Genomic DNA, 57671 nt, shown 5'->3' on the forward strand with positions numbered 1-57671 from the left:
CTTACCGGATGACATTTTTTCAGACATTATACTTTACAAAGATTCATCGTTCTTTTTTTGCTAAACCTATAGCAAAGCGTTCTTTCGCCAAGGATTATTGCCCGTGAAGTTTATGTTTAATGCAACAGGATTGCCCCTACAAGATTTAATGATCGGTGCATCTGTCTACTTCCCCCCTATTTTCAAGGCGTTTGCAGCGGGATTTATCCTTTGGCTGGTCATTCATCGTCTGCTACGCGACAGGATCTACTCCGGTGAATTCTGGCATCCCCTGTTACTGGATCTGTCTCTCTTCGCGCTTTGCGTCTGTCTGGGCTTTGTTCTGCTGATTGCGTGGTGATTATGTCGCTTAAAACTGTTAAATATTTCTCCACAATTATCGTCGCTGTCATTGCCGTTCTCGCCGGATGGTGGATGTGGAATTACTACATGCAATCCCCCTGGACGCGCGACGGAAAAATCCGTGCTGAACAAGTCAGTATCACACCGCAAGTGTCCGGCAGCATTACTGCGCTCAACGTTAAAGATAATCAGTTCGTGAACGAAGGCGACGTGCTGTTTGTTATCGACAAGACACCGTTTCACATTGCCGAACTGAATGCACAGGCCCAGTTGGCAAAAGCCCGCTCTGATCTGGCAAAAGCCAATAATGAAGCCAATCGCCGCCGCCATCTGTCGCAGAATTACATTTCCGCCGAAGATCTGGATACCGCAAACCTCAATGTGAAAGCCATGCAGGCAAGCGTCGAAGCAGCCGAAGCCACGTTGCGCCAGGCACAGTGGCAACTGACGCAGACCGAAATTAAAGCTCCGGTTGCAGGCTGGGTCACGAACCTTTCGACGCGAACCGGGGATTACGCCACCACGGGAAAACCCCTGTTTGCCCTTGTCGACAGCCACTCTTTTTATGTGATGGGTTATTTTGAAGAAACCAAACTCCGTCACATTCGTGAAGGGGCACCGGCGCTCATTACCTTATACAGCGGCAATATAAAGTTACAGGGTCACGTAGCCGGGATCGGGCGTGCCATTTATGATCAAAGCGTTGAAAGCGATTCTGGCCTCATTCCTGACATTAAACCAAACGTGCCATGGGTTCGTCTGGCGCAACGGGTTCCTGTTCGTATCGAATTTGACGCCTTGCCGCGCGATGTCACACTGGTATCGGGAACTACCTGCAGCGTGTCTGTCGGTCAACCAAAATGAAAGGGCTACCGTTGACGCCAGCCAGTTTGCCCTGGTTTAAAGCCACATCAGGACAGTGGCGCTACGCGCTGCGTAACACCATTGCGATGTGCCTGGCGTTGACGTTCGCTTACTATCTGAATCTGGATGAGCCTTACTGGGCAATGACCTCTGCTGCCGTGGTCAGTTTCCCAACCGTTGGCGGCGTGATCAGCAAAAGCCTCGGGCGCGTGGCGGGCAGTCTACTGGGCGCCACGGCCGCATTAATCATTGCCGGTCATACCCTTAACGAACCCTGGATGTTTTTGCTCAGCATGTCAGCCTGGATTGGCTTGTGCACCTGGGCCTGCGCGCACTTCACCAATAACGTCGCCTACGCCTTTCAACTGGCAGGCTATACGGCGGCGATCATTGCTTTTCCGATGGTGAATACCATCGAGATTACCCAGCTTTGGGATATCGCCCAGGCCCGCGTGTGTGAGGTTCTTGTCGGGATTCTGTGCGGCGGTGTCATGATGATGATTCTGCCAAGCACCTCCGATGGCACCGCGCTGCTGACCGCGCTGAAAAATATGCATGCGCGCTTACTGGAACATGCCAGTTTACTCTGGCAACCCGAAACCACCGATGCTATCCGTTCCGCGCACGAAGGGGTTATCGGTCAAATTTTGACCATGAATTTACTGCGTATCCAGGCGTTCTGGAGCCACTATCGCTTTCGCCGTCAAAATGCCCTCCTCAATTCCCTGCTCCATCAACAGTTGCGTCTGACCAGCGTGATCTCGAGTCTGCGCAGAATGCTGCTGAACTGGCCACATCCTCCCGCCAACACCCGGGAGGTCATCGAGCAGCTATTAAGCGCACTGGTAAAATCCAATGCCGACAGTTACACGGTGGCACGGATTATCGCTCCCCTTCGCCCCGTGGATAAGAGCGACTATCGACACGTAGCTTTCTGGCACCGACTGCGTTATTTCTGTCGTGTCTATCTGCAAAACAGTCACTATCTGCACCTGCTGGAAAAAGGTATCACTGCCGAGCGTATCACCGTGAAACGTACGCCAGGACTTGCCCGTCATACCGATAACGCAGAGGCCTTATGGAGCGGATTACGTACCTTCAGTACGCTGATGGTGATCGGAGCCTGGAGCATAGGGGCGCAATGGGAATCCGGTGCCGGGGCGTTAACGCTCGCCGCCATCAGTTGCGTGTTGTATTCCGCCGTTGCCACGCCGTTCAAATCACTCTCTTTGCTGATGCGCACGCTGGTCCTGCTGTCGTTGTTCAGCTTTGCGGTCAAATTCGGCCTGATGGTACAAATCACCGATCTCTGGCAGTTCATCCTCTTTCTCTTCCCGCTGCTCGCCACCATGCAACTGCTGAAGTTACAAATGCCGGCGCTGGCGGGACTTTGGGGACAGTTGATCGTGTTTATGGGATCGTTCATCGCGGTGACCAATCCTCCCATTTATGATTTCGCTGATTTCTTGAATGACAATATGGCGAAGATTACCGGCGTAGCGATTTCCTGGCTGGCCTTCGCGATCCTGCGACCCGGTTCTGATGCGCGGAAAAGCCGCCGTCATATTCGCGCGCTGCGTCGGGATTTTGTTGACCAGCTCAGCCGGCACCCGTCACTGAGCGAAAATGAATTTGAGTCATTGACCTATCATCATGTGAGCCAACTGAGTAACAGCCAGGATGCGCTGGCCCGACGCTGGTTGTTACGCTGGGGCGTCGTGTTGCTGAATTGCTCGCATGTGGTCTGGCAACTGCGCGCCTGGGAAACGCGGTCTGATCCACTTGCGCGCGTCCGGGACGTCTGCATTTCACTGCTGCACGATGTGATGAGCGTGCGTGGCGTACAGCAACGACCGCTTAATGCCACGCTCAACGAACTCCTGCGCATATGCGATACGTTGGCTCGCCATCATCAACCCGCCGCACAAGAACTGGCGGCGCTGATTTGGCGACTGCACTGCTCACTGTCTCAACTTGAACAGGCACCGCCGCCGGGTACGTTGAGTCCTTAATTATTTGATCACACCACAGGCGAAACGCGCCCCGCCACCGCCAAGCGGTTTAGGCTGATCGGACATATTATCGCCGCCCACATGGATCATCAGCGCCTTACCTTTAACATCCTCCAGCGATGTTAACCGTGGGGCGATTACGGAGGTTGTCGCATTCCCGTCATTGTTCACCACTAATAGCGGCAAATCGCCCATGTGTCCGGCCCCTTCGGGTCCTTCATGTTTACCGGTTTTATGTGGATCATAATGTCCCCCCGCCGATTCCGCAGCAGAGGCTTTACCTTCTTTTATGGCAGGCTGACAGCTGCCATTGGCGTGAACATGAAAACCATGCTCGCCCGGCGGCAGGGCTTTTAAATTGGGCGTAAACTCCAACCCTTTGGCGGTTTCAGAAATGGTCACCGAGCCAATCGCCTGGCCGACGCCTTGCGACGTCACCAGGTTTATCTCAACGTTTTCACTGGCAGCCTGCGCACCCGCACAGGCCAGTAGAGTGATTATGGCCAAACTTAAACGCTTCATACGACCTCCGTCAAATAGCTCTCTGATTGATAAGTGTAAACCAGTGACGCAAATTTGAACGGCGAACCGTAGAAAACGACATTAAGGCACGTCGTAACCCAGCGCGGCTTTACGGATACGGAACCATTGTTGACGCGACATCGTCAGCGATTCGGCTTCAATCGCGGCCCGCACGCGCTCAATTTTACCCGAGCCAATGATAGGCAGCGGTTGTGATGGCAGACGTAAAATCCACGCATACACCACCTGCTCAATAGACTGGGCATTCAGCTCTTCAGCTACCACGGCAAGCTCATTGCGCAACGGCTGAAAAGCATCATCATTGAACAGGCGACCACCGCCCAGACAGGACCAGGCCATCGGTCGGATACGTAGTTGCTGCAGTTGATCTAACGTACCATCCAGCAGAAGTGGCTGATGTACCGGAGAAATTTCGACCTGGTTGGTCGCAAGCGTAAACGGCAGGCGTGATTGCAGCAGTGAAAACTGCGCTGGCGTAAAGTTGGACACCCCAAAGTGGCGCACCTTGCCGCTATGGTGCAGCTTTTTAAACGCCTCTGCCACCTCGTCCGCATCCATTAGCGGGTCGGGACGGTGGATCAGCAACAGATCCAGATGGTCAGTTGCCAGTAGCTTCAGTGATTGCTCGGCACTGGAAATAATGTGGGCGCTGTCAGTGATGTAATGACCAAGTTTGTTTTCCGCTCGCGCCGTCGTGGCAATGCCGCATTTGGTCACGATCTGCATTTTTTCACGCAGATGTGGCGCCAGTTTCAGCGCCTCGCCGAATGCCGCTTCGCACTGGTATCCGCCATAAATATCCGCATGATCGACGGTGGTGATCCCCAGATCCAGATGTTCCTCAATGAAGCTGACTAACTGACGGGCGGACATATTCCAGTCCATCAACCGCCAGTACCCCATGACAAAGCGAGAAAATTCCGGGCCCTGCGGCGCAATAGTAATACGCTGAACCATAGCAGCTTCCTTTTAAGTGAATGTGCATCGAGTATACGCAATTGCGATTTTAAAAGAGTGAAGGTTGTTGCGGTTCTTCTGGCGGGTTGGGTTTGTTTGCGCGTAATTTACGCATAAGACGCTGACGACAAAGCCGCAGCACCTCCTGTTTTTCGGCGTCGCTCATTTTTTGCCAGTTAAAACGCTCATCCCGGCTGCGAAAACATCCACGACAAAAACCGCGATCGTCAGACTGACAGATCCCGCGGCATGGACTCTGGACGGGGAAAAACTCCAGCTGTTCGGCCACACCCCCTCCTTAAATCAGTTTGATACCTTTATTGAAGACGTTAACTGAATTTCTGGCAAGCGCTATTGCATTAGACCGACTGGTCTATTACACTCCTTCCCATGAACAAAGTCACTGAACACGATACACGTGAACATCTTCTGGCGACCGGCGAGTTGCTGTGCATGCAGCGCGGCTTTACCGGGATGGGCTTAAGCGAACTGCTAAAAACCGCAGAGGTTCCTAAAGGTTCGTTTTATCACTATTTTCGCTCAAAAGAAGCGTTCGGTGTTGCGATGCTGGAACGCCATTATGCCGCCTATCACCAACGACTGGCTGCGCATTTTGATGCGGGCGCAGGAAACTATCGCGACAGAGTGCTGGCTTATTATCAGGAAACCCTGAACCAGTTTCGTCAGCATGGCATTATTAGCGGATGTTTAACCGTCAAACTGTCTGCCGAAGTGTGCGATCTCTCAGAAGATATGCGTACGGCGATGGACAAAGGCGCACGACACATTATTACGCTATTAGCGCAAGCGCTGGAAAACGGGCGAAACTGCCACTGTTTGTCATTCATGGGCGAACCGTTGCAACAGGCACAGGTGCTGTATGCCTTGTGGTTGGGGGCGAACCTGCAGGCCAAGATTTCTCGTAGTGCCACACCGCTGGAAAATGCGCTGGCGCACGTTAAAAACATCATTACTACGCCTGGCGTTTAACAGGCGTTTTTATTTCCTTTATCACTAGACGACCGGTCTATTCAGGAGTACCACATGTCATCTGAAAAACTGTTTACCCCGCTTAAAGTGGGTGCGATCACGGCAGCAAACCGCGTATTTATGGCGCCGCTGACGCGTCTGCGTAGCATTGAACCTGGCGACATCCCCACTCCGCTGATGGCCGAGTATTATCGTCAACGCGCAAGCGCAGGCCTTATCATCAGTGAAGCCACGCAGATTTCCGCACAGGCGAAAGGGTATGCCGGGGCACCTGGTTTACACAGCGACGCGCAAATTGCAGCATGGAAAAAAATCACCGCTGCCGTACACGCTGAGCAAGGTCACATCGCCGTACAACTGTGGCATACCGGTCGAATTTCTCACGCCAGCCTGCAACCAAACGGACAAGCTCCGGTTGCGCCTTCTGCCATCAGCGCAGGAACTCGCACCTCACTGCGTGATGAAAACGGTCTGGCAACGCGTGTCGATACCTCAATGCCGCGCGCGCTGGAAACCGAAGAAATTCCGGGGATCGTGAATGATTTCCGTCAGGCAATTGCCAATGCGCGTGAAGCAGGCTTTGACATGGTGGAACTGCACTCTGCCCACGGTTATTTACTGCACCAATTCTTGTCCCCTGCTTCTAACCACCGCACCGATCAGTACGGCGGCAGTGTCGAAAACCGTGCACGTCTGGTGCTCGAAGTCGTTGATGCCGGCATCAAAGAATGGGGTGCCGATCGCATTGGTATTCGTGTTTCTCCAATCGGTTCTTTCCAGAACGTCGATAACGGCCCGAACGAAGAAGCCGATGCGCTATACCTGATCGAACAACTCGGTAAACGCGGTATCGCTTACCTGCATATGTCCGAGCCTGACTGGGCCGGTGGTCAGCCATACAGCGACGCGTTCCGCGAAAAAGTTCGCGCACGTTTCCATGGCCCTATTATCGGCGCAGGCGCCTATACGCCAGAAAAAGCCGAGGCGCTGATTGAGAAAGGTCTGATCGATGCCGTTGCCTTTGGTCGCGCCTATATCGCTAACCCGGATCTGGTCGCCCGACTGCAACGCAAAGCCGAGCTGAATCCGCAGCGCGCTGAAAGTTTCTATGGCGGCGGCGCGGAAGGTTATACCGATTACCCTACCCTGTAACGGCACAAGCACTACGCTAGATTGAGATGCAAGGATGCATGCCACAAAAATGCAGTCTGCCAGACACTGTTCTTAATCCTGCATTGATAGCGGCGTAACAACGCCGCTATACTAAAACAACATTTTGAATGTATTAGCCATTTTAAAGGGGATACAGATGCGTTTACTTCATACCATGCTGCGCGTGGGTGACCTGCAGCGTTCCATCGATTTTTATACCAACGTCCTGGGCATGAAACTGCTGCGTACCAGCGAAAACCCTGAATACAAATACTCTCTGGCCTTTGTCGGTTACGGTCCTGAAACCAGTGAGGCTGTTATCGAGCTGACTTATAACTGGGGTGTCGATAGCTACGAGCTGGGAACCGCTTATGGTCATATCGCCCTGAGCGTGGACAACGCGGCTGAAGCCTGCGAGCGTATTCGTCAGAACGGCGGTAACGTCACCCGTGAAGCCGGTCCGGTAAAAGGCGGCACGACAGTTATCGCCTTTGTGGAAGATCCAGACGGCTACAAAATTGAATTAATTGAAGAGAAAGACGCAGGCCGCGGCCTGGGTGACTGATCTCCAACCGGGCGCAGTTCATCTGTGCCCGTGGTTTTATCCTCATCATTTTGCCATAATACGCGCTGCAATTTTCCCGTATTAAGAGACCCAGATGTCCGATAACGCTCAACTTTCCGGTCTGTGTGACCGTTTTCGTGGTTTTTATCCTGTCGTCATCGACGTAGAAACAGCAGGATTTAACGCCAAAACCGATGCGCTGCTCGAAATAGCCGCCATCACACTGAAAATGGATGAACAAGGCTGGCTGATGCCGGACATGACGTTGCATTTCCACGTCGAGCCGTTTGAGGGAGCGAATCTGCAACCTGAAGCGCTTGCGTTTAACGGTATCGACCCGAGCAATCCGCTGCGTGGTGCGGTCAGTGAATACGACGCGTTGCATGCCATTTTCAAAATGGTGCGCAAAGGCATCAAAGACAGCGGTTGCAATCGGGCGATCATGGTGGCGCATAATGCCACCTTCGATCACAGCTTCATGATGGCAGCAGCTGAACGCGCATCTCTGAAACGTAACCCGTTTCACCCGTTCGTCACCTTTGATACCGCGGCACTCAGTGGGTTATCACTGGGTCAGACGGTTCTGTCGAAAGCGTGTCTGGCCGCGGGCATGGAATTTGATGGCACTCAGGCGCACTCAGCCCTGTATGACACAGAACGCACGGCGGTTCTGTTTTGCGAAATTGTTAACCGCTGGAAGCGACTTGGTGGTTGGCCGCTCCCTGTGCCTGAAGAGGCATAACGCGCCAATAATCAGGCATAAAAAAAGCGACCACTCTCAGGTCGCTTTTTTTTACTTCTGCTGATTATTCAGCATCTGGCTCTTCGGTTTTGTACTTCGCCGCAGTTTCTTTAATCAGCTGTTGCAGCTCACCGCGCTGGTACATTTCAATTAAAATGTCGCAACCGCCTACCAGCTCACCATCAACCCACAGCTGTGGGAAGGTTGGCCAGTTTGCATATTTCGGCAGCTCGGCGCGAATATCCGGGTTTTGCAGAATATCAACATAAGCAAAGCGTTCACCACAGGCGGACAGCGCCTGCACAGCCTGAGCGGAGAAACCGCAGCTTGGCAGTTTAGGAGAACCTTTCATGTACAGGAGAATCGGGTTTTCAGCGATCTGGCGCTGGATTTTTTCGATAGTGGTGCTCATTATCTTGCTTCCTTAAACTTCTTTTACGGCAGTAGTCTGACATTGTAACGGGTCAGGCAGGCAACGGAAAATAACATTTTCATTACGCCTTATTATTTTATCGCCTGTCGTTAAAAGTTGCATTCATAATCTCACTTACCCCCTTAAAGCGTGTGGATTTGCTTATCTGTTCATCAGTTCGGTCTTTTTTTGCTGTTTTTTTTTGCGGTCGGTAACGAAACACAGTTGTAAACGAAAAAAGCTATTAAGTTTCCCGTTTCTATAGATTAGAATCATCAAGTTTTGTAAATCACACGCAGGCACGATAGACCTGCCTTACCAGAGGACTGCTCAGTGGCGCGGATAAACCGAATCTCGATCACGCTCTGTGCTTTACTTTTTACGACACTGCCTTTTACGCCAATGGCTCATGCTTCCAAGCAAGCCCGGGCGACAACTACTGTTTCTCATTCCCTCAAAACGGTAGATAAAAAGAAAAGCTCAACAGCCAGTCAAAAAACAACAAAAACCAATCCAAAAACGGCAAAAAAAACCACCAGCAAAACCAGCAGTAAAATCGCTTCCTCATCCAAAAAACGCACCGCTACTCCGGCAAAGTCTACCAAAACCGCAAATCGACGTGGCAAAGTGGCGACAACGCAAACGGCAGCCGTTACCTGGACAGAGAAATGCACCCCGCGTAAAGGCCATAAACCGCGTTGTGTAAAAGTGAAAACGACAGCGCCGACGGCGCTTGCTGATGTGCATAAAGTGAAAGTTCAAAAAGCGACCAAGACCGCCATGTCTACCCTGATGAACCAGATCGGTAAGCCTTACCGCTGGGGGGGAACGTCGCCAAGAACCGGCTTTGATTGCAGTGGTCTGGTGTACTACGCGTACAAAGATCTGGTGAAATTTCGCATTCCACGTACCGCCAATGAAATGTACCACCTGCGTGACGCTGCGCCTATTGAACGCGGTGAGCTGAAAAACGGCGACCTGGTCTTCTTCCGTACACAGGGACGTGGCACCGCCGATCACGTTGGCGTCTATGTCGGCAATGGTAAATTTATCCAGTCACCGCGCAGTGGTCAGGAAATTCAAATCACCTCGCTGAGCGAAGATTACTGGCAGCGCCATTATGTTGGTGCTCGCCGCGTGATGACACCTAAAACAATTCGCTAAAAACTTACCCTACAGGAGATGCTGTAGGGTAAGTTCTTCTTTTGCATAACCTTTCAATTTGCTACCCTATCCTTACTCACAATGAGGCTATTGTGTGTACTCATATAAATAATAAGGAGAGAAGCAATGTCGTTCGAATTACCTGCATTACCGTATGCCAAAGATGCTCTGGTGCCGCACATTTCTGCTGAAACGCTGGAATACCACTATGGCAAACACCATCAAACCTACGTGACCAATCTGAACAATCTGATTAAAGGCACGGCGTTTGAAGGCAAATCACTGGAAGAGATCGTACGTAGCTCTGAAGGTGGTGTCTTTAATAACGCAGCTCAGGTATGGAACCACACGTTCTACTGGAACTGCCTGGCGCCAAACGCTGGCGGCGAACCGACCGGTAAACTGGCCGAAGCCATTGCAGCATCGTTTGGTAGCTTCGCGGATTTTAAAGCGCAATTCACCGATGCCGCTATCAAGAACTTCGGCTCTGGCTGGACCTGGCTGGTAAAAGGGGCTGATGGCAAACTGGCTATCGTTTCCACCTCTAACGCGGGTACGCCACTGACAACTGATGCGACGCCGCTGATGACCGTTGACGTATGGGAACACGCCTACTACATCGACTATCGCAATGCCCGTCCTGGCTACCTGGAACATTTCTGGGCGCTGGTTAACTGGGAATTTGTTGCGAAGAACTTCGCTGCGTAAATATGACAACGCAGAAGGGACTCCCTTCTGCGTTTTAGCGTGATTAGCTTGCGGCAGTACAGACTTCTTCGGGTTGTCTTCTCGCCGAAATAAAGACCAGCAATAAAGCCAGCCCTGCCACAATCGCCCCCATCACCGGAACAAAACTGTAGCCTAAGCCGCCAGAAATCACCGCACCGCCCGCGGCCGCACCCAGCGCATTCCCCAGATTAAATGCGCCAATATTGACTGATGAAGAGAGCCCTGGCGCTTCACTGGCAACGCGCATTACGCGCATCTGCAACGGCGGAACGACGGCAAACGTGGCCGCGCCCCACACCACCATACTGATGGCAGCGCCCAACTCGTTACGCGCCAGAAACGGAATCGCCAGCATAATAACCATCAGCAACAGCAAAAATCCTTTCAGCGTGCCATTCACCGAACGGTCCGCCAGTCGCCCACCCAGATAGTTACCGATGGAAAACCCGACGCCTATCAGCACCAGCATGCCGGTCACAAAGGCGGGGGTTGCATGGGTGATACTGTGCAACACCGGCGAAATGTAGGTATAGAGGGTGAACATCGCGCCGGCCCCCAGTACGGTGGTGAGAAGCGCGGATAACACTTGCGGGCGCAGTAATACGGCAAGTTCTTTGCGCACATCGGGCCGCTCTCCCGCCCCGCCTTTGGGGAGTGAGAAGAACAGACTGACCATCGCGATAACACCCAGACCGGCTGTCGCCATAAACGACATACGCCAGCCGATAGTTTCACCGAGCCAGGTCGCGGCAGGAACGCCGCCAATATTGGCAATGGTTAATCCCATAAACATGGTCGCGACTGCGCTGGCCTGCTTGTGCTTTGGCACAACACTTGCCGCCACAACGGAACCGAGCCCAAAAAACGCCCCATGGTTAAGACTGGTCAAGATACGCGACAACATAAGCGTGGTGTAGTCCGGCGATATTGCCGAAAGCACATTGCCCAGCGTAAAAATCGCCATCAGAAAAATGAGCGCATTGCGACGCGCACGATGCGAAAGCAGTAATGTCATCAGCGGCGCGCCAATCATCACCCCCACCGCGTAGGCGCTAATTAGCATCCCCGCCGCAGGAATGGAGACATCCACGCCCCTGGCGATGACGGGCAATAATCCCATAGGGGAAAATTCAGTCGTGCCAATACCAAACGCACCAATTGCCAGCGCCAATAAGGGATAATTTATTTTCATACATCGACTCCATAACGTCGAGCCGTGGCACGACACCCGATAAGAGTGCAAAAGCATGACATTGATCGCAAAAATAATAAAGTTAACAAAACTGCAAAAGACTTTTGCTTATTCGCAAACAATAGGAGGGAAAGACAAACAGGTGGGATGAGGGAGAGCGTTCTCCCTCGGGATAAATCAATGCAGTGCCGCGGTCAAACCACCCGCTACAATCAGACCCAGAACAATAATGGTGGTGACTAACGAAAATTTCAGATCGGTGCTCATCAAGTTTTCTCCTTTTTATTCCCACACAAAAAGTGATATTGCGCATTTTTGCACACTTGAACGCAAAAATCTCTCACGATTTATATTGATAACTGCTTTTAACTCTTCCCCTTTTCGTTAAGATCAGACAAAATTCGACGCTTACTTGATTAGCGTACCGGCCATTGACCCCTTTCTGACGTTCCGTGTCGTTTTCCCGGCGTGCCGCAACCCTGACGTTGTGGTCAGGGTGTTTAAAGGCAAACGTTTACCTGGAGTATTCTCAGGAGCTTAGGATATGGTCTGGAGTGAGATGTAATGGCAACAATTAAAGATGTAGCGAAGCGAGCAAACGTTTCCACTACAACCGTATCACACGTAATTAACAAGACGCGTTTTGTCGCGGAAGAAACCCGTAATGCTGTCTGGGCGGCGATTAAAGAGCTGCACTACTCCCCCAGCGCAGTAGCGCGCAGCCTGAAGGTGAATCACACCAAATCGATCGGCTTGCTGGCGACCAGTAGTGAAGCGGCCTACTTCGCTGAAATTATCGAAGCCGTCGAAAAAAATTGCTTCCAGAAAGGCTATACGCTGATTCTGGGCAACGCATGGAATAGCCTCGAAAAACAGCAGGCATATCTCTCCATGATGGCGCAAAAGCGCGTGGATGGCCTGCTGGTCATGTGCTCTGAGTACCCGGAGTCCCTGCTTTCCATGCTCGAAGAGTATCGCCATATTCCTATGGTCGTTATGGACTGGGGCGAGGCCAAAGCCGATTTTACCGATACCGTCATTGATAACGCCTTCGAAGGTGGTTATATGGCAGGTCGGTACCTGATTGAGCGCGGCCACCGTGAGATTGGCGTGATCCCTGGCCCGATGGAGCGCAACACCGGCGCGGGTCGTCTGGCTGGCTTTATGAAAGCCATGGAAGAAGCGCTGATTAAAGTGCCGGAAAACTGGATTGTCCAGGGCGATTTCGAGCCTGAATCAGGTTACCGCGCGATGCAGCAAATCCTCTCTCAGTCCCACCGTCCGACAGCGGTCTTTTGTGGCGGGGATATTATGGCCATGGGCGCGCTTTGCGCCGCTGACGAGATGGGTTTACGCGTTCCGCAGGATGTGTCGTTGATCGGTTACGATAACGTGCGCAACGCGCGCTTCTTCACGCCAGCATTGACCACCATTCATCAGCCAAAAGATTCACTCGGCGAAACGGCCTTTAACATGCTGTTAGACCGTATCGTGAATAAGCGCGAAGAGTCGCAGTCCATCGAGGTGCACCCGCGCCTGGTTGAACGTCGCTCCGTTGCTGACGGTCCGTTCCGCGATTATCGTCGTTAAGCGTACTATGCGGGAGTCTCTTCAGGCTCCCGCAACCACTCTTTATTCAGCGTTTCGCTATCCCCCAGATAATCCAACAGCCAGCTTAATGCCGGTGACATATCGTTTTGTTGCCAGGTCAGGCAACAGGCGGCATCAGGGAAGGGATTTTCAAGCTGTAACGCAACCCACTTGCCGCTATCGATCCACGGTTTCGCAAAATGCGTCGGCACCATACCCACACACAGCCCCGCCGATAAACAGGTCGCCGAAGATTCCCAGTCAGGCACCACAACGCGCTTTTGGTTATCAAGCAGCCAGGTGATTCGCTTCGGTAATGTGCGGGAGGTGTCTTCGCGCACCAACGACGGCCAGTTGCGCAACGTATCGTCACTGAGCGGTCCGGGAAGCGAGGCCAACGGATGATGACTTGCCACCACACAACTCCAGCTCAGCATTCCCATATCGCGAAACGTGTAACGTTCCCCCACCGGGATCGCCTGCGTGGCGCCGATAGCCAGTTCAACGCGACCATCAGAGAGTGCATCCCAGACGCCGTTAAACACCTCCTGGAACACCAGCAGTTCCACATCATCAAAGTGACGATAAAAATCCACAATCATTTGTCGGGTTCGTTCTGGCCGAACAATATTGTCTACCGCAATCGCCAACTGCCCTCGCCAGCCATTGGCGATTTGTTGACATTGCTGACGTGTGATCTGCATTTTTTTGATAACAGACCGACCCTCTTTTAAAAACCATACACCCGCAGGCGTTAATTCCACATCCCGATGACGTCGTTCGAAAAGCGGCACAGCAAGCCACTCTTCCAGTTGGCGCACGGTATAACTCACCGCGGAGGGTACACGGTGCAACTCCTGCGCAGCCGAACTAAAGCTTCCGTTACGCGCCACAGCATCAACCACTTCAAGTGAATATTCTGACCACATACTCTGCCTACAAAAAATTTGAAACCAGTAAACAAATATTAGCGTTTCACAGCGAGAATTACACTCACTACACTCTGCGGCACTGTATTACTGCTAAAAAGAGAAACAATTATGCAACCTGGAAAAGGGTTTTTAGTCTGGCTGGCCGGTCTTAGCGTGCTCGGCTTTCTGGCAACGGATATGTATTTGCCCGCCTTTGCTGCTATTCAGTCCGATCTGCAAACCCCTGCGTCTGCCGTCAGCGCCAGCCTGAGTCTGTTCTTAGCCGGTTTTGCCGTCGCGCAACTTCTGTGGGGGCCACTCTCCGACCGCTACGGTCGCAAGCCGATTTTGCTGCTGGGTTTATCCATCTTCGCGCTGGGAAGTCTGGGCATGTTATGGGTTGAAAACGCCACAGGTCTGTTGGTACTGCGCTTTATCCAGGCCGTTGGCGTCTGCGCCGCGTCGGTTATCTGGCAGGCACTGGTTACCGACTATTATCCGTCTCATAAAGTAAACCGTATCTTTGCCACGATTATGCCGCTGGTGGGCTTATCTCCTGCCCTCGCGCCATTATTAGGGAGCTGGATCCTGGTGCATTTTTCCTGGCAGGCCATTTTTGCCACGCTGTTTGCCATTACATTAATCCTGATGCTGCCCGCCCTGCGGTTAAAACCGACCTCTCAGGCGCGTGACGATAGTCAGGATAAATTGACGTTTGCGACCCTGTTACGTTCCCAAACATACCGCGGAAATGTACTGATTTATGCGGCCTGCTCCGCCAGTTTTTTTGCGTGGTTAACAGGTTCCCCCTTTATTCTGAGTGAAATGGGTTATAGCCCGGCAGTGATTGGCCTGAGCTATGTTCCACAGACGATCGCCTTTTTGATTGGTGGCTACGGCTGCCGTGCCGCGTTGCAAAAATGGCAGGGTCGTCAGCTGTTGCCGTGGTTACTCATCCTGTTCGCCGTGAGCGTCATTGCGACCTGGGCGACCGGCTTTATTCGCCACGTTTCACTGACCGAAATTTTGATCCCATTCTGTGTGATGGCCATCGCGAACGGGGCAATCTACCCGATCGTCGTCGCCCAGGCATTACGTCCGTTTCCGCAGGCAACAGGACGTGCAGCCGCGTTACAGAACACGCTGCAGCTCGGGTTATGCTTCCTGGCAAGCCTGGTGGTGTCGTGGTTAATCAGCACCCCGCTGCTGACGACCACCAGCGTCATGCTGGCAACGGTATTCCTGGCCGCGCTGGGCTACAAAATGCAGTCACAGCAAGAAAGTGATGATCTGACAGACGAAAGTGCGCATATTGCCCATGGTGAGTCGCACTAATCATTGTCGAGAACAATTAATTAGTCCGCTAACATTTTTCAGTTGAGTCGCTCAAAATTCAGGCTTATACTGATTTCCGGTTGTTAATAAAACGATAATTTTCTGTATTAACGGGAACATGAATGTTCCCGTTTCTCCACGGATGGCCTTTTCGGTAAGGGTTCCTCCCTTCCTCTGTTCTACGTCGGATTTTAGATTCGCGGATTAATTCCGTGAGATTTCTCACAAAGCCTAAAAAGCGTCTACGCTGTTTTAAGGTTCTGATCGCCGACCAGTGATGGAGAAGCTATGAGTTCATCGTGTATAGAAGATGTCAGCGTACCGGATGATGACTGGTACCGAATTACCAGTGAATTATTAAGCCGCGCAGGTATTACCATTAATGGCGCTGCGCCAGCCGATATTCGCGTTAAAAACCCCCATTTCTTTAAGCGCGTGCTACAAGATGGATCGCTGGGTTTAGGTGAGAGCTATATGGATGGCTGGTGGGAGTGCGACCGGCTGGATATGTTTTTTAATAATGTCTTACGCGCCAATCTTGAAAGCCAACTCCCCCGTCATTTTAAAGACACTTTGCGTATAGCAACGGCACGCCTTTTCAATTTACAAACCCAAAAACGTGCGTGGGTGGTCGGAAAAGAACACTACGATCTCGGCAACGATCTCTTCACTCGCATGCTCGACCCCTATATGCAATATTCTTGCGCCTACTGGAAAGAGGCCACAACCCTTGAGTCAGCCCAGCAAGCGAAGCTAAAAATGATTTGCGAAAAATTGCAGCTTAAGCCGGGAATGCGGGTACTCGATATTGGCTGCGGCTGGGGAGGCTTGTCACAGTTCATGGCGTCACAATACGGCGTCAGCGTGGTCGGCGTAACGATTTCTGCAGAGCAGCAGAAAATGGCGCAAGCACGCTGCGAAGGGCTGGACGTTACTATTTTGCTGCAGGACTATCGCGACCTGAACGATCAATTCGACCGCATTGTCTCCGTCGGGATGTTTGAACATGTCGGGCCGAAAAATTACAGCACCTATTTTAAAGTGGTCGATCGCAATTTGAAGCCAGACGGTCTCTTTTTGCTGCACAGCATCGGTTCCAGAAAAACCGACAACAATGTGGATCCGTGGATCAATAAATATATCTTCCCGAACGGCTGCTTGCCGTCGGTTCGCCAGATTGCGAAAGCCAGTGAGCCGCATTTTGTGATGGAAGACTGGCACAACTTTGGCGCAGATTACGACACCACGCTAATGGCCTGGCATGCGCGTTTTATGGCGACGTGGCCAGAAATTGCGGATAACTATACGGAGCGTTTTAAACGGATGTTCAGTTATTACCTGAACGCCTGTGCCGGTGCGTTCCGCGCCCGCGACATTCAGCTTTGGCAGGTACTTTTTTCACGCGGGGTCGAACACGGGCTGCGCGTTCCCCGCTAGGTCACTCATGCCCCCGCACACGACGGGGGCGATCATTTCGGCTTACGCCTCGTCCGTTAATTTACTGACTGCGCTTTCACGTGCCGCCAGCACACGCTCAACGGTATCGACAACCGCCTGCGTTTGAGGATCGATTTCGATATTCACCCGCGCACCCAGTTTTTTCTTGCCCAGCGTCGTGCGCTCTAGCGTTTCCGGGATTAAATGCACGCAAAAGCGCGTCGGCGTCACTTCACCCACCGTCAGGCTAATACCATCAATACCGATGAATCCTTTGTACAGGATATATTTCATCAGCGAGGGATCCTGAACCTTAAACCATATCTGACGGTTATTCTCGGAGGTCAGAATCTTCGACACTTCAGCGGTCGTCATAATATGACCGGACATTAAATGCCCACCGATCTCATCACTGAATTTGGCGGCACGCTCAACGTTGACCCAGTCACCGACCTTCAGGTCACCGAGATTGGTGATACGCAGCGTTTCTTTCATCAGGTCGAAGCTGATGTGGTTGCCGTTTATTTCCGTCACGGTCAGACAACACCCGTTATGTGCAACCGATGCGCCTGTCTCCAGCGCATCCAGCATGTATTCAGGTAACTCCACTACATGCGTGCGAAAATTAGGTTTTTCATCAATAGACACCAGTTTCGCGGTGCCCTGCACAATACCCGTAAACATACCCGTCACTCCTGAACTCAATTAATACATCTCTGCCCAGCACAATAGCAGGTGGAAATAGAGGTTGCCAGCGATGCGCCCCCCTCACCTGTTTTTTCACTGGAGAATTACTTATTAGTCGCTACAATAGATTGAAATTCCCCCTGTATTTTCTTCTTGCTGCCATATAAGGCGGCTTTTTTAGTCTCTCAAATAACAACAATATAGTGGTGTTCACGTGCAAAAGTATGTTAGCGAAGCGCGTCAGTTATTAGCTCTGGCAATACCGGTGATTCTTGCGCAAATCGCCCAAACCGCAATGGGATTCGTCGATACCGTCATGGCTGGCGGATACAGCGCAACGGACATGGCCGCCGTTGCCATCGGGACGTCCATCTGGCTACCCGCCATTTTATTTGGTCACGGTCTGTTGCTGGCATTAACCCCGGTCATTGCTCAGCTTAATGGTTCCGGGCGTCGTGACCGAATTGCCCATCAAATACGCCAGGGTTTCTGGCTGGCGGGCTGTGTCTCCGTACTGATCATGGTCGTACTGTGGAACGCAGGACACATTATACGCGCCATGCATAACATCGATCCCGCGCTGGCAGATAAAGCTGTTGGCTACCTGCGCGCGCTGTTGTGGGGCGCACCGGGTTATTTATTCTTCCAGGTCGCCCGTAACCAGTGTGAAGGGCTGGCTAAAACCAAGCCTGCGATGGTCATGGGATTTCTCGGCCTGTTGGTTAACATTCCGGTCAACTATGTTTTCATCTACGGTCATTTGGGCATGCCGGAGCTCGGCGGCGTTGGCTGTGGTGTGGCAACCGCGGCGGTGTACTGGGTGATGTTTATCGCCATGCTTTCCTACGTCAAACGTGCTCGCTCCATGCGCGATATCCGCAATGCGCGTGGTTTTGTAAAACCGGACACAGCAGTGATGAAGCGCCTGATCCAACTGGGTTTACCCATTGCGCTGGCGTTATTTTTTGAAGTCACGCTGTTTGCCGTCGTCGCGCTGTTGGTTTCCCCGCTGGGAATTGTGGATGTGGCCGGACACCAAATCGCGCTGAACTTTAGCTCGTTAATGTTTGTATTACCGATGTCACTGGCTGCCGCCGTCACGATTCGCGTCGGTTACCGCCTGGGTCAAGGTTCAACGCTGGATGCGCAAACGGCCGCCAGAACAGGGTTGGGTGTGGGTGTCTGTATGGCGATGATCACGGCTATCTTCACCGTGACATTACGTGAGCACATCGCCCTGCTTTACAACAATAATCCCGAAGTGGTGACGCTGGCCGCACAGCTGATGCTGCTGGCCGCCGTGTACCAAATCTCGGACTCTATCCAGGTGATTGGCAGCGGGATCCTGCGTGGCTATAAAGATACGCGCTCGATTTTCTTTATTACCTTTGTTGCATACTGGGTTCTGGGATTGCCGAGCGGGTATATTCTCGCGCTGACCGATCTGGTGGTGGATCGCATGGGACCGGCAGGCTTCTGGATAGGATTTATTATCGGCCTGACGTCTGCCGCGGTCATGATGATGTTGCGTATGCGTTATCTGCAACGCCAGCCGTCATCCATCATTTTACAGCGCGCAGCGCGATAACACCGACACAGCCGCCGCCAGGCGGCTGTTCTCATTGGGATTTCAGAACGGACTGGCATCACACGCGTTGATCCACTCACCGCTGACGGGGTGGACAAAATGCAATTCACTGGCATGTAGCATCAGTCGTGGCGTCCGTTCAGTGCCAGGCAACAGACGTCCACCATACAGATCACACCCCCAAATCGGATGCCCCAACTGCTGGCAATGAATACGGAGCTGATGGGTGCGACCAGTCTGCGGGGTTAACTGTACTCGCGTCAGCGGCAGCAACGTCCCGTCTTCCAGTGGGTGATTAAACCGCTCAACCACCTGATAGCCGGAACGCGCAGGCTTGCCACGAACGGCGCAAATCGACATTCGCGGAAACAGCGCCGGATCTTTGGCGATGGCTGCGTCAATCACCCCTTCATCATCTGCCACATGACCGCAGAGTAATGCGCTGTACACCTTGGTAACCGTACGCTGGCTGAACTGTTGGCAAAGTGCGGCATTGATCGCTTTATTGCGGGCAATGACCATCAACCCGGAAGTCCCGAAATCAAGTCGGTGAACCAGCGTACAGCCGGGATAAACCTGCACCAGCCGGTGATGCACCGAATCACTGTTTTGTGGATTTTTCCCCGACAGGCTGAGGAGCCCACTCGGTTTATTAATCAGCAGCAGGTGATCGTCCTGATAGAGAATCGCTATCTCGTCATGGCACGGCGGGGCTATAAAGTTATCAACAATTGCGGACATCAGACGGCCAGGAGGGTGAGTGAGCGTGGATCATAACGAATTTTCAGCCCGCTGGCGAATCCGGTGATTAACCGGATTCGGGGGCGATTCGCTGTCATCGTTTTTGAGCCCAAAAACAGCAGGCACAGTCACTATGCCTGCCGCAAAGGGTCTCTCTAAATAACCTGCATTAAGGCTTTCATGTACCCCATCGCATAAGCCATACCCGCATGCCACGGTGCGTCACAGCTCATTTGTGGAGAGTGATCGGGGATCAGTACGCCATCATAGTGATGTTCTTTGAGAATCTGTATCACCCGTGGCATATCAATGTCCCCTTCATCAATAAACGTCTCATGATAATGAGGAACCTTCCCTTTCACGTTGCGAAAATGCATGTAGGCAATGGCGTCCTGACGCGCATATTGTTCAACGGCCTGGTAGACATCGCCTTGCGACATTTCAGCGATAGTGCCCAGACAAAACTCAAGCGCATTCGACCGGGACGGATAAATCTCCAGCAGTTTTTGATAAAGATGCGGCTGGTTGACTAATCGAGGCTGTCCACGCACCAGCTCAAGCGGCGGGTCATCAGGGTGCGCCGCTAATCTCACCCCGGCTTCCTGCGCAACAGGAACAATCTGCTCAAGGAACCATGCCAGACGTTCCCAAAGCTGTTCCGTGGTGGTCGGCTCCCTCAATCCGGTGGCATCTTCATCAACCACCATATTCCACGCCATACTTGCCGGCAGCAGGCTTTCTGTCTGTTCGTTCAGACCATCCAGACCAACGGTTTGAGCGCCACCGCGGGCTTTATTTTCCAGTATCCTCCCGGCCACGCCTGCAAGACTAAAGTTATAACCAAATACAGGAATCCCTGCCGCACCAACATTACGAATGACCTGTTTAACAATTTCAATTTGTTCTAATTTTTTTGGACCATCAAACAATATGTCATCCCAATAGCAGGGTTCGAAATTTTCAATGGCGAAGAAAGTCAGGTCAAATTTTTCCATCCGCGCACGAATGTCGAGCAGTTCATCCGTCGTCCATACATCCATCTTCGCCTTTCCCCAGCCCTGGGTATCGCCCACGGGTTGATTCGAGCGAGAAAAACGATCATTTTGGTTAAAATAATCAACCATGTGTACCACGATATGCGTGGCACCACACTGCCGGGCAAAGGCGAAATGCTCATCATCCAGCATGTGTTTATAAAGACCGAAACCAAGTTTCATCGACATATCTCCTCTGAAAAAGTGAATTCATTACGTTTAACTGAGCACTGTCGCCTTGCTCTTTTCATTTATTTGAATGGGTTTAACAAAGAACGCAACGCTAATAGCGCCCAGTACAGCAATGCCTCCGGCAATAAAGAATGCCGTGTTGTAGGCTCCGGTCCATTCGATAATATAACCGGTCACTATCGGCCCAAGAATACCGGCGATATTTGCGGTTGCATGGACAACGCCGCCCACCGCGCCCATATTCTTTCTGGCAACGGTGTCCTGTAAAATGGCCCAGTACGTGGTCGCGGAGAGGTATAAAAAGAAGATCCCGCACGCCATCAGCGTTACCGCGCTCATCGCACTGGTGACATTGCCGACACAAATCACAAAAATGGCGGAAGCCCCAAGGCAGGTGACGAGAACTATTTTTCGGGATAACAGCGGCTTACCCGTTTTACGCAGCACGTAATCACACAGAAACCCGCCCAGAGCCATGCCAATGGACCCGAGGAGCCACGGAATCACGCTGACAATACTCATATCCTTCAGACTGAGATGCTGTGAGGTCAATAAATAGCTGGGAAACCAGGAGAGGAAAAAAAAGAGAATATAGTTTAAGCCAAAAAAGGCAAAGGCAGTCGCCAGAATTGTTGGCTGTTTAATATAGAAAGAAAGTGGCAAAGATGATTCATGAATAGCCTCATCATCCTGTTCTGCTTTCTGGCCCTGCTGAATTAACTGCAATTCACTCTGGCTAATTGTCGGGTGTTGCTCGGGTTTATCTCTGGCAATTTTTAACCACCCAATCATCCACACAAAACCCAATACGGCAATTGCCACGAAAGCCAGGCGCCAGCCAATAAACAGAACCAACGATCCCATGATCGGTCCCGCGATGGCTCCGCCTAACGGGTTACCGGCTGTTGCAATCCCAATCGCACTGGCGACTTCACGTCGTGGAAACCAGTTATTGACCATTTTATTTAGCGTAGAGGCAAAAGGCCCTTCCCCTGCACCAAACAGCACCCGAATAACCAGCATGGAGATAAACCCACTTGCGGCACCTATCAGCCCACAAAAGAGTGACCAAAAAGCCATACTGACCGTAAAGACGGTCCTGGGACCATACCGATCGGAGGCATAGCCCCCAATGAAATTAAACAGCGCATAACCGATAGAGAAACTGCTAAAAATAATCCCTAATTCACCCGGCGTGAGTTTTAAATCACTGGCAAACATCGGTGCCGCTATCGCAAAGGCTGAGCGATCCATGTAGTTAATCGCCCCGCCCAGCGAGAGGAAGAAAACAATATTCCAGCGCTTACTTCTGAACATAGTTATGTCCTCGCATCATAGAGACAATCTGTCACTTACATTACGCCAAAGCGTTGGTACGCCTCGACAGCCCCCATTCCCTGGGCAATAGCATCACGGACTTTGTTTTCCATCGATTTCTTCTCAAGCGCGAGCCCAATGACCTCTTTTTCAACGCTTGCGGGAATAATCAAGACCCCCTCTTCATCGGCAACCACCAGATCGCCCGGCGTGATCAGAACGCCTGCGACTTTAACCGGAACACGGTAGTCGAGAACTTTACCTCTCACTTTTTGATCCTGAGCGTAACTGCCACGAGAAAACACCGGGAAATCCAGCGCCAGAATCTCATGCTTATCTCTGGAGTAGCCATTAAGGATCGCCCCTGCGGCGTTGAGATGCTGTGCGCGCGTGGACATTAATCCGCCCCAAAGTGCATAAGAAGGCGATGAACCACTCGCGATATACACTTCATTTTCAATCAGGCTATCCAGCGCTTCGAACATCACGCCAAACGCTTTATCACCGAGAGGCCCGTTCGTTTTTGCCCCCGGGAACGTCTCATAATCCGCCTCAAGCACCGGCATTGCCCGTCCGGCAATACGCATGTGATTCGCCAGCGGCTGCAGGCACGGGTCAAGAAATTGATGTTGTAATCCAATGCTATCCAGCACATCACCCAGCAGTGCCGTGCACAGGTTGGTCTTAATTTCTGCAAATAACGTCTTATCGCTCTCACACATATCCACTACCCCTTTATCATTCGTATTATTCATATCATACTGTCTACCTGTCAGACAGGTTAGCGAAAGATCGAGAAGGTGAAAAGACACTCAGCTTACTGATGTGATCGCTGTCGTATTTTTGCGCAGTCCCGTTCCGATGAATGAAGGAGGAAGGTATTGAAATGAATGGCTGTTATTTACCGCTAACGTCCTGGTTGTAGTGGATGTATCGAAACAACCGGATATAATCAGCGGGTTTTCCCTGTTCTATGGTGTTTCCCGGACCGCATGCGGAAGCGTCAATAACATGATGTGCTCATGAAACCTAACCCTGCCGACACCCGCCATCAGTCGGCAATCGAACGAAGAGAGTCGTGGAATGAATATGATAAAACCTGTTATCGAGAAAAGTACCCTCTCCGATCAGGTCAGAGCCTACATCCTCAATCTCATTACCACTCAAAAACTGGAACCCGGCTCAAAGGTCCCCAGCGAAAAACAATTAATCGAAACCCTGGGCGTGAGTCGTGGTGTCGTGCGCGAAGCGTTTCAGGCGTTATCGACGTTGGGTATTCTGGATATCAGTAGTGGAAAACATCCTCGCGTGCAGACCGTCAATTCCAGTGCGCTGGAAACCATTTTCAATTATTCGATGGTCACCCAGCAGATTTCTGCCAGTCAGATCCTTGCCCTGCGCAGTACGCTGGAAGTGCACTCGGCCATGCTGGCGGCGCAAAACGGTTCCGAAGATGATTTCGTCCGGCTGCAGGCGGAAATGGAGAAAATACGCGAGGTTTTTGGCGATCATCAGCAATTCATTATTCATGACGCCCGTTTTCATCTCATCCTTGCCGAAATGTCAGGAAATCCGCTATACGCACTCTTGTTACAGGCACTGCGCGCCGCACTGGAAACCTCTATCGCCGCAGGTTTAGATGCGCATGACATCAGCGATCGCCGAAAGCAAATCATTGATGTTCATCAGAACATTGTAGACAAAGTGTGCCAGCGCGATGTCGCTGGCGCAGGCGAAGCCATGCAAACGCATTTCACGTCGGCAATTAATGCCCTTATTGGGTTGCCAGACGTCGCCCAGGCACTTCCTGATAACTGATACGCCGAATACCTGACAGCGCCTTGCCGTAACAAGCAAACCGGGGTGATAACAGGAAAAAACACTGCAGATTTAGCATCGCATGACGATAACAGAAGGCGGCCTTTGGCCGCCTTTTTATTTTCACGCTAAATCATGCGTTTCCTATAATTGCAATCATGCTTATTCATTAATCGGCGCAGAAGGAACTAACAGGTGAGAATTGCCACAATCACAAACTGGGCCTACAGCGCAACGGTTTGCCTGACCATCGCCTCCGGCGTGGTCATGCTGATGGCCTCTGGCGCAGATAATACAGAGCGCCAGGCGGTGGAGCAGCGGTATATTTTCGATCAACTGACCGAAGAGGTGGAAATTGACGCCTGGTCGCTGTCCGATCTCGCGCGACTGTACGTTACCACTAAAGATCCGGCATCTCTGGATACCTATCGTCAGAAAGAAACGTCGCTGATCAACGTTGAGCATCGTCTGACGAAACTGAAAGACGCCGGAGCAACGGGCGAAGAATTGGCGCTGCTGCATGAAGGGTTGCAAATTATCGATGCGCTACAGAATGAGCAAGAAACAGCCATTTCCCGCGTCGCGCGTGGAGAAGCATCACAAGCCATTGCCCTGCTCTATGGCAAACCGTATGAACAACAGCTCGAACGTGCACAGGCTCAGATCGACCATTTCCGCCAAATGCTTGATACCCGCGTGCGTCACGCCATCAAGGAGGCAACACAGGCGTCCCGAACGCTGCGTACGCTGTCCGAAGTGATGGTCGGGCTGACAGCGCTTCTGTTTTTGTTTGTGCTTGGCTTCATTTTAAAGCGCCGTGTACTGCGCCCCGTCGTGCGTCTGAGCGACGTTGTTCATCGGCTGGCATCGCAAGATTATGCCGTTGAAACACCCAACTTTAGCCAGATTGATGAGATCGGCGATATGGCGCAAGCGATCCGGATTTTTCGCGAAAACGGACTGGCTCGCCAACGGCTGGAAAAAGAACGTGATGCCGACTGGGCCATTCGTGAACTGCTGGCGCGCATGACCCAGCGTTTGCAGGGTTGTGAAAATTTTGCCGACGTGGTCAATGTCGTGGAACGCTTCGCCCCCAATATAGCGCCGGGTGTTGCCGGACAACTTTATATTCTCGACAGAGAACCCTGGCAGATGCGCTGTGTCGCCAAATGGCTTTCACCGCAGACAGAAGCGGAGACGTTTCACCCGGATGAGTGCTGGGCAGTACGCCGTGGACAGAGCCATCCACCGGTCAATGGCGAGCCGGATATTACCTGCTACCACTTGCCGGCATCGTGCCAGGATCATTCTCTGTGTGTTCCGCTGATAGCCCAGGGTGAGGCTATTGGCCTGCTTTCTTTGCAAAATCTCAGCGATGAAACCACACCTTCGCGCGCGTATCTGGAACTGATGGCAGAGGCACTCGGTCTTGCATTAGCCAACCAACGTCTGCGCGATGCACTGCTGGAAAAAGCGCTCTACGATCCGCTGACCGGACTGCGTAACCGTCATCATCTGGAAGACACTCTGCGTTCGCAGATGAGTCACGCGATACGCCATAAAGAGGCCGTCAGTTGCCTGATGATCGACATCGATCACTTCAAAAACATTAACGACCGTTTTGGTCACGAAGCCGGTGACGGCGTGATCAAGAGCGTTGCCGCTGTCATTCAACGTGTCGTGCACGATAGCGGGATGGCGTTTCGCTATGGTGGCGAAGAGTTTTTAGTGTTGCTGCCTGATATGAACGAAGAAGCCGCTAACCGCTTAGCGACGGATATTTACAACGGCGTACACGAGCTGGCGCTACGCTTTGGTGTGTCAGATATTGGCCCGATTGATGTCTCTATAGGCGTTGCCAGCTATCCGCTGCACGCTCAAAGCGACAACCTGTTGCGCGCTGCGGATGTTGCACTCTATCGTGCAAAAGCGCTTGGGCGTTCGCGGATTGTCAGTTTTAGCATGCTGGAAGCGAGCTGATCGCCCCCAACGCGCATCCTGCTGAACCCGAAATGCGTATCTGTATCGGCCTCGCTTTACAGGCCGATCTTACCGGCTCTCAGCAGCACCATCTCTTGCTTACACAACAGAACAACCGCCTGGCGTCCCTTTACACGACGCGCGGTCAGCGCGCGCTTCACGGTACGGCGATTCGCCCCGGATTCCAGCATCTGTAAGCACAGCTCAGAAAGCGCATGTTTGTGTTTCATTAAATATTCACTTTAGTCGGTTAGCGGTGTAGCACCGGTAGATGCCCGCTATTTTACGCTGATTGGGTCTACTATGACTAACTGCACGGCAAAAATCGGCAGCGCCCTGTTGCCATTTTCCTCTCATCCCCACCTCGATGTGCACAAAAAACAACCACGGCGAGTATAATTTAAGAGCGGCCATGTGCGTAATCAATCTAAGGAGGTGCGCAATGGACAAAGCAGAAGTGAAATCATTTGGTACGCCAGACGAAATTCGCGAGTTTCCGCATGGACGGCTGGAACTGGTCAATATAGGCGGTGCGATCGTCGGGCGTGCAGTACTGGAACCGGGCTGGCGATGGGCAACATCCGTTCAGCCCATTGCCGGAACGGAGAGTTGTGAAGCCCCGCATTTTCAGTATCACGTTGCCGGGGTGCTCAGAGTAAAAATGGATGATGGTAGTGAATTTGATTGTCTGCCCGGCGGTTTGTCGCGCATCCCTCCCGGTCATGATGCCTGGGTGGTAGGAGATGAATCCGTCGTCATCGTGGATTTCCAGGGGATGGTTGACTGGGCCAAACATAAAGACATTGGATGTAACGACTCGCCATAGCCTCAAACCTCATGCCCCAGGTGCTATCGACATCTGGGGTTTCCTGTCCGGCCAAATCGCCTCATACCCAGCCCTTGCAGCCACTGTTAACCATCATCCTTTCAGCTGTTGTGACTGACATGAGAATCCATACTGACACTCTTCAGTTCATAGAGCCTTAATGAGAAAAGCTATGTGCCCTTTTCTTGTCGCTGGTTAGCGCTAATAGCGGGCATGACTCATACCGCCATATGTGAATCAATTTGGGTCAGGCCACTACGCCCCAATGATGCGCATGGGCGACCTTACGACATCTTTGCTTTGTAAAAAATCGCCCTGAATTCTAAGTGCGATTATTTTAATAAATCCCTCCAAACCTTCATACGTAGTCCTGGCAAGAGCTAGGGAAGGTGCGAACAAGTTCCTGATATGAGATCATCATATTCATCCGGAGCGCATCCCAGAGGGACATCATGAGCCATCAACTCACCTTCGCCGATAGTGAATTCAGCACTAAGCGCCGTCAGACCCGAAAAGAGATTTTCCTCTCCCGCATGGAGCAGATTCTGCCATGGCAAAACATGGTGGAAGTCATCGAGCCGTTTTATCCCAAGGCGGGCAATGGCCGACGGCCCTATCCGCTGGAGACCATGCTGCGTATTCACTGCATGCAGCATTGGTACAACCTGAGCGACGGTGCCATGGAAGATGCCCTGTACGAAATCGCCTCCATGCGCCTGTTTGCCCGATTATCCCTGGATAGCGCCCTGCCGGATCGCACCACCATCATGAATTTCCGCCACCTGCTCGAGCAGCATCAACTGGCCCGTCAATTGTTCAAGACCATCAATCGCTGGCTGGCCGAAGCAGGCGTCATGATGACCCAAGGCACTTTGGTGGATGCCACCATCATTGAGGCACCCAGCTCTACCAAGAACAAAGAGCAGCAACGCGATCCGGAGATGCATCAGACCAAGAAAGGCAATCAGTGGCACTTTGGCATGAAGGCCCACATTGGTGTCGATGCCAAGAGTGGCCTGACCCACAGCCTAGTCACCACCGCGGCCAACGAGCATGACCTCAATCAGCTGGGTAATCTGCTTCATGGAGAGGAGCAATTTGTCTCAGCCGATGCCGGCTACCAAGGAGCGCCACAGCGCGAGGAGCTGGCCGAGGTGGATGTGGACTGGCTGATCGCCGAGCGTCCCGGCAAGGTAAAAACCTTGAAGCAGCATCCGCGCAAGAACAAAACGGCCATCAACATCGAATACATGAAAGCCAGCATCCGTGCCAGGGTGGAGCACCCGTTTCGCATCATCAAGCGGCAGTTCGGCTTCGTGAAAGCCAGATACAAAGGGCTGCTGAAAAACGATAACCAACTGGCGATGTTATTCACCCTGGCCAACCTGTTTCGGGTGGACCAAATGATACGTCAGTGGGAGAGATCTCAGTAAAAACCGGAAATAACGCCAGAAATGGTGGAAAAAATAGCCTAAATAGGCTGATTCGATGTGTTTGCGGGAAAAAAATCGGCCCAGATCCGCGAAATTTTAATCAGCGAGTCAGCTTGGGAAGAAATGACCTGCTTATTCGCACCTTCCCTAGCATGATGATTTCTAATGTATTCCAGAAAATCATTTTCCCAAGACATCATTCGAATTGTTTTTGGATGTGGAGCCCTTATTGTAAATGCTGGCAATAATGGATGATTCAATTTTGCAAAGTGCGACACTGGGAGCTCATCGATATCCTTAAACACCAGGCCACTAAATAAATCGGATAATCTGCTATCATATTTTCGATTTGTGAACAGAATACAAACATCCGGTGAGAGCACTTCAATTTCTTCTTTTAAGATAAAATCGAAATTCTTGATAGACGCTTCAATCGCAGTACCATCGGGTGATCCCTCATCACAGTCAAAGCGATTAATGTTTGACCAGGCTATTGCATAAGGTTTTATATCTAAAGCCCTCTCTAATTTCCGGGTTACATTCCAAAAGGGAGAACTGACATATGAAGAACCAAAATTAAACGCTTCATATGTATCAAGTTGATCCTGTAAGGTTAAGGAGTTGCACCAACCATGAGTTTCCTGCCCAATAATCATCAACTTCGTTTTTTGTTTGCTATATTCACTAACGTTTACGCACAAAGGCCCACATAAATTTAACGATTCATTTTCATTATAGAAGGCCTTTTGCATATCCATATTAGCCAAATATAATTTACGCAACATTTCATTCATAAATTAGACTCCGTATATTTATATACATATTTATGTAGTCACCCGTACTTCGCTCATAGCAAAATTCCACCTCATGGGCCTACGCACTCAGTGCCAGAAAGGTCAACCACAAATCACTCATTACTCTTTATTGGATAAGTCAGTTTTTCGCTATCAGGTACAGCTAGCGTTTGAACAGATACGCTCAGTTTAACCTTAAGAGATTTCTCTACCCTGTTTTACCAGATGCTTAATGGTCGCATAATCATAATATCCAGCAGCGACTTGTTTGGCATATTCGATGCGTTGTAAAGCAACGGCCTTTTCATACATTGCACTTTTGACTGAAATTGCTAAAAAATGATCCATTTCTGCCAATTCGTCTTGCGTTCGGTCTACAGTACACAGATATCGCCGCTCGTGATGCGCAATCGCGCCGATAAGAAATGCAGCACGATCTGCAATATTATGTATGGGTTTGTCACCCAGTAGACTGTTACATTGTGGGCACGCAGGTACAGTGTGGCTACGGTCGTAATGTCGCACACCGCCTCGCCATGCAACAGAAACGACATGGTCACGAACGATACCAGAACGATAGTCACCGCAATAAATACAACGTGGTCGCTCTGAATCATGTTGGTTAATATTTAATGCCGCGTTAGCGGTGAACTCCTCGCGAACATAGGGTACAGGTTTTTTGCGCTTAGCCCGACATGCAATTACAGCTTTAATTGCCTCGTCCGATACCGTCTCATCTTCTATATTTTTTGTTTTTTTAATAGGGAGTGTTTTAACTTTACTCAAAGCAGCAGTAGCAAGCGAGCTAACCGCAGGAGTGGTTTTTTTTACATAAACAGGTGTATCAACTAATGATTCAGATAAACTAACTAAATTTACCTTCTTAGCATTGTCCATTTGAGAGCAGTTATTCTGATTATGTTTAACCTTAGATTTAGGCTTAACAATATAGACATAGCCGCTTGAAATTTTATTCACAATACACGTGAATTCATTTTCATTATAACGCCTGCGAAAGCTCTCCAGAGCCTGTTCTATCGTGTTGTATGCCACGCGATACACCTTTTCCCGCTGGATCACCAGAGATCATGATGATATTAATCATGAGACGATACTACATTTACCGTGTATTTATGTCTATCCGGCCTAACAAAGTTCGTAGTATATTGAATGTATTCTTTGTTATCAGGTGTTGGGTATGTCTTATTCCATCGGTGAATTTGCGAATCTTTGTGGGATCACCGCAACGACGCTACGCGCCTGGCAACGCCGTTATGGGCTTCTCAAGCCACAGCGTACGGATGGCGGACACCGGCAATACAGTGATGACGATATCCAGCAGGCGCTTAAAATCCTCGACTGGGTCAAAAAAGGCGTTCCGATAAGTCAGGTCAAACCGCTGCTGGCCCGCCCTGATGCTCAGCGAATGAATAACTGGCTCACCTTACAAGAGAGCATGCTGCAGCGCCTGAAAGAGGGGAAAATTGAACCCTTGCGCCAGCTTATTTATGACGCAGGTCGCGAGTATCCTCGCCCCGAGTTGGTTAGCGAAGTGCTCCGCCCATTGCGGGTTAAAGTCTCTGCCAACGTTCCCGTTATGATGACGCTGCGTGAAATCCTCGACGGTATTATTATCTCCTACACGTCGTTTTGTCTGGAGGGGGATAAGCGTGCTCCGGGCGATAACTACCTGATTACTGGCTGGCATCTGACCGACCCGTGTGAGATCTGGCTTGAGGCGCTTTGTCGCACTGGACAGGGACATCGCATTGATGTGCTTCCCATGCCACCGGCAACCCTGGCGCCCGACATTTTCCCCGAGCATAAGTGGCTGCTGGTGACCTCCAGCAAGCTCACCGAGGTTCGCAAAAAACAGATAGACCTCTGGCAGCAACAGGTCAGATCCCTCGATGTGATCTCGCTTTAATCCCCCGTCATTCCCCTTCCCCAGAATGTTAACTGGCCACTGTTTTTGTGGCTTTAGACATCATACCGCTCTAAAACCGTCAATTTAACTTGTCAGATTTTAATGAGTTAAAAAACACCCCACCTAAACTTGGACAAGCTTAATTTTTTGTCTAAGTTTAAAGTATGTCACTACGTCGCGAGATTCGCATAAGTGGAGGAGTTACGCGCTCGCAGCCCCCCATTTATGTATGACGATGGAGAGAGACAGCAGCAGTACCTTGCTGCCGTATTTTGATGAAGGGATGTTCCTGCAGGGCAACGATCATCTGTTCAGTAAAACTGAGTTGAAGCACAGTAGCGAGGAAGATGCCATGAATATGCAACCATTCATAGGGATCAGCGGCTGTTTAACGGGGTCTGCGGTCCGCTTTGACGGCGGGCACAAACGCGCCGCATTTGTGATGGACAGGCTGGGTAGATGGGTTTCGTTCAGGCCCATCTGCCCGGAGATGGCGATGGGTCTGCCGGTCCCCCGACCGGCGCTGCGGCTGGTACAAACCACCGCCGGGGATATTCACATGCGCTTTAGCCACGCGCCTCACGAAGACGTGACCGGTAAAATGGCCGACTTTTGCGAGGGGTATCTGAGCGGGTTGGGCGAACTGTCTGGTTTTATCGTCTGCGCCAAATCCCCCAGTTGCGGTATGGAACGCGTGCGCTTATATGACGAGAAAGGCAATCCCGGGCGCAAAGAGGGTGTGGGCGTTTTTACCGCCGCGCTGATGGAGAAATATCCGTGGCTGCCGGTGGAAGAAGACGGTCGCCTGCACGATCCGGTACTGCGCGAAAACTTTGTCGAACGGGTTTTCGCATTGCATGAACTCAATACTCTACGCAAAAATGGCCTGACGCGGCGAGTGATGCTGGATTTTCATAGCCGCTACAAACTGCAACTGCTGGCACATCATCAGGCAGGATACCGGGAAATTGGGCCGTTTGTCGCATCGCTGCATGAGTGGGAGGATCTGGAGGCTTTCTTTGATCTCTACCGCGATAAATTAATGGCGATCCTGAAGAAACCTGCCTTGCGTAAAAACCACACTAACGTGCTGATGCACATCCAGGGGTACTTCCGTAAGCAGTTAACGACGCGCCAGCGCGGAGAGTTGCGTGAGACGATCCTCAACTATCACGCAGGGCTGCTACCCATACTGGCTCCAATGACACTGCTGAAACATTACCTGGCAGAATATCCGGATGGCTATCTGTCGATGCAGAATTACTTTGACCCCTACCCGCCAGGTTTAGCGTTGCGACTTGCCGTCAATTGATGATACTTGATACCAAGAGCCGGGGCGGAATGATGAGTAATGCAGAGCTCGATGGTTTGATTTCCGCTTCTCGCTCTTGGTGGGCCTGAGGAGCAGCTGGTTGGTCCGCTCCGTGCCAGGAGCTGACCCTAGCGATCAAACTCTCGATGGATGTATTTAAAATATATGGTAATTGATTATTATTTTTTACCACGTCATAATGAGGATATATTGATAAAAAATTAAGATGGTAAATATGGCTGGCGAAACGAATGGATACGTATACATATTGGAAGTTTCTGATATTGACTTACCTGTATGTAAAATTGGAATGACGACCAGAGATCCAACCTCTCGATGTGATGAGATAAATAAAAGCTCTACAGGTGATTTTATTTGGGCTGTTTCTCACTCTATTTTTGTTAGTGATTGTAAAAAATTAGAAAGATTAATTCACCAAAAGTTAAGTCCCTTGCGGCAAAAAAGAAGAGAGTTTTTTAATTTACGCGCAGATGATGCATACAAAGCAGTAATGTCAATTTTTGAATCTCAGGATGAGATACAAATAATGATCGAGTCGAAATCGAAATCCTTATCAATAATTAACCCAGACCATAAAGTTAAAAAGAATCAAAGTTATCTGTCCAGACATTCTTCTGCTGAGTATGCAGAGATATTACAGTCTTTTTGCGAAGTCCTGGGTGTGAAAGGAAGGGCTTTTGGCCAGCTCAATAAACCATTTTTTGGCATGAGCGATGGAAATGAAGGCGTTCAATGGAATATTTCTGTGTGTACGCAAAATAATAAAATCCGTATGGGTGTTAATCTTGAAGGTAAAAAATACAAAGATTGGCCTATAGCTAAGCTTATTAAATCGGAGTTGGCAGCCCCTGGGTTGCTAAGTGTTATGCAAGAATCAGATTCTGAAGACGAAATTATTATGGCTTTTTATCGGGATGCCTGGCAGGTGACATCTAGACCTGAAATTAGAGAGAAATATATAGGTGGCAGGGAATTCAACCTCAATGAACTGACTCATGGGGAATGGAAGCGTATTTTAAATGAAGCTTTAAATTGCTTAGATAAAGAACGTGATTATAAACGGAGAAATATGCAGGATGTTACGATAGTAAATAAAAATGGTAGTGTTCTTGTCCGTACCATGCCAGTTTCCCCTCATTTAACAATATGGTCTCCATTAATAATTGACGATAATATTGATAGTTCAATCCGAAATAAATTTAATCAATTGATTCATATTCATCGTTGGATGATGCAGTTAAGTTGAAAAATTAAATTTGTTATGTCCGCTCTTCGCTCACAGCGGATCTTCAGCTCTGTTAGCTTGTCCGCTCGGTGCCAGGAGCGGACTAGTGATCGCTAGGCTTGAATCCATTCGTATTAGCGCCAAGTGGATAATAAATGGTGAAATCCATTAGTCATTACTTTATCATAAGCTCGTTATCGTTATATAAAGATTTTAGTATTCGTAATTCTTTTCTTTGTTTTAGATGATGAAAATTACATGATATGATGTGAAGAAGTATAGAGGGATTAATCATCATGAAAAAAATAATATATACTTTTTCTTTGGCTGTGGCTTTATTATTGGCGTTAAGATGTGCCGCCTATATTGATTTTTCTGAAAAAGACATGATCAAGTCAATCATTCCTGCTTGGATTCAAGCCATCGGTAGCATTTTAGCAATTATTATTGCCGGTATGATCTCGGCCAATCAAATTAAACATGAGAAACAGCTTGAAAAGAGAAAGGTAGCAGAGTCAGATTTGGCTAAAATGCATATAGTAAGAGCGCTGATAATACGTTCGTTAACTTTAATGAATGAGGTTCGTCAGGCAATTGAGCGTGGCGAAGAAAGCGACTTTCAGCAAGTGTCTCCTTGGACTATGCGTAATACAAAACGTGCAATTGATAATTTAAATTTATTTGAAATACCAGAGGGGATGTTAGCTCTCGATCTGTTGGCTATAGGTCCATCTCTCGAGGAAATAGCAACCTTATGGGAGCGGTGTATGGAGGAGTCACTACATACTGAAAATAACAAGCCAACTATTGATTCTTACAATGAGCTTGATCAAGGCTCTCAAGAGGTTTTGAAAATATGTGAAGCCGCTTTTAAATTGGCTACACAAGAGGTTAATCGGCTTGCAGCTATCGTTAAAGAGTAACTTTCACATAGGAATTTATTTTATATGTGCTCTTAGAGTACATTACTTTTAGTAATTTGTACTCTTTGGCTGTATATGCCGACAACGATATAGATTTTAAAGTATTACTGTGAATTTATGGGGTAATACCATTATAAGCCGATTAATCCCCCTAGATTACTTACCTATCCTTGAAGAACTGTCCTACAGCCCGCTTCGTGTCATAAGCGGGCTGTAGGCATAGAATAACTAATCAATCATTAGAGTGAGACTATTTTCAGCTTTGGTGAGGTGGGATGATGATTGCTTTAGAGTTTAATAGGACACTCCGGTCGCTCCCTTCGTATCTGGATGTAAAGCCCCCTATTTTTTTCTCCAAGAAATCAAACCAACTTCTCCCTAGATTATCTATAAAATCAACAAATGAATCATCTACTCGATTGCTATAGCTAGGGGTCCAGATTAATTTAGGTTCATTTGAACCTTCGATTTCTACATAGCGATTTAAGGTCATATATAAAAAGCAATCTATTGAGGAGTAGGAGTGAGTCAATGCATCGCACGCTAAAGCTTGAACTAGAAAAGGCGAAATCCCAGTAAAGCCATCATTGATAAAGAATAAAACGCCGTTGGCGTTAGGAACATTAAAATGTTTTTTTGTTTCTTTGATTTGTTTGTTTGCTTTTTTTAAAATCCTAGTAATTCCCGGTCGGGCCAGTCTTATAAATTCAATCTTAAACCAATCTGGATAATAATCGCGCCCACCCATAAGCGAAGGTTTCCAATGTGGGCATTCATTTAGCAATTTTTCCATAATTTCTGAAAATTTTATTTTCGCACCTTCTTGATCAAGAAACTCAGTCTCAATCTCTTTTAGCTCTCCTATTATCTTATTGTCCATGAATGAATAGTCAGCATTTTCAAATGATGGATTCCCAGGTAAAACATCAGAAATGATACATCCCCCATACTCTCGGACAAACGAATGAAAAGTTTTTTCAACTGGCAAAGGGGAATGCGGACCAATGTCCCAAAAATTTACAGCGTTGCTCATATCAACCTCTTGATTAATTTCGAACAATACTTAACTAAATAAAATTGGAATATAACCAATCTAAAATCATATCACTAGATTGTGATAGGCTCCGTTAATTGAGTTTTAATATAACCTGTCACCAGATTGAGTTTCTGTCAATAAAGATCATTTTTTTGATTTCGATCTCAAAAATATTAAAAATTGCACCTGGATTTGAATGTATGGATCAAAATATATATTAATAGCCTACCCTGAGTGGCCTTCTACAGTCCGCCTCTCGCTCGCAGCGGACCTGACAGCTAACTGGTTAACCCGCACCAAACTATGAGCGGGCGTTACTGATACCAAGAAGTTAGCCTGTCCATGCCGTCGATACTCCATACGGTAAAGACCAAAACATATCGCTGGCGAAGCGTGGTCATAAGGTCCACCTGACTACATCCGACCCGGCGGCACATTTGTCTTACACGCTGGATGGTTCGCTGCCAAATCTTCAGGTCAGCATGATGAACAGCAGGATGCCGACCCAAATGCCCCCATTATGCCCCCAGCGCGCTATGTGAGTAAAAAACACGCTGCAAAATCAACAAAATATAATCAACTTGCTTAATTACTCTGCAATCGCGTGAAAACATGCAGAAAAATGCTATTTCCCTCTTGCCTCATTCGGTCTGTGCCGCTAATATTCGTCCCCGTTGTCACCTACAACGTTGCGTTCATAGCTCAGTTGGTTAGAGCACCACCTTGACATGGTGGGGGTCGTTGGTTCGAGTCCAATTGAACGCACCATCTCATATTTGTGCGTCCGTAGCTCAGTTGGTTAGAGCACCACCTTGACATGGTGGGGGTCGGTGGTTCGAGTCCACTCGGACGCACCATTCAGTTATCCAGTTATCTTCTTAAAACCCCTTATTTTTCCGAAATTTGCAGATACCGCAGCCAGACATGGTGTGTGCTCTGAAATGATTCTTGTACGCATTTTCCATTTCCATACCAGCCCACACTGATACTCTATATGTCGGTTGTTACCTGTCTGCAACTGAAGTGGTCAACTAAAACTGGCCACAGCTTTAGAGTTTTTCCAGTATCGGTTTTCCGATTCGTTTGGGGGTAACCCACCGTTATAGTCATGCGGCCTTAGCGAGCTGTAATAACCGACGATATAGTCTGTGATCGCATGAGCAGCTTCGCTAAAGTTTATATAACCTGTCACTGGCACCCACTCGTTTTTCAGACTTCTGAAGAAGCGTTCCATCGGGCTGTTGTCCCAACAGTTTCCACGTCGGCTCATACTCTGCCTGATCCGGCAACGCCACAGTAACTGCCGGAACTGCCTGCTTGTATAGTGGCTACCCTGGTCACTGTGGAACATCACTCCGGCTGGTTTACCGCGAGTTTCCCACGCCATTTCCAGCGCTTTGATGGTCAGCCTGCTGTCTGGTGAGAATGACATTGCCCAGCCCACCGGTTTCCTTGCGAACAGATCGAGAACAACAGCGAGGTAAGCCCAACGCTTGCCTGTCCAGATATACGTCACATCGCCGCACCACACCTGATTAGGCTCTGTCACTGCGAACTGTCGCTCAAGGCGATTCGGGATAACGATGTGTTCATGACCACCGCGTTTATACCGGTGGGTAGGTTGCTGACAACTCACCAGCCCCAGTTCTTTCATGAGCCTGCCGGCAAGCCAGCGTCCCATTCTGAAGCCTCTCAGGGTTGCCATAATCGCTATACTTCTTGCGCCAGCAGAGCCATGGCTGATGTTATGCAGCTCCAGAACCTGACTGCGTAACACCGCTCGCCTGCCGTCTGGCTTTTCGGGGCTTTTTTCCCAGTATTTGTAGCTGCTGCGATGAACCCCGAACACGTGGCAGAGTGTGACCACAGGATACTGCGCTCTGAGTTTCCCGATTAACGAGAACTGTTCAGGGAGTCTGACATCAAGAGCGCGGTTGTAGATTCAATTGGTCAACGCAACAGTTATGTGAAAACATGGGGTTGCGGAGGTTTTTTGAATGAGACGAACATTTACAGCAGAGGAAAAAGCCTCTGTTTTTGAACTATGGAAGAACGGAACAGGCTTCAGTGAAATAGCGAATATCCTGGGTTCAAAACCCGGAACGATCTTCACTATGTTAAGGGATACTGGCGGCATAAAACCCCATGAGCGTAAGCGGGCTGTAGCTCACCTGACACTGTCTGAGCGCGAGGAGATACGAGCTGGTTTGTCAGCCAAAATGAGCATTCGTGCGATAGCTACTGCGCTGAATCGCAGTCCTTCGACGATCTCACGTGAAGTTCAGCGTAATCGGGGCAGACGCTATTACAAAGCTGTTGATGCTAATAACCGAGCCAACAGAATGGCGAAAAGGCCAAAACCGTGCTTACTGGATCAAAATTTACCATTGCGAAAGCTTGTTCTGGAAAAGCTGGAGATGAAATGGTCTCCAGAGCAAATATCAGGATGGTTAAGGCGAACAAAACCACGTCAAAAAACGCTGCGAATATCACCTGAGACAATTTATAAAACGCTGTACTTTCGTAGCCGTGAAGCGCTACACCACCTGAATATACAGCATCTGCGACGGTCGCATAGCCTTCGCCATGGCAGGCGTCATACCCGCAAAGGCGAAAGAGGTACGATTATCATAGTGATCGGAACACCAATTCTCTAACGTTCCAGAAATATCGATATCAGGCGCTCTCTTGGGCATTGGGAGGGCGATTTAGTCTCAGGTACAAAAAACTCTCATATAGCCACACTTGTAGACCGAAAATCACGTTATACGATCATCCTTAGACTCAGGGGCAAAGATTCTGTCTCAGTAAATCAGGCTCTTACCGACAAATTCCTGAGTTTACCGTCAGAACTCAGAAAATCACTGACATGGGACAGAGGAATGGAACTGGCCAGACATCTAGAATTTACTGTCAGCACCGGCGTTAAAGTTTACTTCTGCGATCCTCAGAGTCCTTGGCAGCGGGGAACAAATGAGAACACAAATGGGCTAATTCGGCAGTACTTTCCTAAAAAGACATGTCTTGCCCAATATACTCAACATGAACTAGATCTGGTTGCTGCTCAGCTAAACAACAGACCGAGAAAGACACTGAAGTTCAAAACACCGAAAGAGATAATTGAAAGGGGTGTTGCATTGACAGATTGAATCTACAGTAGCCTTTTTTAATATGTCGTTTTCCATTTCAATGCGTTGTAGCTTTTTCTTCAGCTCACGTATTTCAATCTGTTCCGGGGTTATAGGGGAGGCTTTAGGTATTTTGCCCTGTCGTTCATCCCGCAACTGCTTTACCCATCGCGTCATGGTAGAAAGACCCACATTCATAGCACTGGCCGCAGCTGCAACGGTGTAGTTCTGATCAAGGACCAGTTGAGCGGATTCGCGTTTAAACTCTGCGCTGAAATTTCTTTTTTTCATTGGGACACCTGTATTGTTCTGAGATGAGCATATCACCTCTGTTCAGGTGGCCAAATTCAGTAAACCACTTCAAGTGACAGGTGTGTCAGACGAATGGCCAACCTGAGGTGTTACTGATTGTATAAAGTCTATCTTTGGACATTTTCCCCCTTTAATTAGTAATTAATTTACCTGATAATACTTACATAAGTATTTAACCATAATCTTTAAATCAGCGATATTTTAACCTCATAAATTAACGAGTATTTAATATCGTCAAAACATGATTATAACATTGATTAATACTTATACCTTATAATTCAAAGTTTTTTTTTGCAGAGATATTGTTGTTTTACCAAAGTGACGACGCTCTTTATCTTTAATAAAATCATAGTTCCTTAATACCGACTGCGAAGATATCTTGCCAGCGCGCAAACACTTATTAACAGGAATGACAATTTTTAAATTGTAATGTTATAGTCAATTCCAGAGAACATTAAAAAATGAGCATTGAAAAAGACCATAGCCACCCTCTTCTGGGTAACGGGTTCCTCAATGAGATAACGGCATTAAGACTGCAACCTCTTGTCGTTCTCAATACAGGAAGAACCTTTGCGTACGAGGTTTTGTCAAAAACGAAAGATCATAATCCAGAACAATTTTTCTCAATGCTTCCTGCCAATTTACTTTTCGAGATTTTTTCACATCAGATTAAAATCCTGAGAAATGTGCCAGGCCAATTCTGGTTTAATCTTCCTGTAGATGTGTTCACTGATCCATCTTTCATTTCCCAGTTAGCAGAAACGGACCATCAGGGACGATTTATTCTTGAAATTCAGAACCCGGCAGCATTAGTTAATTTAACACCACAGAAACTGGAGAATTTCAGAATAGGTATACAATCGTTACGCAATAAGGGCTGGAGTATCTGGCTTGACGATATTACATATGAATTAGCTCAAAAAATCGCACAGTATAATCTTGATATCAGCGGTATTAAGATCGATCGTTCTGAAGTTACTAATAATTCTGAATTGATAATAGTAGTTCACACAGCAAGAAAAATGGCCTCTCAAGTACTAATAGAAGGTATTGAGACAGATGAAATGCTTCAAAAAGCATACAATGCGAATGCTGATTTTGGACAAGGTTTTCTATGGGAAGAAACGCAACCGATACCATTTAAATTGGAACAATAGAAATACCAGAAATTGTTAGCGCCAGCAATTTCATATTATTAACCCACCTGGACTTGTATTAATCCCTTCCCCTCACTCAACCGAACAGACGCATTCTCTGAAACAGAAGTCGTTAAAGGTTACAGCCAGGAACCAAACCCGGTCTCAGTAATAAATCCCTCTCACTTAAACGATTAAGAAAGACAAGCAACTCGTAATCACTCTGCAACATGAATTTCTTCATCACGTTATATTTATTGCTAAAAATGGTCTTATAGCTGAGATCATACAGCGAAGCAATTTCCTTAATAGAATGGCCATGGTGAATATTGGACATTACTGCCAGTTGTTTTTTCGATATTTTCACGCGCTGACAAGTCGAGCATGAACGATAGCAGTCGATTCGGCGTCCCATTTTAAAGGATTCCCATTGCATAATAATTTGCTGGCTTATTTCTCCCAAATCACCGCCTCTCTCTATGAAAACAATATCTGAAATGCAATTCGGAAAGATGGATTTTGCGTGGTAATTTTCATTGGTAATTCCAATGATAACGCTTCGTTTCCGGGACATTAACTCTGGTGTACAGATTAATGCCTCCCCCTTACAATACTCCATCATAATTATGTCAGCTTTTTGTATGTTTTCGATGTTAAACTCAAAAAGAAAATTTACGTTCTCACAATAGTTATTTAAAAATAAATCGCTTAAGAACTTTTGCATACCGTCCCGGTACAGGGCATAGCTGTCTTTAATCAGGATTGTGGTCATTTAACCATCCATTATGGATTTATACTAAAGATTTTATTGATAAACAAAGGTCGCCGTGACTTCTGACTTAATCGTCCCGGGTGTGACTGCACCATTCTGGGTATAAGCGCGGGCACGTAAAGAATAGGTGACGGCATTACTGACAACATTTCCTTTTATTGATTTACCATCGCCGAGTTGATCTCCCGCCTGACTTTGCAGTTGCACCGCTACGTTAATTGCAGTCCCGGTATTGACATACATATCCTGCGGATTATTAGTGTCGGCTGTGCCGTGCAGGGTCATTATTGCGGCAACCGTGCCCGCCGGGCATGAACTGAGATTAATAGTAAAGGGGACCCAGGTGGTGGATGAGCCGGCTGCCAGTAAATCAGATGCCTGTATAGCCTGACCTAAATCGACTGCCTTTTTTATACTGTCGCTGCTGACCTGACAGGGCGAAGCTACTATATTTCCGGTTACTGTAAGTGTTACCGGATCTGCGGCCTTAGCTTCCAATGCAGTAAGTATACTTCCCATAACTAAAACAGTGAGTCCAATCTTGTTTACATATTTCATATTTAATCCGGTTATTGATAGGTTATATTCAGTGTGGCTGTTGCATTTGCTGTTCCCGTTGCAACCGACGATTTAGTCTGATAATAACGGGCAGTGATAGGGAAGCTTTCCTGACCACCGTTTGATTTTTTCAAAACGATCCTGTTATTCAGTACTAATGGTGAATTATTATAAATAATTTGCACGCCTACCCCTTTGGCAACCTCAGGGTTTCCTTGTCCAGTAAGTGCCAGCACAGTGGTATTACTCACATCCGGATTTTGAGTGCCTGACAGAGTTACATTTATATTGGCGCCTGAACTGCAGGTTAATCCCAGAGTTTGTGTGTTTTGAGCACCTGCCGGTAGAAATCCGGCACTACTACTGAACTGTGATATTAGAATATTCCCAATCGGAAATGATAAACTCATGTTATTTACAGTACACGATGTGACGGCCACTGAATTGACTCCTGTAAGCATATGTCGGATCACTACCGTGCCGTTGTCAACAAATACGTTTCCCATCTCACCATTAATGAGATTTCCCGCCGATATTGTGCCTGTTTTAATTAATGATATATAAGCAGCAGTGGCAAATCCTTTGCTGTTTCCCTGTATGTACGTGGCGGTTGCGGGGATACTGTAAGCACCATCCTGAAACTTAATCCCAACCCCAGGAATATTCGTTGAATAAGTTCCACTCACACCTGTTAGCGCCGCCCCAGGATAGGACATCCTCGTATATTCATATCCACCATTTGTACAGGTATCGTATTCTGTATTTGGTGAGGATGCGGTAATCGTTGACAGGACAGTTCCCACAGGGGCGTCGCTCTGAGCGACCACATTCCCAAAGCTATAATAAATAGTTGCCAGGGATCCGGATGGTAAGCAAGATGCCCTGCTCTCTGTAAAACTAATCAAGCAGGCAAACAGAATGATAATTCTCAGAAAATATTCTATTTTCATTACGTTCTTTCTTCGCTCAAATGCAAGTAATTAACGACAGGCGGCATTAATTATAACAATGCCATTATGTTGTTCTGGTTGAGGCTGGATTTTTTGAACGCTGCACTTTTGATTTATACCCCATTGAGCAATCAGATATTCTCCCTCTTTATAACCCGTTATAAAGACCTGCCCCTTATCGCCAACAATGAAACTTTTTTCATTATCACTACTGGCACTGAGTATGGCTCCGAATGGCACAGGTGTTCCATTATCCTGTGTCAGGGTAAGCAACATTCTGATACCTACATCAGCAATATAATCTGCACGTACAACTGCGCCACGAGTGGGGACGACTGTTTTATTAGTCAGTTCCAGTTCAACGTTATCCGCTAACGAATCAGTTAATAACGCCACATTATTTTTGCGATAAACGGAAAGATTGCTGACCACGGTATAACCACGCCAGTCAGTTTTTGCACCTGTCTGGTTCAGCACACTCACGCCCGTTGCTCCAGGCGCCTTTATCAATACATTGGTTTCCCCCAGCGGCTGGCTAAAAGTCACACCATCGGCGTGCGCCAGGATCCCGCCCTGTAGTCCATAGTTCAGACGATCGCTATCCCTGCCATAACCATATCCTGCGGTGACTTCTCCGTAGGCTCCTTTATAGTCGGCATTGGTTGTACCGGTATATTCCACACCATCCGTGCCGTAACCTTGCTGCAAGCTCCAATTGAGCGAGTTGTTTTCCAGCGCCATACCGCTCAGACCCACAGAATGCGTTGTGCCGCCGTTCTTACTGGCGTTTACACTGTAATTAGCCCATGTCTGCGGCAGAAATTTATCCAGCGGAATACTGATATTCACCGCCAGTTGCTGATCCTTAGCATAATATGTGTGCGTGCCTAAACCCGTTGTAGAGCCGTTTTGGCTATTGGTATAGGTAAGCCCGTAGTTAATACCTCGCCAGGCATTGTTATAGCCCACGCTCCATGACCGCATGGTATGGCCTGAGTTCCAGTAATTTTCCCGTACAGCGCTGAGCATCACCGAGCCCAGGTCAGCGCCGAGAGTCTGGCTCATGGTCAGCTCCATCCTGTTACGGCGGCGCTCAATCATCATGCTGTCGTGGCTGTAGGAATCCAGGACTTCCTGCATGCCGTAGTAACCGCTGGTTGAATAGCGATAGCCTGCAATCGCGAAGTTTGTCCCGGTCCCGACAATGTTTTTGCTGTATCGCGCCCGCCAGGACTGCCCGGTTGCATTTTCATCGTTTTTGGGTTTGGACCAGGCCTGGGTGATATCAGCGGAGACTGCTCCGAAATCACCCATATTCTTACCCACCCCGGCAGCAAGAGACTGGTATTTACCAGACTGTTGTCCGCCCCCATAAAGAGTAAATCCGCGTGGCAGACCATAAATAGAGGTCGCCTGGGCAAAAGGCGTTTTATCCACACTGCTGTTGTAAGATCGATACTGACCACCAGTCAGCGCGTATTTGAGACGGCCTTCGCGCTGTAACACCGGTAGCGAAGCAAACGGTACTGTAAAATGTTGCTCACTGCCGTCAGCTTCTTTAATGGTGACATCAAGATCGCCCGCGCCTCCGGTCGGATACATGTCAGTTATTTCAAACGCGCCTGGGGCGACATAGCTCTGATAAATCTGGTATCCATTCTGTCGAATGATGACCTGTGCGTTGGTACGGGCTATGCCGCGAACTATCGGCGCATAACCTTTCAGCGAATCCGGCAACATATCGTCATCGGAGGCCAACTGAGCACCACGAAACGGCATACTGTCAAAGACATCGGCTGGTGCGGAACTGTCCCCGACGGTGAACTGCGCCTTAAAAGGAATAATGTCTCGCTGAGCATAGGTGTAAACCGTATCCCATTTATCCTGCCCGCTGCTGTCACGACTCCAGGTGGTATAATTTCGCAGACGCCACGGCCCAACGTTAATGCCCGGACGCAGGTTAGCATACTGGCTGTTATCGCTGCGAACGTTGTTACCGCTTTGCCGATTGTTCGCACCACTGAGGCTGTAATTAAGCATGGCGGCGGTGATCCCTTCATCCCACTGTTCCGGCGGAACATAACCACGCGCCTGCGTTGACAGCGCAGCCTGCGGAATACTGATCAACAGACGCTGAGAACCGAACTGAAAGTCGGTAGACGCCTGTGGAATAGCTGACAAGTCGGCACATTTATCACGGGTGTCCAGCCCCGGAAAAAGCTGCGTTTTGATTCCCCAGCTTTTAAGCTGCTCCATTGTCAGACAAGGCGTCAGGACCGAATCACCCTCTTTATCAGTTGTACCTTTGAATTCAATGTCACGAGTATCGAGCAGTTGTTCATCCACAACGATATCAACATGATACGTGCCGGGTGCCTGCGCGCCCGCTTCAAAGGCAGAAAGATCTGCTTTGCCTGCGCCAGGATTATCAATCTCCAGCAGTTCCGGATTAAACGTATCGCGGGCGATAACGGGTTGACTCACCCCGCCTAATGCGACTGCAATATAAAGAGCCAATCTGGCGGGTTGAAAAATTGCGTGTTGCCTGGCCATCATTTATAACCTGCCATTCCAGTATTCAATGCGGTCATTTTTTTGTTACAGGTTCGCACTATGTTTTTTGCCCGGACCGCCGTAATCATTGATGATGGTGTACGTGAGCGCGCCACCACTCACTCCTTTTGGCAACGCAAATCTTGCCGTCGAGCCAGGGAGGACATAAGACACATCTTCCAGCCTTTTTCCGCTGACGGTTATTTCATTGAAATTCATGACATAAGACGTAGGGTTTGTGACAAGCAACCCGTCTCCTGAGCGGCTCCAGCTTAATTTATTTGCAACCTCTTCCGGGGTTGTACCTTTTAGCGTAGCTGGGCGATAAATCAGTTTAATGCGTGTTTTTACAGCAATCTGTAATGTATTGTCCTTTTTAGGTGCAGAAGGAATGGATTTAATATTTAACCAGTACAGGCTTTCTTTATCATGAGGTAATGAACCAGCCATAATAATGCGTTCAACATTCTGCTGGTCTTTATCCAATCGATAAAGTGGAGGGGTAATGATAAAAGGAGCTTTCTCTGCGCCGCCATTCTGTGTTTCTATCCAGGACTGAATCAAATAGGGTGTAGCGTCCGGATTATTAACACTGATGGAAGCTTCCTTTTTATTGCCATCATAGATAACGCGAGTTCCGCCGATGATTACACCAGCATGTGCGGTTGATACATCAGCGATGATAAAAGCTGCGGCAATAAAAGCCCGGCAAAGAAAGTTCATTTTATACCTCGGGTAAAAATGAGGCCGGAAACCGGCCTCACACATATTTCAGGTGTAGAAAATTAGTTGTAAATCACGGAGAAGCTGGCAACAGAGTTAGCCGGACCTGCAGTTACAGTACCTGACGTTGATTTATACTGGGCATAGAAATCCAGCGAATTATCTGCAGTGCTGGAAAGTTCGTAACGGTAGGTGTTATCGCCGTGCAGCGGCAGCGGAACCATATCTGCAGTAAGCAGGTTGATCGCCACGCCCGTTGCCGCGCCAGCGACCGTGCTATCGATAGCCAGCAATGAGGAGTTCGTAGGCTCCGGCGTACCATCAAACATGACATGGGCCTGAGTAACAGTGTCAGGACAATCTTTCAAAATAATATTGAATTTTTTGGCTGCAGTAACATCCCCGCTGTTTGTAAATTCACTTTTATTATAAGTCCCCAGCGCGACAGTCTGGTTCTGAGATGCCACGTCAACGCTGCAGGCAGCATCCAGAATTTCACCGGTGAAATTTACCGTACCAGCCGCAGCGAAAGCATGAGAAGCAGTCAATACAGTAGCTGCCGTAATAACAACGGCGATCAGATTCTTTTTCATTTATTTTTCCTTGCATGTCAGGTTTCGTTTAAAACCATGGGTGGTTATAAGCCGGAACACCTTTTAATTACCATCATCACTATGATCATTCAGAATCCATATCTAGCATAAGGCGTGATACATACACTCGAAATAAACATGCGTATCTCGTCATTAAGTCAGATTATTTTTTCTGTAGACTGAAATTTATAGAAACATTAATAAAAACTCAAATTCATTTTATTCCAGGCTTGGAGTGATTAATTAACAATTTATTTTCATTTCTTTTTATTTAAAAAATAACTCACTTATTTCAATGGGTTACCCACGTCAAAATGACAGAGCCGCAAGAGAAAACGGCTTATAATGTAAGCGATTTTTCACAGCACGCTGTTTAATCTTGGTTTAATCTTGATTTAATTTTACAGGTATTACGAACATGTTAAAAACAAAGTCTATTTTGACACCAAAGAATCATTTATTTCTGTAATGCCTGCGCAGATAATCCCCCGGACATCTTTATGAGAAAAAGATTATCTGGAGTTGATTGTATGAATACCCGAATAACAAATTTTGACAACCCTGAAATAACCTCTCTTCAGCAGCTTAAACCTACCGCTGACATCAAAAAAATCGTTGAGCTAATAAGTCCCTTCGGCACTTTTTTTAATCCGCGTAAGGGCGAAATTCTTCGTTATTCTACCGGAGGGAAACGCATCTGCTATTTACTCCATGAAGGAAGCGTCACTCTAAATCGTAGGGGAGATGGTATGGTGTTAAACTCTGAACAAGGCATGTTTGTTCTGGGTGTAAGCAACCAGTTCTCATGCTCTGAGAATCTTTATATCCGGGTAACTGAAAATGCGCTGATGAGCCGCTTACCTCTGGAGCGTTTCAACCTGCTCATTGAGAGTTTCGGCCTGTGGGGCAGTTTATGTAAGCTGTTAATCTACACAGCATCATGTGTTTATGAACATTGTACACTGATTTCGCAAATGTCATCCTATGAGATAATCCGTTATCAGCTGATGGAGCTCATGGCTGAATCAGAGCGTATACGTGACAATATTACAGCAGCCAACTATATCCAGAGCAGAACATATCTTTCACGGAGCGGTATCATGCGCATCCTCGCGGAACTGCGCGATACTGGTTACATTGAGCTTAATCGTGGTGTATTAAAAGCAATCAAATATTTACCTTCAAAATTCTGACAACAGACCCTGAATTTATGTGAGTCATCCCTGTCCTGACGCTACACTTAGCTGAAAGCGGATATTTTGACAGGACTCTTATGGCTACCGGCGTCACGCAATCTTTGATTTTACAGCCTTCAGAATTTGTTCCACTGCTGATTGAGCACTTAAAACGCAATGCTGAAATAAAGCATATCCTTGCGCGTCGCCGTTTAGGGTTCCAGCTGAAGGGAGAGAGCTTCTGTTATCTGATAATCAAGGGCAACGGCACCATTCACCGGAGCCGCGATGATCTCTTAATGTCCACCTTTACCGCGCCAGCATTGTTGGGTTTGGATAACTTGTATCGGCGGGAAATTGATGCTTATATCAGAACTCTGGTCCCTTCCGATATTGTCACGCTGAAAATGGCGGATGTTCACAACATAATCAGTGAAAATCAGCTCTGGGAACCCGTCGCAAAGCATATGATGATTGTTTGCGGCAAGCTGTTCCGCTCTCACGAACACCTCTCTGCCCCTTCTGCCTATCAGATTGTGCGTGCACAGCTCAATGAGCTGTTTAACGAAAAGCCGGAGATCAGAGAAAACATGACGGCAGAGCGATATATTCGTGACAAATCGCATTTATCACGCAGTGGGATCATGCGAATACTTGCCGCCCTCAAAGAGGGGGGATTTATCGAACTGGACAGAGGCGTACTTAAAAATATTATAAAGCTCCCTGAAAATTTTTAATCCATCTCTAATGCTGGCCTGGTGAATCGGGAAATCGCCCGATTCGGCGTGTGAAAACGGCGACTCCTCCTCACTGCTCTGAATTTCATCATAACCTGACAAGAAAAACCTATTTGCTGAGAGAGACCATAATGATCTCAATGATTATCTGAAATCCAATAATGCTTCGGTTCAAGTCCACTCGTACGCACCCTTTCACCGCCTCGTGAAATAGTGCAGCTTTTAGCTTTTCGTTCCTGCATCAGATGATTTATCGACAGATCTCAGGAGTTAAAAAAAACACTGAGATGCTTCAGCACCTCAGTGTGAGAAATTCACTTAAAAAGTGATGAATGATCAGAAGCACCCGCTATTACGCGTTATGCTTCAGTTTCATTCTCTTCGTTACTGTCTTCTTTCCGGGTCACAGTGAAGCTAGGCAAATCACCATATTCAACGGTGATGTCTTTCACATGTAATATAATGTCATCCGTCACATCATATTGTTGTTCTGCAGCAATTACATATTCGCTGTTCAGTATCATGCCTAACTCATTGCTATTCCGGTAGTCTTCTACCTCTTTAAGAATAGCTCTGATGCTGGCTGCACGCGCATTCTGTTGTTCCATCCCCCATGACTGGTTGATATTCGCGATATCCGCCGCGCGATTTCTCTCTTTTTCTTCATCCGACATACCCAGGTATGCCTCCTGCGCCGCCTGTTCAGCGTTTACCAGAATTTCTTTAACTTCCTGCAGACGCGCCAACTCGGACTGGCCGACTGTAGACTCATTAAGAACGCGGACTAAATTGACATATGCAATTTTGTTAAACATAAACTCACCTATAAATATCACAACATAAATATATAAAAATGCATGCACCGGGTATTAATTAATGTGCACCTGAAACCGCTGATTTATCCTCCTGAGGGACATCATCAGACTTCACGTTCTTATCCTGGCTATCGGCAACGCTGATTTTCGGCAAGTCACCATAATTAACTTTTTTCTTCTCCAGTTGTTTAATCAGGTCACTGGTGATATCTGCCCCCTCTTTTGCTGCCAGCAATGAGGTGCTGACCATGACGTAATCCATTTTGTGGCTGACACGATAGATTTCGGCTTCCTCGGTGATCGCCTTGAGGCTGACCTCACGACTATGCTGCTGTTCCGCTACCCATACCTGATTAAGCGTCAAATTATCAGCGGCACGGCTTTGCTGTTGTTGTTTTTCTGACATCGCCGCGTATTTTTCTTTTGCATCACTTTCTGCTTTGAGTAATACATCTTTAATATCTTGATTATGTTGAGCTTCCTGTTTACCAATGGATGACTCGTTAAGCACCTTCGCAATATCTACATAAACAACTTTCGATTGGTTCAAACCTAACTGGTCACAACCGCTTAAACCAATAACCATTACGCAAACAGCGGAAATATATTTCAGGCTGCTTAACTTTATGTTTTTCATACTTCTTTCTCTCTCAAGATATTTAGTTTACGGAAATGACAATAGCAAAAAAAACATTAGAAACTGTTGACAGTTATACTCTGCTCCTTAAAAAAACAAAACAGTGTCACTGATCTATTTTCGTGAAAATAAAACCAATGTCGTTAATGATTGAAAATATCTAAACAGTTGCGAAATTATTTATAATAATGGAAGTCAGTGTATTTTATACACTGACTTCCACGTCCTGTTACCGCTAGAAATTATATTTCACACCCAGCGTGGCTGAAGTATCACTGTATCCTTTATCCCCGACCTGAACGCCCACATTACCCCAGACGCTCAGACGTGAATTAAGCTGACCTTCAACACCGGCCTTCACCTCACCCACATTCCGGGCACCATCCTGAGACAATGTGGCATCGCCCATGTGCGAACCGAAGCTTTGCGTGTTGTGGATCCAGTTGATCTCCACATACGGCTTGAAGTTACGGTTTTTACCTTCATCCAGTTTGTTGTGACTTTTCAGGAAGGTACGAACGCCAAGACGCGTCTGAACATTACCGTCGCCTTCGCCCGTCACACGGGTACCATTACTTTCATAATGATCATCCGCCGTGACACCCATCCATACCGCCTGTGCCTGAGGCTGGATAAACCACTCACCCTCTGTTCCCTGACTTCCGGTAAAATCACCCAGTTTATGCGTATATCCCAGCTCCAGTGACGCGGTAATCCCTTTTGACTTGTACGATTCTGACTGTACCTTCTCGCCTTTCACCGTATTGTCAAACCAGCCGTACTGAGCCCAGCTGTCCACATACATTCCCTGTTTGGTCTCATCATTCTGATACCAGGTAGCATAAAGTCCGGTGCTGTACCCGTTGACGGAGCCATCTGAACGGTAGCCAGTGGCGTTTGAACGAGAGTTACTGCTGTTGCGGCCGTAGCCTGCCATCACCCCAACATGCAGGCGCTGTACGCCATCAGGGCTCCACTGCGCCACTTCACCGCCCAGCTGCGTCACATAACGGTTACTTTGTGTGTCAACCTGACCAATACTGGAACTCCAGCGGTTATGTCCGCCAACCTGACGCAGCCACATACTGGTCACTTTCTGCTCGCCGGTCAGGGCGTCCGTATACTGCGTTTCCCCCTCACGATCGTGCAACCGGTGAACGAACATCGTATTCGCCGCCGCCAGGTTGGCTGTATAGCTGGCAGGATCCGGACGAATCCCTGACGTGCTTTTTTTATCCTTCGTCGAGGTATCCAGGCTGGTCAGGTACCAGTCAGCGCCCTTCTTCACCAGACTGTAGTCATAAATCCCGGCGACAATACGCCCTGATTTGGTGAAGGTGCCGTCGGACTGACCACCGACTTTCACCACCTGGATGCCTTCGACAGTCTGAGCGCCACGGCCACCCACATTGTTCACTTTCACGAAGGTGTTACCACTGGTATTGCCGCTGATGACAATCTTATCCGTGACGGAAGTATCCCCTCCCAGTACGGTATTCATCACCACCGTACCGTCCTGTCCGTGCCAGTTGGTGGCCGTCAGGGTACGTCCTGTCGTCATCGACTGCGTGGACGGTGCCGCAAAGTTAAGGGTACCGGCAAGCTTCACATCATCGACCAGTGAATCTGCAGTCATGTTCCAGCGGCTGGCAGAATCAATGCTGACATCTGTCGGATCAATCCACCCGGTCAGTGACGCACCGTTACGCAGTGACAATGACGTATTGTCTTTTGCAATCACATTGCTGACCAGCTGCGCGCCACCACGGGAACCATCCAGAACCAGCTCACCGCCGTCAATATGCGTGTCGCCCGTCCAGCCAGTCTGCCCGGTCAGAACCACCTCACCCGTGCCCTGTTTAACCAGTTCGCCGGTCCCGCTGATGTTGTTCGTCATCGTGCCGACAGCACCATTCAGCGCCAGTGTTCCGTCAGTAATAATATTGCCGCTGCCCAGACCCGCTACATTATTCAGGCTGGCCGTTGCACCTTTACTGATTTGGCTCACCACACTCAGACCGGTGTTAGCACCGCGCACATCAAAGGTTCCCCCCAGAACAGAGAGCTTACCGGCGCCGGTCAACGTTCCCGCAGACACGCCGCCATTGCTGAGCGCTAACGTGCCACCGTTCACATTTAACAGCGAGCCCGCGTCACCGTTCAGTTTCCCGACCGTCTGGGTTTTACCGTTCAGGTCAAAACCTGCTGTGTTCGCCAGCGAGAGCAGGCTGGTTTTACCCAGTGCATTATCCGCATCTGAGCGCAGCGTCCCCGTACTGACTTTCGTCTCACCGGTGTAATCGTTGGTGGCGTTAGACAGCGACACCACACCTGCGCCGGCCTCAATGGCCAGGTTACCGCTGCCGGTCACTTTGGCTGACATATCCGCAGAAGCATTGATTGCCCCTGTATCCTGTGCCAGCGTCAGCGTTTTATCCGCCTGAAGATCCAACCCGGTCAGACCATAATTCACATACAATCCGTCAGCATTCGCGCCCGAGGTCAGACGATAGTCATAGGTTCCCCGCGCGACGACATCGCCATTCTGATTAATATCAATCGTCCGTTCAGCCGTGATCTTGCTGCCATCCTTATTGAGCAACTGAATCGCGCCGCCGCTCCCTGTTACCGACGTGGATTTAACCAGTTGTACGCCAGTGTCGCCTTCATCCTGCATCAGAAGATTCAACGAATTGTCCGTATCACGGGCATGCGGAACATACGATGCAGGGGCATTAATGTACACCGTACCGGTATGACTGATGTCAAGGGTATCGGCAGTGATCAAACTGGTCGCCAGAATCTCATCAGGCGCGGTGGCGTTGAACACAACCGTACCGTCATTGATGATCAAGCCACCGATCTGCTGGTTACCATCTCCCACTGTGGTGACGTTGCCGGTTCCCACAGACAGCTTGCCGTGCGTCAGCGCAGTCGTGTTGTCCCCGGAAAGCGCAAACGTATTGTCTGTCAGTACCGCCATCCCCGTGAAGGCGGAGCCCACACCACTGCCGAAGGAGAATGCCTGGCCATGACCAGAGGCATTGAGCGTACCCGCACCCGTGAGGGCATTATTAAAGCTGAACGCCCCCTGCGTCAGGAGATTAACAATACCGTCAGCAGCAATATCCACCCCGCCCGTACCCAGATTATCGGTACTGCTCACCGCGTCAGTTGCGACGGCCAGAGTCCCCGTATCGGTGACACGCCAGTTACCGGTATACCCTGCATTAGTCCCCGTTATCGTCGCCTGAGCACCACTCACCGTGGTCGTTCCTTCGCCAATAAGCAGATTGCTAAAGTCGCTGGCATCACTGAAGGCCAGATCAAGTCCTGTGCCCACATCACCCGCGGTGGTATTGACGCTGATCGCACCAGTCCCCGCCGCCTGGCTGTCATTCAACTGCAGCGTACCGGCAGAGATCGTGCTGCCACCGCTGTAGCTGTTGGCGCCAGTCAGTATGGTTCTGCCCGTACCCGTCTGATCAACGCTCCCGGTCCCGGAAATCACACCGTTAAAGGTCGCCGTATCGCTGCGGTTAAAGGCCAGCGTGCCGTCGTTGGTCACATTCCCGGTGATGGAGCCGGTGGTTCCGCCATTACCCAGTTGCAGCGTAGCGCCGGTATTGATTGTCGTGCCGCCGCCATATGTGTTGCTTCCCGCCAGCACCTGCGTACCGCTTGCCTGTACCAGTGCCAGTTGCGCACCCGTAATATCGCCTGCAAAAACACTCGTTGCCGTGTCGTTCAGGGTCAGGATCGTATCGGTCGCCGTGCCATTGGTCACGGTACCGTCGCCAGACAGGTTGGTCAGCGACTGGTCATAACCGTTCGTGTCCAGCGTTGCGCCGGCATTCACCATCACGTTCGCGGAAGTCGCAATCACATCCAGCGCGCCAGCCTGCAGCGTCCCGGTGGCCACCGTGGTGTCGCCGGTAAAGTCATTGGTCGTGTTGGACAACGACACGATCCCGGTGCCTGCATCGACCTGCAGACTGCCGCTGCCGGTGATCTTCGCCGACATATCTGCCGAAGCGCCAGTGGCTCCGCTGTTTTGTGCCAGCGTCAGGGTCTGAGCGGCCTGCAGATCCAGCTGTTTCAGCCCGTAAGAGACATACAGTCCGTCCTGATTTGCCCCCGAGCTCAGACGATAATCGTAGGTGCCGAGCGCCACCAGATTCCCGCCCTGCTGGATATTAATCTGCTGCGCCGCCGTGATGGCATTGCCGTTCTGATCCTGCAATTCCAGCGCACCTGCACTACCAATCGCCGTACTGGCCGCGACCAGACGGGTACCCAGATTCACATCGTCCTGCTCAAGCAGCGACAGATCCGTCGAAGGTGCCGGCGTCGGCAACACATAAGGCGTCGGTAATGTGACCTGTACGGTACCCGTGCCGCTGGTATCCAGCAGATTCGCCTGCACCAGACTGGTGGCATCAACCTGCGCCGGTACCGTGGCATTGAAAATGGCTTTACCGCTGTTAAAGACCAGGCTGCCAATGGACTGCGTACCGTCCGCCACCGTGGTGACGCTGCCGCTGCCAAGGCGCAGAGTCGCCGCCGCCAGCGCACCGGTGTTCGCACCGCCGAGACTGAACGCTGCATTTTGCAGGTCAACGACACCGCTAAAGCCGGCGCCCATTGCCGCAGAGGCAAAGTTAACGTCATTACCGGCTGCCTTAATTGCCACCAGACCACTGCCGGTCAGCGTGTTGTTCACCGTGTAATCCGCACCCCAGTCCACCGCCAGCGTCGCACCGGAAGCAATATCAATCGCCCCCTGTACGCTACCGGTCGTCCCACCATTACCCAGTTGCAGGGTACCGGCTGAAACCGTCGTGCCGCCGCTGTAGGTATGGGCACCGGTAAACAGTGTCGTTCCCGTTCCCACCTGCGTGACGCGGCCGCTGCCTGAAATCACACCGTGAAACGTCGTCGCATCACTGCGGTTGAAAGCCAGCGTGCCATTGTTGGTCACGTTACCCGTGATGGCGCCACTCGTGCCTCCGTCACCCAGTTGCAGGGTGCCGGCAGAAACAGTGGTACCGCCGCTGTACGTATTGCTGCCATTCAGGGTGAAGACGCCGCTGCCGGTTTTGGTCAGCCCGCCCGTGCCGCTCAGCGTACCGCTGAAGGTCGAATCGCTGACCGCATTCTCCGTCAGCATCGCGCTGCCCAGCGTCACGTTGCCCGCCCCTGACAGGTTACGCGCCGTCTGGTTAAAGTTGTTCAGATCCAGCGTCGCACCGGATGCCACTGTCACATGTGCGCTCTGCGCAAAGGCATCAGCGATCCCGGCTTTCAGCGTACCGCCGTTCACCAGTGTGTCGCCGGTGTAGGTATTGACCGACGACAGTGTCAGGGTGCCCGCCCCGGCTTTGGTCAGCGTTTTGCCGTCCCAGCCGCTGGTGTAGGTACCCGCCGCCTGGTCGCCCAGCGCCACGTCCACGTTGAAAGCATCACTGGCATTCGCCAGCGTGAAGCTGCCGGTGCCGTACGCCTGGCCTTCCAGCCAGCTCAGCCCGTAGCCCACGTTATAGTCATTGCCGCTGACGCGGCCTGCCAGACGCAGGTAGTCCACCGTGCTCGCCGCACCGTTGAGGTTCACGCTGCTGAAGTCGCCGGTGATACCGTTAGTGGTGTGAATGACCGTGTACTGGGTACCGGCTATTCCGCTGGCGCTGGCCGGAGCGGCCGTGCCGTAACCACTCAGGCTCAGCGTGCCGTTCAGGTTCGCCGTCTGAGCGGTAACAGCAGGCTGGGTGCCTTTTGCCACCGTCAGCGTCGAGCCCGCCGCCTGGGTCAGCGCCCCGCTCAGCATCAGATTGCTGGTTGCCGCCACCTGAGTCGCTGCACCGGCCGCCGTGGTCAGGCTCGCCGCATTGAACACGCCGCTCTGACCGAAGGCCAGCGTACCGCCGCTGACCGTTACCGCGCCCTGCGTCGAACCCGTGCCGGTCAGGGTGGTGGTGCCGCTGCCGGTTTTGGTCAGCGAACCGCTGCCACTCAGCACATTCGCCAGCGTGCCGTTCGCCGCAAAGTCCAGCTGCAGGGCCGCATTGTTGACCACCGCGCCGGTGCCCAGCGCCGCGCCGTTCTGCGCCACCAGAGTACCGGCAGAAATGCTGGTACCACCGCTGTACGTGTTGGTGCCGCTCAGGATCGTTTTACCTGTACCGATCTGATTCACCACACCGCTGCCTGATATCACCCCAGCCAGGGTTAATGTATCGCTACGGTTGAAGGCCAGCGTGCCATTGTTGGTCACATTTCCGGTGAGGGAACCGCTGGTCCCGCCATTACCCAGTTGCAGCGTTCCGGCGGAGATCGTCGTGCCGCCACTGTAGTTGTTGGCGCCGGTCAGTATGGTTCTGCCCGTGCCCATCTGATTCACCATCCCGGTACCGGAAATCACGCCGCTAAAGGTCGCTGTATCGCTGCGGTTAAAGGCCAGCGTGCCATTGTTGGTCACATTCCCGGTGATGGAGCCGGTGGTTCCGCCATTACCCAGTTGCAGCGTCGCAGCCGGGTTGATCGCCGTACCACCGCCGTATGTGTTGCTTCCCGTCAGGATCTGCGTACCGCTTGCCTGTACCAGCGCCAGTTGCGCGCCGGTGAGGGTTCCCGCAAAGACGCTCGTCACCGTATCTTTCAGTGTCAGCGTTGTCGCCGTTGTCGTACCGTTGGTCACCGTACCTGCGCCTGTCAGGTTGGTCAGTGACTGGTGGTAACCGTGGGTATCCAGCGTTGCGCCGGCATTCACCGTCACGTTCGCGGAAGTCGCAATCACATCGCGGGCACCGGCCTGCAGCGTTCCGGTCGCCACCGTGGTGTTGCCGGTAAAGTTGTTGGTTGTGTTGGACAAAGACAGTACGCCCGTACCCGCATCAACCCGCAGGTTACCGCTGCCAGTGAGCTTCGCCGACATATCTGCTGACAAGCCAGTGGCTCCGCTGTTTTGTGCCAGCGTCAGGGTCTGACCGGCCTGCAGATCCAGCTGTTTCAGCCCGTAAGAGACATACAGTCCGTCCTGGAGCGTGCCCGTCGTCAGACGATAATCGTAGGTTCCGAGCGCCACCAGGTTCCCGCCCTGCTGAACATCGATCTGCTGGGCGGCGCTGATAACATTGCCGTTCTGATCCTGCAATTCCAGCGCACCTGCGCTACCCACCGCCGTACTGGCCGCGACCAGACGGGTGCCCAGATTCACATCGTCCTGCTCAAGCAGCGACAGTTCCGTTGATGGCACAGGCATCGGCAACACGTAAGGTACCGGTAATGTCGCCTGCACAACGCCAGCACCGCTCGCATCCAGCAGATTCGCCCGCACCAGACTGGTGGCATCGATCTGCGCCGGTACCGTGGCATTGAAAATCGCTTTACCTCCGTCAAAGGCCAGTCCGCCAATGGACTGCGTACCGTCCGCCACCGTGGTCACACTGCCGCTGCCAAGGCGCAGAGTCGCCGCCGCCAGCGCGCCGGTGTTCACACCACCGAGACTGAACGCTGCATTTTGCAGGTCAACGATACCGTTAAAGCCGGCGCCCATTGCCGCAGAGGCAAAGTTAACGTCATTACCGGCTGCCTTGATCGCCACCAGACCACTGCCGGTCAGCGTGTTGTTCACCGTGTAATCCGCACCCCAGTCCACCGCCAGCGCCGCACCGGAAGCAATATCAATTGCCCCCTGTACGCTGCCGGTCGTCCCGCCATTACCCAGTTGCAGGGTACCGGCCGAAACCGTCGTGCCGCCGCTGTAGGTATGGGTGCCAGTGAAAATGGTTTTAC

At 49.8% G+C, this 57671-nt stretch carries 48 protein-coding genes, 2 tRNA genes and 5 pseudogenes (1 of these 55 only partly in view); 28 read left to right on the top strand and 27 right to left on the bottom strand.

The window, feature by feature from the left end:
- Positions 1–103: 103 nt before the first annotated feature.
- The 3 genes and pseudogenes from N7268_RS22250 (at position 104) to N7268_RS22260 (ending at position 3276) form a co-directional block, all read left to right on the top strand.
- Positions 104–340 (top strand): DUF1656 domain-containing protein, encoded by a 237-nt coding sequence (locus N7268_RS22250; RefSeq protein ID WP_198904302.1) that lies wholly within the window; start codon positions 104–106, stop codon positions 338–340.
- Positions 341–342: 2 nt separating this feature from the next.
- Positions 343–1206, top strand: coding sequence for an HlyD family secretion protein (locus tag N7268_RS22255; RefSeq protein ID WP_260864516.1), 864 nt, complete (start codon positions 343–345; stop codon positions 1204–1206).
- Positions 1203–3276, top strand: a pseudogene (locus N7268_RS22260) (FUSC family protein). The gene N7268_RS22255 and the pseudogene N7268_RS22260 overlap by 4 nt, the downstream one beginning before the upstream one ends.
- On the opposite strand, the gene sodC reads toward N7268_RS22260, so the two are convergent.
- The 3 genes from sodC to N7268_RS22275 all read right to left on the bottom strand — a co-directional run bounded on the left by sodC (position 3219) and on the right by N7268_RS22275 (position 5007).
- The gene (gene sodC, locus N7268_RS22265; protein WP_260864517.1) at positions 3219–3740 is read right to left on the bottom strand and encodes a superoxide dismutase [Cu-Zn] SodC; all 522 of its coding nucleotides are present in this window, start codon (positions 3738–3740) and stop codon (positions 3219–3221) included. The pseudogene N7268_RS22260 and the gene sodC sit on opposite strands and share 58 nt — an antisense overlap.
- An 81-nt stretch (positions 3741–3821) precedes the next feature.
- Positions 3822–4718: an aldo/keto reductase family oxidoreductase gene (locus N7268_RS22270; RefSeq protein ID WP_260864518.1), complete on the bottom strand. Its 897-nt coding sequence runs from the start codon at positions 4716–4718 to the stop codon at positions 3822–3824.
- Between the two features lie 49 nt (positions 4719–4767).
- Positions 4768–5007 carry a DUF1289 domain-containing protein gene (locus tag N7268_RS22275; protein WP_198904307.1) on the bottom strand — a complete coding sequence of 80 codons (240 nt, stop codon included), beginning with the start codon at positions 5005–5007 and terminating at the stop codon, positions 4768–4770.
- Positions 5008–5108: 101 nt separating this feature from the next.
- Between N7268_RS22275 and N7268_RS22280 the strand changes: the two genes are divergently transcribed.
- The 4 genes from N7268_RS22280 to rnt all read left to right on the top strand — a co-directional run bounded on the left by N7268_RS22280 (position 5109) and on the right by rnt (position 8167).
- Complete coding sequence (locus tag N7268_RS22280; protein WP_260864519.1) at positions 5109–5708, top strand: TetR/AcrR family transcriptional regulator; 600 nt, start codon at positions 5109–5111, stop codon at positions 5706–5708.
- A 54-nt stretch (positions 5709–5762) separates the two neighbouring features.
- Positions 5763–6860: an alkene reductase gene (locus N7268_RS22285; RefSeq protein ID WP_198904309.1), complete on the top strand. Its 1098-nt coding sequence runs from the start codon at positions 5763–5765 to the stop codon at positions 6858–6860.
- A 157-nt stretch (positions 6861–7017) separates the two neighbouring features.
- Entirely contained in the window at positions 7018–7425 is a 408-nt protein-coding gene (gloA, locus tag N7268_RS22290; protein WP_198904310.1) for a lactoylglutathione lyase, read from the top strand.
- Between the two features lie 94 nt (positions 7426–7519).
- The gene (rnt, locus tag N7268_RS22295; RefSeq protein WP_137381280.1) at positions 7520–8167 is read left to right on the top strand and encodes a ribonuclease T; all 648 of its coding nucleotides are present in this window, start codon (positions 7520–7522) and stop codon (positions 8165–8167) included.
- Between the two features lie 64 nt (positions 8168–8231).
- On the opposite strand, the gene grxD is transcribed toward rnt, so the two are convergent.
- A complete protein-coding gene (gene grxD / locus N7268_RS22300) occupies positions 8232–8579 on the bottom strand; it encodes a monothiol glutaredoxin 4 (protein WP_003832760.1) in 348 nt (115 codons plus the stop codon).
- Positions 8580–8912: 333 nt separating this feature from the next.
- Here grxD and N7268_RS22305 point away from each other — a divergent pair, with 333 nt between their 5' ends.
- Complete coding sequence (locus N7268_RS22305; RefSeq protein ID WP_260864520.1) at positions 8913–9743, top strand: C40 family peptidase; 831 nt, start codon at positions 8913–8915, stop codon at positions 9741–9743.
- A gap of 126 nt (positions 9744–9869) precedes the next feature.
- Positions 9870–10451 (top strand): superoxide dismutase [Fe], encoded by a 582-nt coding sequence (gene sodB, locus N7268_RS22310; protein ID WP_260864521.1) that lies wholly within the window; start codon positions 9870–9872, stop codon positions 10449–10451.
- Between the two features lie 43 nt (positions 10452–10494).
- On the opposite strand, the gene N7268_RS22315 is transcribed toward sodB, so the two are convergent.
- Together N7268_RS22315 and cydH are read right to left on the bottom strand one after the other, a co-directional pair.
- The gene (locus N7268_RS22315; protein WP_260864522.1) at positions 10495–11664 is read right to left on the bottom strand and encodes an MFS transporter; all 1170 of its coding nucleotides are present in this window, start codon (positions 11662–11664) and stop codon (positions 10495–10497) included.
- A gap of 177 nt (positions 11665–11841) precedes the next feature.
- A complete protein-coding gene (gene cydH, locus N7268_RS22320; protein ID WP_003029209.1) occupies positions 11842–11931 on the bottom strand; it encodes a cytochrome bd-I accessory subunit CydH in 90 nt (29 codons plus the stop codon).
- Between the two features lie 297 nt (positions 11932–12228).
- On the opposite strand from cydH, the gene purR reads away from it, so the two are divergent.
- A complete protein-coding gene (gene purR, locus N7268_RS22325) occupies positions 12229–13254 on the top strand; it encodes an HTH-type transcriptional repressor PurR (RefSeq protein WP_155574204.1) in 1026 nt (341 codons plus the stop codon).
- Positions 13255–13259: 5 nt separating this feature from the next.
- Here purR and punR read toward each other — a convergent pair whose 3' ends face one another.
- Positions 13260–14183 (bottom strand): DNA-binding transcriptional activator PunR, encoded by a 924-nt coding sequence (gene punR, locus N7268_RS22330; protein WP_198904314.1) that lies wholly within the window; start codon positions 14181–14183, stop codon positions 13260–13262.
- A 111-nt stretch (positions 14184–14294) separates the two neighbouring features.
- On the opposite strand from punR, the gene punC reads away from it, so the two are divergent.
- On the top strand, positions 14295–15500 hold the full coding sequence (gene punC / locus N7268_RS22335) for a purine nucleoside transporter PunC (protein ID WP_260864523.1): 1206 nt from the start codon (positions 14295–14297) through the stop codon (positions 15498–15500).
- Positions 15501–15788: 288 nt separating this feature from the next.
- A complete protein-coding gene (gene cfa / locus N7268_RS22340; RefSeq protein ID WP_260864524.1) occupies positions 15789–16937 on the top strand; it encodes a cyclopropane fatty acyl phospholipid synthase in 1149 nt (382 codons plus the stop codon).
- Between the two features lie 42 nt (positions 16938–16979).
- On the opposite strand, the gene N7268_RS22345 is transcribed toward cfa, so the two are convergent.
- On the bottom strand, positions 16980–17621 hold the full coding sequence (locus N7268_RS22345; protein ID WP_260864525.1) for a riboflavin synthase subunit alpha: 642 nt from the start codon (positions 17619–17621) through the stop codon (positions 16980–16982).
- Positions 17622–17838: 217 nt separating this feature from the next.
- Here N7268_RS22345 and mdtK point away from each other — a divergent pair, with 217 nt between their 5' ends.
- A complete protein-coding gene (gene mdtK / locus N7268_RS22350; protein WP_260864526.1) occupies positions 17839–19212 on the top strand; it encodes an MdtK family multidrug efflux MATE transporter in 1374 nt (457 codons plus the stop codon).
- A 42-nt stretch (positions 19213–19254) separates the two neighbouring features.
- On the opposite strand, the gene N7268_RS22355 is transcribed toward mdtK, so the two are convergent.
- From N7268_RS22355 to N7268_RS22370, 4 genes are all read right to left on the bottom strand, one after another.
- A complete protein-coding gene (locus N7268_RS22355; protein ID WP_260864527.1) occupies positions 19255–19953 on the bottom strand; it encodes an RluA family pseudouridine synthase in 699 nt (232 codons plus the stop codon).
- A 155-nt stretch (positions 19954–20108) separates the two neighbouring features.
- A complete protein-coding gene (locus tag N7268_RS22360; RefSeq protein WP_260864528.1) occupies positions 20109–21170 on the bottom strand; it encodes a mannonate dehydratase in 1062 nt (353 codons plus the stop codon).
- A 36-nt stretch (positions 21171–21206) separates the two neighbouring features.
- The gene (locus tag N7268_RS22365; protein WP_260864529.1) at positions 21207–22496 is read right to left on the bottom strand and encodes an MFS transporter; all 1290 of its coding nucleotides are present in this window, start codon (positions 22494–22496) and stop codon (positions 21207–21209) included.
- A gap of 35 nt (positions 22497–22531) precedes the next feature.
- The gene (locus tag N7268_RS22370; RefSeq protein ID WP_260864530.1) at positions 22532–23251 is read right to left on the bottom strand and encodes an RraA family protein; all 720 of its coding nucleotides are present in this window, start codon (positions 23249–23251) and stop codon (positions 22532–22534) included.
- Between the two features lie 334 nt (positions 23252–23585).
- Here N7268_RS22370 and N7268_RS22375 point away from each other — a divergent pair, with 334 nt between their 5' ends.
- Together N7268_RS22375 and N7268_RS22380 are read left to right on the top strand one after the other, a co-directional pair.
- Positions 23586–24314, top strand: coding sequence for a FadR/GntR family transcriptional regulator (locus N7268_RS22375; protein WP_260864531.1), 729 nt, complete (start codon positions 23586–23588; stop codon positions 24312–24314).
- A gap of 195 nt (positions 24315–24509) precedes the next feature.
- Positions 24510–26294 (top strand): diguanylate cyclase, encoded by a 1785-nt coding sequence (locus N7268_RS22380; protein WP_260864532.1) that lies wholly within the window; start codon positions 24510–24512, stop codon positions 26292–26294.
- Positions 26295–26350: 56 nt separating this feature from the next.
- Here the strand turns inward: N7268_RS22380 and N7268_RS22385 are convergent, their stop codons facing one another.
- Positions 26351–26524, bottom strand: coding sequence for a hypothetical protein (locus N7268_RS22385; protein ID WP_198904324.1), 174 nt, complete (start codon positions 26522–26524; stop codon positions 26351–26353).
- A 212-nt stretch (positions 26525–26736) separates the two neighbouring features.
- On the opposite strand from N7268_RS22385, the gene N7268_RS22390 reads away from it, so the two are divergent.
- Both N7268_RS22390 and N7268_RS22395 read left to right on the top strand, forming a co-directional pair.
- The gene (locus tag N7268_RS22390) at positions 26737–27120 is read left to right on the top strand and encodes a cupin domain-containing protein (RefSeq protein WP_260864533.1); all 384 of its coding nucleotides are present in this window, start codon (positions 26737–26739) and stop codon (positions 27118–27120) included.
- A gap of 452 nt (positions 27121–27572) precedes the next feature.
- On the top strand, positions 27573–28553 hold the full coding sequence (locus tag N7268_RS22395; RefSeq protein WP_000019473.1) for an IS5-like element ISKpn26 family transposase: 981 nt from the start codon (positions 27573–27575) through the stop codon (positions 28551–28553).
- Positions 28554–28591: 38 nt separating this feature from the next.
- Here the strand turns inward: N7268_RS22395 and N7268_RS22400 are convergent, their stop codons facing one another.
- Positions 28592–29347, bottom strand: a complete 756-nt coding sequence (locus N7268_RS22400) for a hypothetical protein (RefSeq protein ID WP_260864534.1) — start codon at positions 29345–29347, stop codon at positions 28592–28594.
- Positions 29348–29542: 195 nt separating this feature from the next.
- Positions 29543–30400: an HNH endonuclease gene (locus N7268_RS22405; protein WP_260864535.1), complete on the bottom strand. Its 858-nt coding sequence runs from the start codon at positions 30398–30400 to the stop codon at positions 29543–29545.
- A 145-nt stretch (positions 30401–30545) separates the two neighbouring features.
- Here N7268_RS22405 and N7268_RS22410 point away from each other — a divergent pair, with 145 nt between their 5' ends.
- The 4 genes from N7268_RS22410 (at position 30546) to N7268_RS22425 (ending at position 34755) form a co-directional block, all read left to right on the top strand.
- Positions 30546–31274: a MerR family transcriptional regulator gene (locus N7268_RS22410; RefSeq protein WP_260864536.1), complete on the top strand. Its 729-nt coding sequence runs from the start codon at positions 30546–30548 to the stop codon at positions 31272–31274.
- 352 nt (positions 31275–31626) lie between these two features.
- A complete protein-coding gene (locus tag N7268_RS22415; RefSeq protein WP_260864711.1) occupies positions 31627–32586 on the top strand; it encodes a YbgA family protein in 960 nt (319 codons plus the stop codon).
- A gap of 235 nt (positions 32587–32821) precedes the next feature.
- A complete protein-coding gene (locus N7268_RS22420; RefSeq protein ID WP_260864537.1) occupies positions 32822–33853 on the top strand; it encodes a GIY-YIG nuclease family protein in 1032 nt (343 codons plus the stop codon).
- Between the two features lie 275 nt (positions 33854–34128).
- Positions 34129–34755 carry a hypothetical protein gene (locus N7268_RS22425; protein WP_167809193.1) on the top strand — a complete coding sequence of 209 codons (627 nt, stop codon included), beginning with the start codon at positions 34129–34131 and terminating at the stop codon, positions 34753–34755.
- 256 nt (positions 34756–35011) lie between these two features.
- Here N7268_RS22425 and N7268_RS22430 read toward each other — a convergent pair whose 3' ends face one another.
- Positions 35012–35788 (bottom strand): hypothetical protein, encoded by a 777-nt coding sequence (locus N7268_RS22430; protein ID WP_167809194.1) that lies wholly within the window; start codon positions 35786–35788, stop codon positions 35012–35014.
- A 694-nt stretch (positions 35789–36482) separates the two neighbouring features.
- Here N7268_RS22430 and N7268_RS22435 point away from each other — a divergent pair.
- Together N7268_RS22435 and N7268_RS22440 are read left to right on the top strand one after the other, a co-directional pair.
- A tRNA-Val gene (locus tag N7268_RS22435) sits at positions 36483–36559 on the top strand.
- A 12-nt stretch (positions 36560–36571) separates the two neighbouring features.
- Positions 36572–36648, top strand: a tRNA-Val gene (locus N7268_RS22440).
- A 170-nt stretch (positions 36649–36818) separates the two neighbouring features.
- On the opposite strand, the pseudogene N7268_RS22445 reads toward N7268_RS22440, so the two are convergent.
- Positions 36819–37724: pseudogene (locus tag N7268_RS22445) on the bottom strand (IS3 family transposase); the annotation flags it as partial.
- Between N7268_RS22445 and N7268_RS22450 the strand changes: the two are divergent.
- A pseudogene (locus N7268_RS22450) lies at positions 37712–37792 on the top strand (hypothetical protein); the annotation flags it as partial. The pseudogenes N7268_RS22445 and N7268_RS22450 overlap by 13 nt on opposite strands.
- A pseudogene (locus N7268_RS22455) lies at positions 37789–38940 on the top strand (IS30-like element IS30 family transposase). The pseudogenes N7268_RS22450 and N7268_RS22455, both read left to right, overlap by 4 nt.
- Before the next feature lie 12 nt (positions 38941–38952).
- Here the strand turns inward: N7268_RS22455 and N7268_RS22460 are convergent.
- Positions 38953–39210: pseudogene (locus N7268_RS22460) on the bottom strand (transposase); the annotation flags it as partial.
- A 482-nt stretch (positions 39211–39692) separates the two neighbouring features.
- Between N7268_RS22460 and N7268_RS22465 the strand changes: the two are divergent.
- Positions 39693–40388, top strand: coding sequence for an EAL domain-containing protein (locus tag N7268_RS22465; RefSeq protein WP_260864538.1), 696 nt, complete (start codon positions 39693–39695; stop codon positions 40386–40388).
- A gap of 112 nt (positions 40389–40500) precedes the next feature.
- On the opposite strand, the gene N7268_RS22470 is transcribed toward N7268_RS22465, so the two are convergent.
- From N7268_RS22470 to N7268_RS22495, 6 genes are all read right to left on the bottom strand, one after another.
- Complete coding sequence (locus N7268_RS22470) at positions 40501–41139, bottom strand: LuxR C-terminal-related transcriptional regulator (RefSeq protein ID WP_260864539.1); 639 nt, start codon at positions 41137–41139, stop codon at positions 40501–40503.
- 33 nt (positions 41140–41172) lie between these two features.
- A complete protein-coding gene (locus N7268_RS22475; protein ID WP_260864540.1) occupies positions 41173–41697 on the bottom strand; it encodes a fimbrial protein in 525 nt (174 codons plus the stop codon).
- An 11-nt stretch (positions 41698–41708) separates the two neighbouring features.
- On the bottom strand, positions 41709–42647 hold the full coding sequence (locus N7268_RS22480) for a fimbrial protein (protein WP_260864541.1): 939 nt from the start codon (positions 42645–42647) through the stop codon (positions 41709–41711).
- Positions 42648–42677: 30 nt separating this feature from the next.
- The gene (locus tag N7268_RS22485) at positions 42678–45200 is read right to left on the bottom strand and encodes a fimbria/pilus outer membrane usher protein (protein WP_260864542.1); all 2523 of its coding nucleotides are present in this window, start codon (positions 45198–45200) and stop codon (positions 42678–42680) included.
- Positions 45201–45245: 45 nt separating this feature from the next.
- Complete coding sequence (locus tag N7268_RS22490; RefSeq protein ID WP_260864543.1) at positions 45246–45923, bottom strand: molecular chaperone; 678 nt, start codon at positions 45921–45923, stop codon at positions 45246–45248.
- 62 nt (positions 45924–45985) lie between these two features.
- The gene (locus N7268_RS22495) at positions 45986–46516 is read right to left on the bottom strand and encodes a fimbrial protein (protein WP_260864544.1); all 531 of its coding nucleotides are present in this window, start codon (positions 46514–46516) and stop codon (positions 45986–45988) included.
- A 530-nt stretch (positions 46517–47046) separates the two neighbouring features.
- Between N7268_RS22495 and N7268_RS22500 the strand changes: the two genes are divergently transcribed.
- Both N7268_RS22500 and N7268_RS22505 read left to right on the top strand, forming a co-directional pair.
- The gene (locus N7268_RS22500; protein WP_260864545.1) at positions 47047–47709 is read left to right on the top strand and encodes a winged helix-turn-helix transcriptional regulator; all 663 of its coding nucleotides are present in this window, start codon (positions 47047–47049) and stop codon (positions 47707–47709) included.
- Positions 47710–47789: 80 nt separating this feature from the next.
- Positions 47790–48428 (top strand): helix-turn-helix domain-containing protein, encoded by a 639-nt coding sequence (locus tag N7268_RS22505; protein ID WP_260864546.1) that lies wholly within the window; start codon positions 47790–47792, stop codon positions 48426–48428.
- Positions 48429–48787: 359 nt separating this feature from the next.
- Here the strand turns inward: N7268_RS22505 and N7268_RS22510 are convergent, their stop codons facing one another.
- From N7268_RS22510 to N7268_RS22520, 3 genes are all read right to left on the bottom strand, one after another.
- Positions 48788–49243 (bottom strand): hypothetical protein, encoded by a 456-nt coding sequence (locus N7268_RS22510; protein WP_260864547.1) that lies wholly within the window; start codon positions 49241–49243, stop codon positions 48788–48790.
- A gap of 58 nt (positions 49244–49301) precedes the next feature.
- The gene (locus tag N7268_RS22515; RefSeq protein ID WP_135321681.1) at positions 49302–49880 is read right to left on the bottom strand and encodes a hypothetical protein; all 579 of its coding nucleotides are present in this window, start codon (positions 49878–49880) and stop codon (positions 49302–49304) included.
- 235 nt (positions 49881–50115) lie between these two features.
- Positions 50116–57671: the 3' end of an autotransporter-associated beta strand repeat-containing protein gene (locus N7268_RS22520; protein ID WP_260864548.1), read on the bottom strand. It continues 11218 nt past the right edge of the window; 7556 of the gene's 18774 nt are visible here — the last part of the coding sequence; the start codon falls outside the window, past its right edge — the gene reads right to left on this strand; its stop codon occupies positions 50116–50118.

This window comes from Citrobacter sp. Marseille-Q6884, from assembly GCF_945906775.1.
In the GTDB taxonomy this organism is placed as follows: Bacteria; Pseudomonadota; Gammaproteobacteria; order Enterobacterales; family Enterobacteriaceae; genus Citrobacter.

Excerpts from the sequence above, each read along its gene's own strand:
- N7268_RS22505 (WP_260864546.1), top strand. The coding sequence starts at position 47,790 with ATGGCTACCGGCGTCACGCAATCTTTGATTTTACAGCCTTCAGAATTT.
- sodC (WP_260864517.1), bottom strand. The coding sequence starts at position 3,740 with ATGAAGCGTTTAAGTTTGGCCATAATCACTCTACTGGCCTGTGCGGGT.
- cydH (WP_003029209.1), bottom strand. The coding sequence starts at position 11,931 with ATGAGCACCGATCTGAAATTTTCGTTAGTCACCACCATTATTGTTCTG.
- punC (WP_260864523.1), top strand. The coding sequence starts at position 14,295 with ATGCAACCTGGAAAAGGGTTTTTAGTCTGGCTGGCCGGTCTTAGCGTG.
- sodB (WP_260864521.1), top strand. The coding sequence starts at position 9,870 with ATGTCGTTCGAATTACCTGCATTACCGTATGCCAAAGATGCTCTGGTG.
- punR (WP_198904314.1), bottom strand. The coding sequence starts at position 14,183 with ATGTGGTCAGAATATTCACTTGAAGTGGTTGATGCTGTGGCGCGTAAC.
- N7268_RS22485 (WP_260864542.1), bottom strand. The coding sequence starts at position 45,200 with ATGGCCAGGCAACACGCAATTTTTCAACCCGCCAGATTGGCTCTTTAT.
- N7268_RS22365 (WP_260864529.1), bottom strand. The coding sequence starts at position 22,496 with ATGTTCAGAAGTAAGCGCTGGAATATTGTTTTCTTCCTCTCGCTGGGC.
- N7268_RS22470 (WP_260864539.1), bottom strand. The coding sequence starts at position 41,139 with ATGACCACAATCCTGATTAAAGACAGCTATGCCCTGTACCGGGACGGT.
- N7268_RS22415 (WP_260864711.1), top strand. The coding sequence starts at position 31,627 with ATGAATATGCAACCATTCATAGGGATCAGCGGCTGTTTAACGGGGTCT.
- N7268_RS22510 (WP_260864547.1), bottom strand. The coding sequence starts at position 49,243 with ATGTTTAACAAAATTGCATATGTCAATTTAGTCCGCGTTCTTAATGAG.
- gloA (WP_198904310.1), top strand. The coding sequence starts at position 7,018 with ATGCGTTTACTTCATACCATGCTGCGCGTGGGTGACCTGCAGCGTTCC.
- N7268_RS22385 (WP_198904324.1), bottom strand. The coding sequence starts at position 26,524 with ATGAAACACAAACATGCGCTTTCTGAGCTGTGCTTACAGATGCTGGAA.
- N7268_RS22430 (WP_167809194.1), bottom strand. The coding sequence starts at position 35,788 with ATGAGCAACGCTGTAAATTTTTGGGACATTGGTCCGCATTCCCCTTTG.
- N7268_RS22410 (WP_260864536.1), top strand. The coding sequence starts at position 30,546 with ATGTCTTATTCCATCGGTGAATTTGCGAATCTTTGTGGGATCACCGCA.
- N7268_RS22360 (WP_260864528.1), bottom strand. The coding sequence starts at position 21,170 with ATGAAACTTGGTTTCGGTCTTTATAAACACATGCTGGATGATGAGCAT.
- N7268_RS22465 (WP_260864538.1), top strand. The coding sequence starts at position 39,693 with ATGAGCATTGAAAAAGACCATAGCCACCCTCTTCTGGGTAACGGGTTC.
- N7268_RS22255 (WP_260864516.1), top strand. The coding sequence starts at position 343 with ATGTCGCTTAAAACTGTTAAATATTTCTCCACAATTATCGTCGCTGTC.
- N7268_RS22475 (WP_260864540.1), bottom strand. The coding sequence starts at position 41,697 with ATGAAATATGTAAACAAGATTGGACTCACTGTTTTAGTTATGGGAAGT.
- cfa (WP_260864524.1), top strand. The coding sequence starts at position 15,789 with ATGAGTTCATCGTGTATAGAAGATGTCAGCGTACCGGATGATGACTGG.
- N7268_RS22315 (WP_260864522.1), bottom strand. The coding sequence starts at position 11,664 with ATGAAAATAAATTATCCCTTATTGGCGCTGGCAATTGGTGCGTTTGGT.
- N7268_RS22480 (WP_260864541.1), bottom strand. The coding sequence starts at position 42,647 with ATGAAAATAGAATATTTTCTGAGAATTATCATTCTGTTTGCCTGCTTG.
- N7268_RS22390 (WP_260864533.1), top strand. The coding sequence starts at position 26,737 with ATGGACAAAGCAGAAGTGAAATCATTTGGTACGCCAGACGAAATTCGC.
- N7268_RS22400 (WP_260864534.1), bottom strand. The coding sequence starts at position 29,347 with ATGAATGAAATGTTGCGTAAATTATATTTGGCTAATATGGATATGCAA.
- N7268_RS22280 (WP_260864519.1), top strand. The coding sequence starts at position 5,109 with ATGAACAAAGTCACTGAACACGATACACGTGAACATCTTCTGGCGACC.
- N7268_RS22355 (WP_260864527.1), bottom strand. The coding sequence starts at position 19,953 with ATGTCCGCAATTGTTGATAACTTTATAGCCCCGCCGTGCCATGACGAG.
- purR (WP_155574204.1), top strand. The coding sequence starts at position 12,229 with ATGGCAACAATTAAAGATGTAGCGAAGCGAGCAAACGTTTCCACTACA.
- N7268_RS22375 (WP_260864531.1), top strand. The coding sequence starts at position 23,586 with ATGATAAAACCTGTTATCGAGAAAAGTACCCTCTCCGATCAGGTCAGA.
- N7268_RS22515 (WP_135321681.1), bottom strand. The coding sequence starts at position 49,880 with ATGAAAAACATAAAGTTAAGCAGCCTGAAATATATTTCCGCTGTTTGC.
- N7268_RS22425 (WP_167809193.1), top strand. The coding sequence starts at position 34,129 with ATGAAAAAAATAATATATACTTTTTCTTTGGCTGTGGCTTTATTATTG.
- N7268_RS22495 (WP_260864544.1), bottom strand. The coding sequence starts at position 46,516 with ATGAAAAAGAATCTGATCGCCGTTGTTATTACGGCAGCTACTGTATTG.
- rnt (WP_137381280.1), top strand. The coding sequence starts at position 7,520 with ATGTCCGATAACGCTCAACTTTCCGGTCTGTGTGACCGTTTTCGTGGT.
- N7268_RS22370 (WP_260864530.1), bottom strand. The coding sequence starts at position 23,251 with ATGAATAATACGAATGATAAAGGGGTAGTGGATATGTGTGAGAGCGAT.
- N7268_RS22285 (WP_198904309.1), top strand. The coding sequence starts at position 5,763 with ATGTCATCTGAAAAACTGTTTACCCCGCTTAAAGTGGGTGCGATCACG.
- N7268_RS22345 (WP_260864525.1), bottom strand. The coding sequence starts at position 17,621 with ATGTTTACGGGTATTGTGCAGGGCACCGCGAAACTGGTGTCTATTGAT.
- N7268_RS22270 (WP_260864518.1), bottom strand. The coding sequence starts at position 4,718 with ATGGTTCAGCGTATTACTATTGCGCCGCAGGGCCCGGAATTTTCTCGC.
- N7268_RS22420 (WP_260864537.1), top strand. The coding sequence starts at position 32,822 with ATGGCTGGCGAAACGAATGGATACGTATACATATTGGAAGTTTCTGAT.
- N7268_RS22490 (WP_260864543.1), bottom strand. The coding sequence starts at position 45,923 with ATGAACTTTCTTTGCCGGGCTTTTATTGCCGCAGCTTTTATCATCGCT.
- N7268_RS22395 (WP_000019473.1), top strand. The coding sequence starts at position 27,573 with ATGAGCCATCAACTCACCTTCGCCGATAGTGAATTCAGCACTAAGCGC.
- grxD (WP_003832760.1), bottom strand. The coding sequence starts at position 8,579 with ATGAGCACCACTATCGAAAAAATCCAGCGCCAGATCGCTGAAAACCCG.
- N7268_RS22500 (WP_260864545.1), top strand. The coding sequence starts at position 47,047 with ATGAATACCCGAATAACAAATTTTGACAACCCTGAAATAACCTCTCTT.